At 44.9% G+C, this 55,760-nt stretch carries 46 protein-coding genes and 2 tRNA genes (1 of these 48 only partly in view); 30 read left to right on the forward strand and 18 right to left on the reverse strand.

The genetic code is table 11. The features are described from left to right. The 8 genes from AB4482_RS01075 to AB4482_RS01110 all read right to left on the reverse strand — a co-directional run. On the reverse strand, positions 1-623 hold the 5' portion of the coding sequence (locus AB4482_RS01075; protein WP_017059411.1) for an ABC transporter ATP-binding protein. 373 nt of this gene lie to the left of the window's left edge; the window shows 623 of its 996 coding nt (coding positions 1-623); the start codon lies at positions 621-623; its stop codon lies beyond the left edge, outside the window. 87 nt (positions 624-710) lie between these two features. Next, on the reverse strand, positions 711-1,694 hold the full coding sequence (locus AB4482_RS01080) for an ABC transporter ATP-binding protein (protein WP_017063265.1): 984 nt from the start codon (positions 1,692-1,694) through the stop codon (positions 711-713). 2 nt (positions 1,695-1,696) lie between these two features. Next, a complete protein-coding gene (locus AB4482_RS01085; RefSeq protein WP_017056648.1) occupies positions 1,697-2,722 on the reverse strand; it encodes an ABC transporter permease in 1,026 nt (341 codons plus the stop codon). Between the two features lie 2 nt (positions 2,723-2,724). Further along, positions 2,725-3,711: an ABC transporter permease gene (locus AB4482_RS01090; protein ID WP_017059409.1), complete on the reverse strand. Its 987-nt coding sequence runs from the start codon at positions 3,709-3,711 to the stop codon at positions 2,725-2,727. Between the two features lie 169 nt (positions 3,712-3,880). Next, a complete protein-coding gene (locus AB4482_RS01095) occupies positions 3,881-5,563 on the reverse strand; it encodes an ABC transporter substrate-binding protein (protein WP_017056650.1) in 1,683 nt (560 codons plus the stop codon). A 711-nt stretch (positions 5,564-6,274) separates the two neighbouring features. Beyond that, entirely contained in the window at positions 6,275-9,664 is a 3,390-nt protein-coding gene (locus AB4482_RS01100) for a response regulator (protein WP_372128468.1), read from the reverse strand. Between the two features lie 216 nt (positions 9,665-9,880). Next, positions 9,881-10,903, reverse strand: a complete 1,023-nt coding sequence (gene rsmC, locus AB4482_RS01105) for a 16S rRNA (guanine(1207)-N(2))-methyltransferase RsmC (protein ID WP_372128469.1) — start codon at positions 10,901-10,903, stop codon at positions 9,881-9,883. Positions 10,904-11,013: 110 nt separating this feature from the next. Beyond that, complete coding sequence (locus AB4482_RS01110) at positions 11,014-12,099, reverse strand: AI-2E family transporter (protein WP_017059406.1); 1,086 nt, start codon at positions 12,097-12,099, stop codon at positions 11,014-11,016. Between the two features lie 76 nt (positions 12,100-12,175). Here AB4482_RS01110 and AB4482_RS01115 point away from each other — a divergent pair, with 76 nt between their 5' ends. Next, on the forward strand, positions 12,176-12,301 hold the full coding sequence (locus AB4482_RS01115) for a hypothetical protein (protein ID WP_004734537.1): 126 nt from the start codon (positions 12,176-12,178) through the stop codon (positions 12,299-12,301). A gap of 140 nt (positions 12,302-12,441) precedes the next feature. On the opposite strand, the gene hemL is transcribed toward AB4482_RS01115, so the two are convergent. After that, the gene (hemL, locus tag AB4482_RS01120; protein WP_010436060.1) at positions 12,442-13,737 is read right to left on the reverse strand and encodes a glutamate-1-semialdehyde 2,1-aminomutase; all 1,296 of its coding nucleotides are present in this window, start codon (positions 13,735-13,737) and stop codon (positions 12,442-12,444) included. Positions 13,738-14,033: 296 nt separating this feature from the next. On the opposite strand from hemL, the gene erpA reads away from it, so the two are divergent. From erpA to AB4482_RS01135, 3 genes are all read left to right on the forward strand, one after another. Next, a complete protein-coding gene (gene erpA, locus AB4482_RS01125) occupies positions 14,034-14,375 on the forward strand; it encodes an iron-sulfur cluster insertion protein ErpA (RefSeq protein ID WP_004734539.1) in 342 nt (113 codons plus the stop codon). A gap of 271 nt (positions 14,376-14,646) precedes the next feature. Beyond that, the gene (locus AB4482_RS01130) at positions 14,647-15,771 is read left to right on the forward strand and encodes an efflux RND transporter periplasmic adaptor subunit (RefSeq protein WP_102319899.1); all 1,125 of its coding nucleotides are present in this window, start codon (positions 14,647-14,649) and stop codon (positions 15,769-15,771) included. A gap of 10 nt (positions 15,772-15,781) precedes the next feature. Beyond that, positions 15,782-18,874 carry an efflux RND transporter permease subunit gene (locus AB4482_RS01135; protein WP_372128470.1) on the forward strand — a complete coding sequence of 1,031 codons (3,093 nt, stop codon included), beginning with the start codon at positions 15,782-15,784 and terminating at the stop codon, positions 18,872-18,874. A gap of 84 nt (positions 18,875-18,958) precedes the next feature. On the opposite strand, the gene AB4482_RS01140 is transcribed toward AB4482_RS01135, so the two are convergent. Further along, a complete protein-coding gene (locus AB4482_RS01140; RefSeq protein ID WP_065584911.1) occupies positions 18,959-20,248 on the reverse strand; it encodes a peptidoglycan DD-metalloendopeptidase family protein in 1,290 nt (429 codons plus the stop codon). A gap of 129 nt (positions 20,249-20,377) precedes the next feature. Between AB4482_RS01140 and tyrS the strand changes: the two genes are divergently transcribed. Next, positions 20,378-21,565, forward strand: coding sequence for a tyrosine--tRNA ligase (tyrS, locus tag AB4482_RS01145; RefSeq protein ID WP_017059402.1), 1,188 nt, complete (start codon positions 20,378-20,380; stop codon positions 21,563-21,565). Between the two features lie 381 nt (positions 21,566-21,946). After that, positions 21,947-22,792, forward strand: coding sequence for a magnesium transporter (locus AB4482_RS01150; RefSeq protein WP_372083282.1), 846 nt, complete (start codon positions 21,947-21,949; stop codon positions 22,790-22,792). Positions 22,793-22,917: 125 nt separating this feature from the next. Here AB4482_RS01150 and dacB read toward each other — a convergent pair whose 3' ends face one another. Together dacB and AB4482_RS01160 are read right to left on the reverse strand one after the other, a co-directional pair. Further along, complete coding sequence (gene dacB, locus AB4482_RS01155) at positions 22,918-24,345, reverse strand: serine-type D-Ala-D-Ala carboxypeptidase (protein WP_372158412.1); 1,428 nt, start codon at positions 24,343-24,345, stop codon at positions 22,918-22,920. 111 nt (positions 24,346-24,456) lie between these two features. Next, a complete protein-coding gene (locus AB4482_RS01160) occupies positions 24,457-25,512 on the reverse strand; it encodes a porin (RefSeq protein WP_372128473.1) in 1,056 nt (351 codons plus the stop codon). Positions 25,513-26,023: 511 nt separating this feature from the next. Here AB4482_RS01160 and greA point away from each other — a divergent pair. Continuing rightward, a complete protein-coding gene (greA, locus tag AB4482_RS01165) occupies positions 26,024-26,497 on the forward strand; it encodes a transcription elongation factor GreA (RefSeq protein WP_017059397.1) in 474 nt (157 codons plus the stop codon). 125 nt (positions 26,498-26,622) lie between these two features. Here the strand turns inward: greA and yhbY are convergent, their stop codons facing one another. Next, on the reverse strand, positions 26,623-26,919 hold the full coding sequence (gene yhbY / locus AB4482_RS01170) for a ribosome assembly RNA-binding protein YhbY (protein ID WP_004738252.1): 297 nt from the start codon (positions 26,917-26,919) through the stop codon (positions 26,623-26,625). Positions 26,920-27,033: 114 nt separating this feature from the next. Here yhbY and rlmE point away from each other — a divergent pair, with 114 nt between their 5' ends. The 17 genes from rlmE (at position 27,034) to AB4482_RS01255 (ending at position 45,327) form a co-directional block, all read left to right on the forward strand. Beyond that, the gene (rlmE, locus tag AB4482_RS01175) at positions 27,034-27,663 is read left to right on the forward strand and encodes a 23S rRNA (uridine(2552)-2'-O)-methyltransferase RlmE (RefSeq protein WP_017059396.1); all 630 of its coding nucleotides are present in this window, start codon (positions 27,034-27,036) and stop codon (positions 27,661-27,663) included. 107 nt (positions 27,664-27,770) lie between these two features. Next, positions 27,771-29,738: an ATP-dependent zinc metalloprotease FtsH gene (gene ftsH / locus AB4482_RS01180; RefSeq protein WP_017068905.1), complete on the forward strand. Its 1,968-nt coding sequence runs from the start codon at positions 27,771-27,773 to the stop codon at positions 29,736-29,738. Positions 29,739-29,826: 88 nt separating this feature from the next. Then, a complete protein-coding gene (gene folP / locus AB4482_RS01185; RefSeq protein ID WP_102393175.1) occupies positions 29,827-30,657 on the forward strand; it encodes a dihydropteroate synthase in 831 nt (276 codons plus the stop codon). Between the two features lie 21 nt (positions 30,658-30,678). After that, positions 30,679-32,019 carry a phosphoglucosamine mutase gene (gene glmM, locus AB4482_RS01190; protein ID WP_372128954.1) on the forward strand — a complete coding sequence of 447 codons (1,341 nt, stop codon included), beginning with the start codon at positions 30,679-30,681 and terminating at the stop codon, positions 32,017-32,019. Between the two features lie 294 nt (positions 32,020-32,313). Then, positions 32,314-32,646 carry a preprotein translocase subunit SecG gene (gene secG, locus AB4482_RS01195; protein ID WP_017059392.1) on the forward strand — a complete coding sequence of 111 codons (333 nt, stop codon included), beginning with the start codon at positions 32,314-32,316 and terminating at the stop codon, positions 32,644-32,646. Between the two features lie 16 nt (positions 32,647-32,662). Next, positions 32,663-32,747: transfer RNA gene (locus tag AB4482_RS01200), tRNA-Leu, on the forward strand. 53 nt (positions 32,748-32,800) lie between these two features. Beyond that, positions 32,801-32,877, forward strand: a tRNA-Met gene (locus tag AB4482_RS01205). A gap of 234 nt (positions 32,878-33,111) precedes the next feature. Continuing rightward, the gene (gene rimP / locus AB4482_RS01210) at positions 33,112-33,567 is read left to right on the forward strand and encodes a ribosome maturation factor RimP (protein WP_004738265.1); all 456 of its coding nucleotides are present in this window, start codon (positions 33,112-33,114) and stop codon (positions 33,565-33,567) included. A gap of 35 nt (positions 33,568-33,602) precedes the next feature. Then, positions 33,603-35,090 carry a transcription termination factor NusA gene (gene nusA, locus AB4482_RS01215; protein ID WP_017059230.1) on the forward strand — a complete coding sequence of 496 codons (1,488 nt, stop codon included), beginning with the start codon at positions 33,603-33,605 and terminating at the stop codon, positions 35,088-35,090. A 22-nt stretch (positions 35,091-35,112) separates the two neighbouring features. After that, on the forward strand, positions 35,113-37,803 hold the full coding sequence (gene infB, locus AB4482_RS01220; RefSeq protein WP_017059231.1) for a translation initiation factor IF-2: 2,691 nt from the start codon (positions 35,113-35,115) through the stop codon (positions 37,801-37,803). Between the two features lie 134 nt (positions 37,804-37,937). Continuing rightward, on the forward strand, positions 37,938-38,351 hold the full coding sequence (rbfA, locus tag AB4482_RS01225; RefSeq protein ID WP_017065964.1) for a 30S ribosome-binding factor RbfA: 414 nt from the start codon (positions 37,938-37,940) through the stop codon (positions 38,349-38,351). Then, entirely contained in the window at positions 38,351-39,304 is a 954-nt protein-coding gene (truB, locus tag AB4482_RS01230) for a tRNA pseudouridine(55) synthase TruB (protein ID WP_017059233.1), read from the forward strand. The genes rbfA and truB overlap by 1 nt, the downstream gene beginning before the upstream one ends. Positions 39,305-39,522: 218 nt before the next feature. Further along, the gene (rpsO, locus tag AB4482_RS01235; RefSeq protein ID WP_010436144.1) at positions 39,523-39,792 is read left to right on the forward strand and encodes a 30S ribosomal protein S15; all 270 of its coding nucleotides are present in this window, start codon (positions 39,523-39,525) and stop codon (positions 39,790-39,792) included. A gap of 378 nt (positions 39,793-40,170) precedes the next feature. After that, positions 40,171-42,291, forward strand: a complete 2,121-nt coding sequence (pnp, locus tag AB4482_RS01240) for a polyribonucleotide nucleotidyltransferase (protein WP_017059234.1) — start codon at positions 40,171-40,173, stop codon at positions 42,289-42,291. 124 nt (positions 42,292-42,415) lie between these two features. Next, positions 42,416-43,339, forward strand: coding sequence for a lipoprotein NlpI (nlpI, locus tag AB4482_RS01245; protein WP_017059235.1), 924 nt, complete (start codon positions 42,416-42,418; stop codon positions 43,337-43,339). Positions 43,340-43,492: 153 nt separating this feature from the next. Further along, complete coding sequence (locus AB4482_RS01250) at positions 43,493-43,900, forward strand: MarR family winged helix-turn-helix transcriptional regulator (RefSeq protein WP_017056675.1); 408 nt, start codon at positions 43,493-43,495, stop codon at positions 43,898-43,900. An 89-nt stretch (positions 43,901-43,989) separates the two neighbouring features. After that, positions 43,990-45,327: an MATE family efflux transporter gene (locus tag AB4482_RS01255; protein ID WP_017065966.1), complete on the forward strand. Its 1,338-nt coding sequence runs from the start codon at positions 43,990-43,992 to the stop codon at positions 45,325-45,327. 85 nt (positions 45,328-45,412) lie between these two features. Here AB4482_RS01255 and AB4482_RS01260 read toward each other — a convergent pair whose 3' ends face one another. From AB4482_RS01260 to AB4482_RS01275, 3 genes are all read right to left on the reverse strand, one after another. Next, positions 45,413-46,291: a U32 family peptidase gene (locus tag AB4482_RS01260; RefSeq protein ID WP_017059237.1), complete on the reverse strand. Its 879-nt coding sequence runs from the start codon at positions 46,289-46,291 to the stop codon at positions 45,413-45,415. Positions 46,292-46,309: 18 nt separating this feature from the next. Beyond that, positions 46,310-47,323: a peptidase U32 family protein gene (locus tag AB4482_RS01265; protein ID WP_017059238.1), complete on the reverse strand. Its 1,014-nt coding sequence runs from the start codon at positions 47,321-47,323 to the stop codon at positions 46,310-46,312. A 168-nt stretch (positions 47,324-47,491) separates the two neighbouring features. Next, positions 47,492-49,531 (reverse strand): bifunctional diguanylate cyclase/phosphodiesterase, encoded by a 2,040-nt coding sequence (locus AB4482_RS01275; protein WP_017072096.1) that lies wholly within the window; start codon positions 49,529-49,531, stop codon positions 47,492-47,494. Between the two features lie 258 nt (positions 49,532-49,789). Here AB4482_RS01275 and AB4482_RS01280 point away from each other — a divergent pair, with 258 nt between their 5' ends. The 6 genes from AB4482_RS01280 to AB4482_RS01305 all read left to right on the forward strand — a co-directional run bounded on the left by AB4482_RS01280 (position 49,790) and on the right by AB4482_RS01305 (position 54,477). Beyond that, positions 49,790-50,317 carry an SCP2 domain-containing protein gene (locus AB4482_RS01280; RefSeq protein WP_029235120.1) on the forward strand — a complete coding sequence of 176 codons (528 nt, stop codon included), beginning with the start codon at positions 49,790-49,792 and terminating at the stop codon, positions 50,315-50,317. After that, positions 50,301-50,804 (forward strand): GNAT family N-acetyltransferase, encoded by a 504-nt coding sequence (locus tag AB4482_RS01285; RefSeq protein WP_372128949.1) that lies wholly within the window; start codon positions 50,301-50,303, stop codon positions 50,802-50,804. The genes AB4482_RS01280 and AB4482_RS01285 overlap by 17 nt, the downstream gene beginning before the upstream one ends. A 136-nt stretch (positions 50,805-50,940) precedes the next feature. Then, positions 50,941-51,339, forward strand: coding sequence for a DNA polymerase III subunit psi (locus AB4482_RS01290; RefSeq protein WP_372128947.1), 399 nt, complete (start codon positions 50,941-50,943; stop codon positions 51,337-51,339). Beyond that, the gene (gene rimI, locus AB4482_RS01295; RefSeq protein ID WP_372128945.1) at positions 51,332-51,787 is read left to right on the forward strand and encodes a ribosomal protein S18-alanine N-acetyltransferase; all 456 of its coding nucleotides are present in this window, start codon (positions 51,332-51,334) and stop codon (positions 51,785-51,787) included. Before AB4482_RS01290 ends, rimI begins: the two co-directional genes overlap by 8 nt. Before the next feature lie 172 nt (positions 51,788-51,959). Beyond that, positions 51,960-53,540, forward strand: a complete 1,581-nt coding sequence (gene prfC, locus AB4482_RS01300; protein WP_017063282.1) for a peptide chain release factor 3 — start codon at positions 51,960-51,962, stop codon at positions 53,538-53,540. Positions 53,541-53,646: 106 nt separating this feature from the next. Continuing rightward, complete coding sequence (locus tag AB4482_RS01305) at positions 53,647-54,477, forward strand: LysR family transcriptional regulator (RefSeq protein WP_229647646.1); 831 nt, start codon at positions 53,647-53,649, stop codon at positions 54,475-54,477. Here the strand turns inward: AB4482_RS01305 and AB4482_RS01310 are convergent. Together AB4482_RS01310 and AB4482_RS01315 are read right to left on the reverse strand one after the other, a co-directional pair. Beyond that, on the reverse strand, positions 54,474-55,187 hold the full coding sequence (locus AB4482_RS01310) for a hypothetical protein (protein WP_372130949.1): 714 nt from the start codon (positions 55,185-55,187) through the stop codon (positions 54,474-54,476). The two genes, AB4482_RS01305 and AB4482_RS01310, sit on opposite strands and share 4 nt — an antisense overlap. Before the next feature lie 97 nt (positions 55,188-55,284). After that, positions 55,285-55,760, reverse strand: a 476-nt coding sequence (locus AB4482_RS01315) for a hypothetical protein (protein WP_372174756.1), incomplete at its 5' end; no start/stop codon positions are given.

A 55,760-nucleotide genomic window follows, 5' to 3' on the forward strand; every position in this document is an offset into this window, starting at 1 on the left:
TCTTCCATCAGGTTCAAAACACCGGCACGAATCGATACATCAAGCATTGAAGTTGGCTCATCGGCTAGTACAACTTCGGCACCTACCGCGATGTTGCGGGCTAGGTTGACACGTTGACGTTGGCCGCCAGACAGTTGGTGAGGGTACTTCTTCGCCGTCTCTTTTGGTGGGATCAGGCCCACTTGCTCTAAAAGATCGTAAACACGTTCTTCTAGCTCTTTCTTGTTGCCCGGAGATACTTTCTTGTGGATCAACAGTGGTCGAGCAATGTGGTGGAAGATATTGTGCGTTGGGTTCAATGAACCAAACGGGTCTTGCCATACCATCTGCACGCCTTCACGGTAGTGCATAAGATCTTTTCTGCTTGAGATCTCTTGGATATCACGACCTTTGTATTCGATCGTGCCGCCTGAAGGTGCGTACATTTTTGCGATCATTTTTGCGGTTGTTGATTTGCCTGAACCTGACTCACCAACCACTGCTAGGCCACGGCTTTTGTACATCTTGAATGACACGTCGTTAATCGCACGCATCATTGGGGTTTGAATGGTGGTACTGCTTATTGGGAAGTCTTTTACGACATTCTTGCCTTCTACCAATAATTGACCGAAATCTTTGCTCATAATTGTCTCCAGAATCCTTATTCGCTTTGCTTGTTTTTAGGCGGTCGAGCCGCCTTGTTCGTTATTCACGCTGAGTCAGCGTGCAAGCTATAGCTTCCTTTGTACTATTGGGTCACCGTACAGGTGGCAGTTAGACAAATGTCCCGGGTCGATAGAACGCAGCTTGGTTGGCACCTTGGTACACTTTTCATGTACACGGTCACAACGAGCTTGGAAACGACACCCTTCAGGGATCTCTAACAGGTTCAGAGGGTTACCTGGAATACCTGCTAACTTTGTCTTTGGCCCTGTCAGTGGAGGGAAAGAACTTCCCAGCCCTTTGGTGTAAGGGTGGTAAGGGTTTTCTAGAATATCTTGAGAGTTAGCTACTTCGATTAGCTCACCTGAGTACATGATGCCGATGCGGTCAGAGAACTCGACCATCAATGACAAGTCATGGGTGATGAACAGAATCGAGAAGCCAAACTCTTCTTTCAGTGCATAGATCTTTTGTAGGATTTCGCGTTGCACAACCACATCAAGTGCGGTTGTCGGCTCATCCATAATGATCAGCTTTGGATTCAGTGCTAACGCGATAGCGATAACTAAGCGCTGACGCATGCCGCCAGAGAATTGGTGAGGGTAATCACTCAATCGGCTCGGGTGAATATCTACGATTTCAAGTAGACCTTCAGCACGTTGTTTAGCTTGCTCACGAGTCATGTTGGTGTGACGCATGATTACGTCACAGAACTGCTCTTCCATCGGTAGTACTGGGTTGAGTGCGTTCATCGCGCTCTGGAATACCATCGACATCTCACTCCAACGGAACGACTGCATACGGTCATCACTGTATTCAAGGATGTTCTCACCGTTGAAGATAACCTCACCACCACTGATGTAAGCGGGCGGCTTATGAAGACGCATAAGAGAGAAAGCGACCGTTGATTTACCACAGCCAGATTCACCAGCTAGGCCGAAGACTTCACCTGGAGCGATGTCGAAACTTACGTTGTTACACGCACGAACATCGCCAGACTCTGTGATGTAATCCACGCATAAGTTGCGGATAGAAATTAGTGGTTCAGACATGATTATTTATCTCCGCTCCAAAGTGCATTTTGTGGTGGTAGTTCTGGTTCACGTTCTTCTTTGTCTTGAGCTGCTAGTTTCTTCCAACGCTTCATGCCTTTGTGAGAACGCAGTTGCGGGTTAGCAATTTCATCGACCGCGAAGTTAAGTAGAGCAAGACCAGTTACAAGTAGTGTCAATGCGATACAAGGAGCCAACAGTTCCCACCAAGCGCCAATCAGCATTGATGAAGAGGTTTGAACGTTGTAAAGCATGATGCCCCAGCTGATTGTGTTCGGGTCACCAAGACCTAGGAACGAGATGGTTGCTTCCATCATGATTGCGTACATCACCGAACCGATGAAGCTTGCGCCAACGATAGAGATAAGGTTTGGTAGAATCTCTACGAAGATGATGCGGAATGAAGATTCACCCAAAACTTCAGCGGCTTTTACAAACTCTTTTTCACGCAGTGCTAAGGTTTGGGAGCGAACAACACGGGCACCCCAAGCCCAAGACATAAAGCCGATAACCAAGGTTATGGTGAGTGGCCCTGCCTCACCGATAAAGGCTGCTACTACGAACAGTAATGGGTATTGAGGGATTACCAGCATGATGTTCATTGCGGCTGTTAGAACGTCATCGACACGGCCACCGAAGTAACCTGCAGAAACACCAATAACAGTTGCGAGTAAACATACGGTTAGACCCGCACCAAAACCTACAGCAAGAGATACGCGTGCGCCGTATACCACTTGAGACCAAACGTCACGACCCATACGAGTTGTACCTAGTACGTGGTCTGCCTTTTTAGACATGATCAATGTACGACGGTCGTCTGCTAGATTTTGAGCAACCCAGCCATCAGGGTTAGTTTGTGCAGACTTCACCACGAAACCAGGATATTCGTGTGGGTTACCTGTACGCTTGTCTGGTACATGTTTGGTGATTAATGGAGCTGCAATCGCGCCAAGAATAAAAATACTTAGGATGATGACGCCTGTTAGGGCCATCGGGTTACGCCAAATGAGTTTTAAAAAGTCTTTCATGATTATTTACCACCCTTACGAAGACGAGGGTCAAGAACAACGTAAAGCATGTCTGCAACTAGGTTAAAGAACAGCATGAATAGCGTCATGATAAGCAGCTGACCTTGCAGTACTTGGTAGTCACGAGCGTTAATTGCGTTGAAAAGTACGCTGCCAAGACCTGGGTAGTTAAAGATGATTTCGATAATTAACTGACCGCCGATTGCCATACCTAGCGACATTGACAGGGCTGTCACACTAGGTAGCATCGCGTTACGAGCTGCGTAGTTGAATACCACTCGGTTTTCGCTCAGGCCTTTGCCTTTCGCCATGGTGATGTAGTCTTCGGCTAATAGGTTGATCATGTTGTTACGCATGTTTACTAGGAAGCCACCAATTTGAACAACAGAAGCACAGAACAGTGGTAAGAAGGCGTGGTAAGCGACATCTTTAATGAATGCCCAGCTTGTCCAATCAGGTATAGTACCAGCGGTGTAGGCATACCCTGTTGGGAACCACTTCAAGCCAATTGCAAAGGTAAATAGTGCAATCATCGCGATAACAACTTGAGGAACGGCTTGTAGAATCAGCATCCCTGGCGTTACGAAGGCATCGTACTTACTGCCGCGTTTCCACGCTGCGAAAATACCTAGGATTGAACCAATCGAGAAAGAAAGAATAACTGCGGTGCCGGCTAAGAAAAGCGACCAACCGAATGCTCCACCCAACAGTGTGTTTACAGAAAGTGGGTAGAATTGAATTGATGTACCAAGTTCCCAGCTAAGAATGTTCTTCATGTACGCCACGTATTGAACTAAGTAGCCACCATCAACGAAGCCTAATAGTTCTTTCATTGCAGCAATACGCTCTGGAGTAACTTGTACAGAAGCGTTCGCAAACATCATGGTAACTGGGTCACCAGGCATTGCTCTTGGAATAATAAAGTTTAACGTCGCAGCAACTAATAGCGCGACAAAATAAAATGACAAACGTCTTAAAAAATAACCCATAACTCACACCTTACTCACCCAGATTGTTTCCCTGTTTCTGGATTCAGGTCGCTCCTAGCGAAATTTGGAACGAAAAATCCCCTGACGACTAGCGCCATACTTTCAATTGAGAGTGTGGGGATTTTTATAAGCGGCGTAAGAGGTTACGCCGCAAGGATTGAACGATTACTTATTTAACTGGTTTTAGGTCCAGTACATGAAGTAGACGCTCTGGAATACCAGCCCAAATGTTTGGACGGCCTTTTGGATTTTCTTCGTTCCACCAACCAGTGAAGCGAGTTGTGTTGTATTGGTACATGTAAGCACCAGACATCACAGGGATTGTCACTTGGTCTGCAGCGATGATTTGCTGGATACCGTGTGCAATGTCTAGCTGCTCGTTCTTATCAGCTGTTTTGTAGAAGCTGTTTAGAAGACCATCTAGCTTGTCGTTTTTGTAGAAGTGCATTGCGAAACGAGGCATACCATCACCAGATTGTAGTGATGAGTTGTAAGCACTGTTCCAGTACGTGTATGGATCCGCACCGTGGAAGTAGTTTGTGTATGCTACGTCGTATGTACCTTCAAGCATTGCTTGGTTGTAAACAGAGAAGTCAGGTGTACGAGCTTTTGCTTTAATACCGATTTCGTTTAGCTGTTCTACCGCTAGTTGAACTGTGTTGTTGAAGTCAGTCCAGCCGTTTGGCGATTGAATCATTAGTTCGAAAGACTTGCCTGATGGAGTGTCAACAAAACCATCTTTGTTTACATCTTTGAAGCCAGCGTCAGCAAGAAGCTTCTTCGCGCCTTCAGCGTTGTAAGTGTTGAAGCCTTTGTACTTGTCATGAGTTTTTTCATCAGACCAAGCTTCAAACGCGTAGCCAAGACCCGATGCGAAATCGTTTACAGTACCGCCACCGTAGAATGCGATGTCGATGATAGTTTGACGGTCAAGAGCCATAGAGAAAGCACGACGGAAGTCAACGTTGCTCAATGCTTCATGCTTCGCAGCATCAGGGTGCTTGAAGTTAACGATGAATGCCTGTGTACCTGCTGGCGGGTACCAGTAGTGGTGTTTAGGGCTAGCTGCTGCGTATGTACGATCGATATCTGGAACGAAAGAAGACGTCCAGTCCATTTCACTGTTTACAACTTTACCTAGGAATTGGTCGTTGTTCGCAATTTGTGGAACACGTAGACAGTCAACATCTAGGTTGTCTGCATCCCAGTAGTTCGGGTTTGCACACTGGATGTATAGCTGCGCTGTAAACGTATCGATTTCTGTAAATGGACCAGAACCTACCGGGTTCTCATTGGTAAACGTTGATGGATCTTTAACGTCTTTCCAGATGTGCTTAGGTACTACAGGTACTTTAGCAATCTCGTAAGGTACGTTTGAGTTTGCTTCTGTTAGTGTGAACTTAACTTGGTTGTCGTTCAGTTTTTCTACAGAAGTTACCCAAGAGTTGATACCAGATTGGTCAAGCTCTGGCTTCTCTTTTACAAGGTTGAAAGAAAAAACAACATCATCAGCAGAGAAAGTTTCTCCGTCTGACCATTTAACACCCTTACGAATGTCGAAAACAACGCTCATCAGATCATCTGACATCTTGAAGTTTTCAGCTAGACGGAACACTGGAGTGTTACCGTGCATTTCGTTAAATACTACTAGCGGCTCATACATGAAGTCAGTTGTAGTATGTAGGTTAGTAGCACCAAGGTACGGGTTAAAGTTACGTACGAATGTAGTGTACTCTTTCGGGTGAACGGTCAGTTCACTGCGTTCTGCAGCGGTTGCTACTGATGCAAAACCTGTTGTAGCAGTTGCAATAATTGCTGTTGCTATTGCTGTTTTTTTTATATTGGCAAGCATAGCTGTTCCTTACTATTTGCTTTCATTTCACTAATGGATTGAATGTTATCTGTCGCTAAATTGTTTAGTAGATACACACTCTGGTTAAAGGCCTACCTCTTCTTCGTTGCTCCAGATTCATCGTTGATTCTGAGAAGTGGTAAGAGTGGCCTGTAGGCCTTTGGCAGGAGTAAGAAAACACCTTATCGATGAATTAATCAAACTCGTTTCCCGTCAAAAATGTTAAAAACACACAACCCCACGTCATTAACGTCAAAATAGGTTGCTCTGGTGGTTTTTCGTACGCAATTGTTAAAGTGATGTGACTCGCATTTGGTTTTGAGGTTCTTGCAGGTTGTAAGTGGCCACTAACTTTAAAGGCTTTTTATTATAATGCCTTACCCTACGTTGGTATAATTGTAGATCTCGGTCACTTGCCAGTTTTACGTTAAATTTCCCTAGAAAATTAAATCTGCCGTTCTGTTGTGACTCGCTTCTCAAACTGCAACAAAGAGTCAGATAACGGTCAGATATGATTGAGAATAGAACGAAAAGTACTGACGGTTACCAGCACGCACTGTGAGTAATTAGCGTGAATTTCCCCTTGTTTAAAGGCGTAAAAAAAGTGCGTTGCAAGCGTTGGGATTCTACTTTTTGTGATTATTAGGCGTACAAAAAAGCCCACGCTAGGTGGGCTCCATTATTCAAAGTATCGTGATGTTGGTTCAGGGTTTAACTGGTCAGTAGTTTCTGAAGTTTATCCCTCAGCATCTCAATATGGGTTCTTTCTGGCGTCTGTTCTTTGCAGTGTTCCAGAATGAATTCGATTGAGCTCAGTACCGTTCGCCAGCGAGGCGTTTTCGGTAGGGTTTCTACGCGTAGGTATTTGTCTAGCGTTCGAGTTTGCAGCGTACTGCGGTCTAAGTAGACGCGCCACAAGCCACTCTTCTCGGCGAAAGCAAACTTGGTTTCACCAGTCACCGATTCCCAGTAGATGATGGCATTCGTCATCGCATCGACCAGTACCTCACGCATTAACTCTTGCTTGTTTTTACCTTCACCGGTTGCCTTGTCAGCAAGACGAGTAAATTCTCCGCCAAGCTCTTTCAGCTGCTGTAACTTATCTTTGTCGCCCTCAAAGGCATAACTAGAGAGAGCCTCAACCGCCGTTTCAAGGTTATTGATTCGGTTTGAGTTAACACCACCACCTACATTAAAGATATACATGGTGTCGAGCCCTGAGCCTTCAGGCAGCTTAAGGATGTCACTTGGTATGCGCTGACGTGTGTCATCTATATAGATATCAATGTCACCGCAGTAGTGGGCTTGTTCTACCTTAAGGTATTTAGGTGCAATGATCTCGTCAGCCATTGAGCGTTTGAGTTGCTCCTGTCCGCGTCTGAATAGCTTCGCTGCGGCTTCGTTGGCAAAACGAATGCGTTGGTCATCGCGAATACAGATGATGGCTTCAGGTGCCGATTCTAGCTGCTCCAATAAGCGGCCTTGAGTTTCTAGCAAGTTAGCTTCAACCATCGCTCTATGTTTGAGTTCGAGTTGCAGTTGATCGTTTTCAAGGCGTCTCTGTTCGGCTTTGCTTGCTGATAGATGTGCTGTAATTCGAGCCGCCAGTTCTTGTTTGTTGAACGGTTTAGACAAGTAGTCATTGGCACCCGCTTCGAAACCTCGAACACGGTCTTCTGCTTGGTTGAGTGCCGTTAGCATGATGATTGGCAACTGAGCATGGTCATATTGTTTACGCAGTGCTTCACAAACCTGATAGCCGCTCATTCCTGGCATCATTATGTCGAGCAGAAGCAGCTCTGGCTTCTCTTTCTCAATCAGTTCAATGGTTTCAGGGCCATCACATGCAGTACGTACTCGATAACCTTCTAACTTCAAGAAGCTGTCTAATACTCGCAGGTTAACCGGCTCATCATCGGCGATAACCAATAACGGGCCATCTGGGTTTTCACTGATAACACTGTTTTCTTGTTGGCTGTTATCAATTAAATCAGGCGCTTGGAAGTGAGAGTAGTGACCTGATTCGTTGTAACTGTCCAGCTCACCTTGAGTCGCTAGGGGCAGGGTAAAGCTAAACGTAGTGCCAAGCATTGGTTGGCTACTTACGTACAGTGAACCGCCCATTAGCTCGATCAACTGACGGCTGATCGATAGTCCAAGCCCTGCACCTTGGCGGTAGTTACTCGCATCTTGGCCTGCTTGAATCAATGGCTCAAAGATGTGCTCAAGGTACTCGGCCGGTATACCTTGGCCAGTATCGACAACTTGTACACGAATGTTGTCATCGATAACGCTGGCAGAGATAACAATTTTACCTTCTGAGGTGTACTTGATGGCATTGCCGACCAAGTTATACATCACTTGCTCAAGTCGTTGAGGATCCGATGAAACCAGACCTAAATCACTTGGGACTTGGTTAATAATACGGATTGGCTTATTGCCCAATAGGTGATGAGACAACTCTAGGACCAAGCTGGTGGCTGTCGACAAATCAACGGCTGATTTCTTAATATCTAAGCTGCCATAGCGCATCTTGTGATAATCAAGCAGATCATCAACCAAGGTCGCCAATCTCTGACCGCTATTGATGATGATATCCAACTGATATTTCTGATTAGCAGGAATAGGGCCGTTCGCTCCAGATATCAACGCTTCAGCGATACCCACCATGCCATGCAGTGGTGTTCTCAATTCATGTGAAGTAGTCGCTAAGAACTCATCTTTGAGTTTATTTGCCAGTTGTAACTCTTCGTTTTGCTTTTGAATGGTCTTAAGGTTGTCCTCAAGCTCATCGTTTTGGCTTTTGATGAGCTGCATTTTTTCACGAATAGATCGCTGCATTCTTTCGAAGCTCACCGCGAGTCGGCCTATCTCATCTTTGCGCTCGGTATTGATCATGGTTTCATCGAGATCACCCGCCGATACTTTTTCGGCAGCCCACGTCAGTTTAAGCAGTGGGGATGTGATGAAGTTAGACAGATAGTGCGATGCAACGACTACCAGAATGATCGCCGTTAGCATCACGATCACGAAGATCTTTTCTAACTGATGAATACGGGCAAACGCCTCTTTCTCTGGCAGCTCTACGACAAGAGCCCATGTTGCGTATTTCAGCTCAATTGGCGTATATGCTGCGATGATCGCTTGATCTAGGGTGTTGTCGAAGGTGCCAACCGCTGTTTCGCCAGCCAATGCTTTATCGACAACATCTAGGCTCAAGTTGATAGATTCTTGTGAATGAGCAAGGCTACGCGGCAGGTGATCATCACCTACAAGCAGCGTTTGAATATTCGAACTCTTGTTGAGATCCGCAATCAACTTAGTAATGCCGTTGATTGGTAGCCTAAACATCGCGTAACTGTGTAGGTAGCCTTGTTGAACGATAGGTGCGCCTAGCCATGCGGTCTGTTTGCCATTCTCGTCTTTAAAGTCAGAAACGATAACCGGCGTGTAATCTTCGTTAGATTTGCGTCGGTCGGTTACGTCTTTGGCTAGTCGTTGAAAGGTAATACCTAGGTTGGAGTCCTTGTATTTTCCTGTCAGCAGATTGGTGCCGTAATCGTCATTTTTAAAGACGGAATAAGCGACGTTACCGTTGATATCAACTAAGAGAATATCGTCAAAATCAGAGCGTTTAAGCAGTTCTAGGTAAGCATTATGGTAGCGCTTGTGGAGCAGGCGATAACGCTCGCTGCCAATAAAGCTGCTGGATTCAGGGAGGATCGACGTTTTGATTTGATCGCCAGAGCCTTGAATATAGCGCTGCTGTGCATTACTGCGTGCCTCGTCAATATCTAACCCTAATCGTTGAAATGCATTGATCAAACCATAAAATCGCCCGCCACTGGCATTGGCCAATTCTGAGCGAACAAAGCCCATCACTTGGGATTCTTGAGCTTGTAGGTAATCGACAATTTGCTGCTGCTTAGTATCACGAACCGAAACAAGGTGTGAGGTGCTTTGTTCCTGGAGATCCTGACTGTGCGATTGGAGGAAAAATATCGCGATAAGTGTCACAGGGGTAATACTGAGGACAAGAAATGCCAGCATTAGGGTATTTTGAAGGCGCTTAAACTTCTGCTTACGATAGAATCTAAACATAAATTGGGTACTACTTTCCTTTGATGTACTGCTAAAAGGGGCGAAAACAAGTACAGAGAATAGAATTAACGGGTTCCAATTTAACGAAATTAACGAGTTTTTTTACTTTGACAAGTAAGTGGTATTTAAAGCGTGTGCAAAAGCTCATTTTTATAGAGTTTTGACAAAAATATGAACAGACAGCGCAGATAATGACCCTGCGCTGTGCTAGAGAGGTTATTTGTTTGCGTGATAGATCGCGAATTTAGTGGTCTTATTTAGAGTCGCGCATTTTCCAAACGCTTGTTCAATAATTGGAATGTATTTTAAGAAACTATTCGCAACAATAATCATCTCACCAGAACGCTTCAAATGCTTAGGAGCCTGAGAAAGTAAGGTCTCAGTCGCGCTGTAGCTAGTGTCTAAACCTGAATGGAATGGTGGGTTACTGATGATGAACTGATAGTCTTCTGCAGTATCAGAATAGACATCGGATGCGAAGACTTTACCCGTTAAACCATTCGCTTCTAGCGTTGCTTGGCTTGATGCCACGGCAAATGCACTGATGTCGCACATTTCTAGCTCGATATCTGGGTTACGAGATGCCATCACCGCGCCCAATACGCCTGCACCACAGCCAAAATCCAGTACCTTGCCTTTTAGTTTTGGCAGAGTATCCAACAGAAGTTGGCTACCGACATCGAATTGACCGTGACTGAAGACGCCAGGAAGGCTTTTTACCGTAAGTGATTGCTCACCAATGTTAACCGTGTAGGTCTTAAACCAGTCTTGCAGGTTGAACGCTTGTGGTTGCTCGAAGCATTGACCCCAGTAGAAAGAGCAACGACGCGCTGAATCGTATTTAACAACTTTGCCGTAAGGAGCAAACATCTTCTCGATGCTTTTCACGCCTGAACGGTTTTCACCAGCCACGACGATCTCGGTATCTTTGCCTAGCTTGGCAAATAGCATCGCCAACAAAAATTCCGCTTCCGCTTTGGCTTTTGGCCAGTACAACATCACTAAGTCGGCTTTGGTCTCTTCGGTAAACTCCGCACCATAAAAACGTTGGATGGTGTTGTAGCCTTCTAATTGACGGTAGTAGCTGTAATTAGAAGTAAACACAGAGACAGATTCACAATGCTTCGCTAACTCAACAGGGAACAAGTCTTCTGCCTCACCGGCAACTAAAACATGTTTGCCTTCAAAGTAGGCGAGTTGGCGTTGAGCAATCTGGCTTGGTGCAATATAAGCTGACATAGGACACTCTGTTGAATCGTTAGCAAAAAATGAGGGCGGATTTTCGCATAATCCGCCCAAAGCTTGAAGTGTTTAATACGGGTTCGCCAATCAAGTTGACGTCAAGTTCGTTAACTCTTGTCTTGCTGGTTTAAAAAGTCCTTAAACTCTTCATCGTAGATGTTGAATAGGACAATGGTAATCGCAAAAATCAATGGTCCGTAGATAAGACCAATTAGGCCAAACAGTTGAATACCACCCAATAGTGAGAAGAAGATCATCAGGGTATTCATGCCTGCACTGCCTTGCATTAGCAGCGGACGCAGAAGGTTATCAATTGAACCAACAATCGCTACACAGTAAACCGTTAGGAAAATCGCCCACGTGGTATCACCAGTTAGGAACAAGTAGGTTGCTGCTGGAATCCAGATTAATGCGGTACCCACAACTGGGATGAAAGAGGCAAAGCCCATCATAGTACCCCAGAATAGACCTGGGAAACCGGCAATCCACATACCTAAACCGCCGGCAAAACCTTGCGCGATTGCGGTTAAGAATGAGCCCATTACTGCTGATTTAGATACTTGTTCTATCTCTGTTAGAAGTTTGTCTTCTTGGCTACGAGACAGCGGCAGAATATGACGAACCACACTGATGATTTTGTCATGATCTCTTAATAAGAAGAACAAAACGAACAGCATCAAGAAGAAATCCATCAAGAAATTGGTTGCGTCACCTAAGATTTTGGCACTGATACCAACTAGCTTAGAACCAAAGCTGGTCGCAAACTCACCGACTTTTTGTGCGATGGCTTGGGGCTCAATGTTGTCGAAAGGCAGGTAGTTATTCACAAATGACAGCGCTTTGACCACTAACGGATGAGCAAACAGAGTCTGAATGCCACCGTGGGTCACCCATTGGTAAGTATTCTGAGAGAACAGAGAACCTTGCTGAACAATTGCTGCGAATACTGCCAATAAAGGGATAACAATAATGAAGGTCAGTATGATACAAGACAGCAGAGAGACGATGTTTTCTTTATTCGGGAGCTTTTTTTCAAGCCACTCATGGATTGGGAACATCAATAGTGAAATGATAAAGGCCATCACGATAGAGTTAACGTATGGCTCGATAAGCAAGTAACAAGCATAAGCCGCCGCGAGTAGGGCAATGATGATCACCCAGTGGCTGGAATTGATTTTGAGTTTTTCTGACACGGTAATGGTCTCTATATTTGCGTTCTGAGTTTATAATGGCTGCAAAACAGAGAGTTAGCAATGAGGAGTTTTGATAATGGGATGCTGTAATAAAGATAAGAAATGCCAAGACGAAGAACAGCAAACAAAAAAAGAGATCCCTTGGTTCAGAATGTTCCTTGGTACCTTGATGTTGTTGGTTTTCCTTTTCTGGGAACGTTAATGCTTTTGGTTCAGCTTTAGCCTTAGTCGACGGCTAAATAAGCTGTCATATTTGTGGCTGTTGAGCGCGATATATAAAAAAGGGCTGCATTTAATGCAGCCCTAAATTCAATCGGTTAGCGACTTATAAAGTGCTTTCGATTATTTGCTTTCAGCAGCAATGATCGCAAGAGAGCGGTCAGCAGCTTCTAGTGTTGCATCAAGTTCTTTTGAACCATGAGCAAGAGAAGTAAAGCTTGCTTCGAATGCTGAAGGTGCAAGGTAAACACCGTGATCTAACATTAGGTGGAAGAAGCGCTTGAAGCGTTCTACATCACACTTAGTTACATCTTCGTAGCACGTCACAGTTTCTTGGTCAGTGAAGAAGAAACCAAACATGCCGCCAACTTGGTGAACTAGCATTGGGATGCCGTGCTTGTCAGCAAGTTGCTTGAAGCCTTTTGCCAACTGCTTAGTTTTTGAAGCTAGACGCTTTTCGTTGCCTTCTTCTCGTAGAAGGTTCAAACATGCGTAGCCAGCAGCCATTGCAACAGGGTTACCTGAAAGCGTACCCGCTTGGTAAACAGGGCCAGTTGGTGCGATGTATTGCATCACGTCTTTACGACCACCGAAAGCACCGACAGGCATGCCGCCGCCAATCACTTTACCAAGACACGTTAGGTCTGGCTTGATGTTGTAGTAAGCCTGAGCACAACCTTCAGCAACGCGGAAACCTGTCATTACTTCATCAAAGATTAGCAATGCACCTTCTTGATCACAGATTTCACGTAGACCTTCGTGGAAGCCTTCTACAGGAGGGATACAGTTCATGTTACCCGCTACTGGCTCAACGATGATACAAGCGATCTCGCCTTTGTTTGCTGCGAAGATTTCACGTACTGAATCTAGATTGTTGAAGGTTGCTGTTAGCGTTAGTTTCGCAAAATCAGCCGGTACGCCTGGAGAGCTTGGTTGACCTAAAGTCAGTGCGCCAGAACCAGCTTTTACAAGTAGGCTGTCTGCGTGGCCGTGGTAGCAGCCTTCAAACTTAAGAATTTTGTCACGACCAGTGAAGCCACGAGCTAGACGAATCGCGCTCATTGTTGCTTCTGTACCTGAGCTCACCATACGTAGCTGTTCCATTGATGGAACCATCTCAGATACCAGTTCAGCCATTTTGATTTCAGTTTCGGTTGGAGCACCGAAGCTAAGGCCGCGTTGAGCTGCTGCAATAACTGCGTCACGAATAACCGCGTGGTTGTGACCAAGGATCATTGGACCCCAAGAGCCAACGTAATCGATATACGCTTTACCATCAGCATCAAAAATAAGTGGGCCATCAGCGCGTTCAACGAAGATTGGAGAACCACCTACGCCATTGAATGCACGAACTGGAGAGTTTACGCCACCAGGAATGGTTTGCTGTGCTTTTTCGTACAGCTCTGCTGATTTGGTCATTGATATATCCTCTTTTGACTGTCGGACCAATTGGCACGCATTGTACCTATCCCTAATCCAACTAGGAATGCTTTCGCCCAGATAATCACCCGAATCTGGTTGTTTTGTGTGGTTACACGTTTTAATTGTTAGATATTGGCGAGTTTACAGCAGTAAAAGGACCGATCCTGTGGTGAATACTTGAACGTTTCAGTCAGGTATTAGATAATCACCGGAATATAAGAAAATACTCAACAACTATGGTCTCGAATTAGATTTGTATCATGTTGTTTTTGACACAGGTAAGAGAGGTTGTCGTGAGCGAAGTAAATATCCCATTGTCTTTTTCTGATGCAGCAGCTACCCGCGTACAAACGCTAATTGCTGAAGAAGAAAACCCAGAACTAAAACTGCGTGTATACATTACAGGTGGTGGTTGTAGCGGTTTCCAATACGGCTTCACATTCGATGAAAAAGTAAATGATGGCGACACTACAATTGTAAACAGCGGTGTAACGCTGGTTGTTGATCCAATGAGCCTACAATACCTAATGGGCGGCATGGTTGATTACACTGAAGGCCTAGAAGGCGCACGCTTCTTTGTGAACAACCCGAACGCTACAACAACATGTGGTTGTGGCGCATCATTCAGCGTATAGCATGAGTTGAAAATAGCTTGAGCTCAAAGCTGTATTAGATACATTTCAAACGCCGAACTTATGTTCGGCGTTTTTGTTTTTACTTAGTAACTTATTACTTTTCAAAGCATTCCTCTCATTTTTAGTACACGGCATATTTTTTAAACTGTCGATAGCGTCCAACTTCGTTGAGGATTGGTCTGTTAAGGTTACCTTTGTGCATAAGGAAGTTGCACATCACGCTATTAAGCCAACTAGCGCGCCTGAATGACATCGGACAAAAGGATTTGTTATGCCCACTCTATTTTCTAACTCACCACTTTTTCAGAAATTGAAGCAGCCGTGGCTGGTTTCTCTGACTCTAGTCGTGTTGTTGTCGATCTGGCTTGGTTTCGGCGTAGGGCAAGCAGAAGAGTCACCTGAAAAAAAGGCAACAGAAATTCCGCTGGCTAAGGTTTCCTTTCAAACCTTCACCTCATCACCGACCTTTAAAACGATTGATCTCTATGGAAGAACGGCGCCCGATAGGCATGCTCGTCTAGGTGCAGAAGTCGCGGGTAAGATTGTCAGATTGAATGTTGTTAAGGGGGATATGGTTAAAGCAGGACAAGCCATTGCCCAGATAGATAAGGGTGATTTAGAGATTCAACTAGAGCGAGCATCTGCGTTATATCGCTTGAAGCAGAAAGAGTTCAAAGCGGCGCAGTCACTGAAGAAAAGAGGACTGCAAGGTGAAATCGCCTACACCACAGCTGAGGCTTCATTAACAGAAGCAAAAGCCATGATGCGCAATGCGGAGTTGGCTTTAAAGAATACTGTGATTACTTCGCCTTTTTCGGGTGTGGTTCAAGATTTGATGGTGGAGCTCGGTGATTTCGTTAGTGTTGGCGATCCTGTTGCTGGCGTGATTGACCTCGATCCTTTGGTTATTGAGGCGGATGTCAGTGAGCGTCATATCCAACATTTGCTAGTCAATCAATCTGCTTTGGTTCGTTTGTTAGGGCGAGAAGAAGCGGAAGGCCGTTTACGCTATGTTTCTCGTATCTCTTCTGTTGCTACTAATACCTTCCCAATCGAGATAGAAATCGATAACTCTAAAGGCCTATTACCAGCAGGTGTCAGTGCCGAAGTTAAACTCAACCTAGAAACAAGAGATGCAATAAAGATAACACCGGCGATGCTAGCATTGGATGAGGCGGGTAACCTAGGGGTCAAAACCTTGGTTTCAGTCGATGACTCACCAACGGTGAAGTTTGTAGGCATTCAGCTAGTAAAGGCCGAACAAGATGGAGTGTGGCTCACGGGGCTAGGTCAACGCGTCGATATCATCACAGTAGGCCAAGGGTTTGTGCGTGATGGTGATTCGGTGATTGCTGTTGAGCAAGTCGCTGAACTCTCTAACGTAACCGCAGAGTAGGAGATAACCGATGTATTCAATTATTGATGCAGCCTTGTCTCGTGCTCGAACAATGCTCTCCCTTTTAGCGTTAATCCTTGTAGCCGGTGTCGTCACCTATATCACGATACCTAAGGAATCGAGCCCAGACATTACCATCCCAATTATCTATGTTTCGGTCGGGCACCAAGGGATCTCGCCAACGGATGCAGAACGTTTATTGGTTCGACCTATTGAGCAAGAGCTGAGGTCGATTGAAGGCGTAAAAGAGATGACAGCAACCGCAGCAGAAGGGCATGCCTCTGTGGTGTTAGAGTTTAATGTTGGCGTCGATCTTACTAAAGCGATGGCTGATGTTCGTGACGCTGTTGATCTGGCTAAGCCCAAATTGCCAGAAGATAGCGATGAGCCGACTGTAAATGAAGTTACCCTCGCTTCTGAGCAGCCTGTGTTGTCTGTGGTTCTGTTTGGTACCGTGCCTGAGCGCACCATAGTGCAAATTGCTCGAGAACTTGGGGATAAGCTCGAAAGTTATCGTCAGATCCTTGAAGTCGATATTGCGGGCGATCGCGATGACATCGTCGAGATCATTGTCGATCCGCTGTTGATGGAGAGTTACAGCCTAGATCAAGCGGACATCTATAATCTGATCGCTCTGAACAATCGAGTGGTGGCCGCAGGTTTTGTTGATACTGGCTACGGACGTTTTTCTGTCAAAGTCCCTTCGGTATTTAACTCCTTAAAAGACGTGCTTGAGTTGCCTATTAAAGTGGATGGCAAGCAGGTGGTCACTTTTGGCGATGTCGCTACGGTTCGTCGAGCGTTTCGAGATCCTGAAAGTTTTGCTCGTTTAGATGGCAAATCTGCGGTGGTGTTGGATATCAAGAAGCGTGCAGGTGAGAACATCATCGAAACCGTTGAGCTAGTCAAAGCGGTAATGGCTGGTGCTCAGCAGCAAGCGGAATGGCCAAATAACCTGTTGGTCAAATACACCTGGGATGAATCTAAAGATGTGAAGATCATGCTTAATGATCTGCAAAACAATATTCTATCCGCCATCATTTTGGTGGTGATCGTTATCATCGCGATTCTTGGTGTGCGTACTGCGTTATTGGTGGGTATCTCCATTCCTGGTTCATTCCTGACGGGGTTATTGGTTCTGTCTGTATTCGGTTTAACTGTTAACATCGTGGTGCTGTTTTCGCTGATTATGGCGGTGGGGATGCTAGTAGACGGTGCGATTGTGGTGACCGAGTTTGCAGACAGGCGAATGCAAGAGGGTGAAGGGCGCAAAGCCGCTTACCGAGATGCAGCGAAGCGGATGGCGTGGCCGATAACCGCATCGACGGCAACAACCTTAGCCGCATTTGCTCCGTTACTGTTTTGGCCGGATGTGACTGGCGAATTCATGAAGTTCCTGCCATTAACACTGATCGCGACATTAACTGCCTCATTGATCATGGCACTGTTATTTGTGCCCGTATTAGGCGGTTTGATTGGCAAACCGCAATACGTATCGTCTCAGAGCCAAGCTCGAATGGTTGCACTGCATAATGGCGAATTTTCACAAGCCACAGGCTTAACCAAGGCGTACTACCACACACTGTCGATCGCGATTAAGCACCCCTTTAAGATTCTTTGTAGTGCGATACTGCTCGCGGTTGCGGTTGGGTTTACTTACTCCAAAGCGGGCCTAGGTGCAGAGTTCTTTCCTGAGGTTGATCCGCCATTCTTTAATGTCAAAGTTCGTTCTCATGGTGATCTGTCTATCCAAGAAAAGGATGACATCATGCGTGATATTGAACTGATGATGCTCAATCATGATGAGTTTGATACCGTTTACACGCGTACTGGTGGTGACGACCAGATTGGTTTGATCTCAATTACGCCTGTTGACTGGCAATACCGCCGCAGCGTTAAAGCGATCATTGATGAGCTAAAAGTACAGACCGACCAATACGCTGGTGTTGAGATTGAATATAAGTTTCCTGATGCAGGGCCTCCGGTTGAAAATGACTTAGTGATTGAGCTATCGGCACGAACGCCAGAGCAACTTAATCAGGCTGCAAAAATTGTGAGAGGTTGGGCTGATGGTAATCAAGCACTGACCAATATCAGTGATACCGCGAGTAAAGACGGCATCGATTGGAAGGTGGATATTCGCCGCGACGATGCCGCGCGCTTTGCTGCTGATGCGACCTTGGTGGGTAATACCGTTCAATTCGTGACTAATGGTCTCAAGATTGGTGATTATCTGCCCGATGACTCTTCAGAAGAGGTCGATATCTTGGTGCGCTACCCTAATGATAAGCGTGATATCGGGCGCTTCGACCAGCTTAGGGTGAAAACGCCAGCAGGTTTAGTACCTATTACTAATTTCGCTCAGATCGTTCCCGACCATAAGCAAGACACCATTAAACGCCTTGATGGCAAGCGTGTGGTGAACATCATGGCGGATATGGAAGAAGGGTATAACCTTGCTCTCGAACTACCAAAGATCGAACAAGCATTGAGTGAGCTAGGGCTGCCGAGTAGCGTGGAATTTCGCATCCGTGGTCAAAACGAAGAACAAGAAAACTCGTCAGCCTTTTTACAAAGTGCTTTCTTGGTTGCTTTGGCGGTAATGGCTTTGATTCTGATTACTCAGTTCAATAGCTTCTATCAAGCGTTTTTGATTCTGAGTGCTGTATTGTTTTCGACCGTTGGCGTGTTCGTTGGCTTACTGATCTTCCAACGTCCGTTTGGCATTGTGATGTCGGGAATTGGGGTAATAGCGCTCGCCGGCATAGTCGTGAACAACAACATCGTGTTGATTGATACTTATAATCAGCTCATCAAAAGAGGCTTGGACAAGCGAGATGCGATTCTAAGAACCGGTGTTCAGCGTTTAAGGCCAGTAATGCTCACGACGGTTACGACTATCTTAGGTTTAATGCCGATGGTGTTAGAGATGAACATCGACCTGATTAATCAAAAGATAGAGTTTGGCGCGCCAAGTACACAATGGTGGTCACAGCTTGCGACCGCTATTGCTGGTGGTTTGGCGTTTGCCACGGTGCTGACTTTAGTATTAACCCCTTGTTTGTTAATGCTTGGACGGAACAACAAACCTGAAAAACAGTAGCTAGTTGTGGTATGTGAGCATAAAAAAGAGCGCCTTGATGGGCGCTCTTTGCATTTTTCTATTTTGCAGTGAAGCTACAAACGCCTAGTTAGTCGCTAGTAACTGACCGTATCGCTCAAGGTTTCTTAATCGAATCTCTGAGTTGGCAATAAAGGTTGCTTTTGCTTTACCAGTTAACGACTTGGATTGAGGCAATTTCACGGTACGCGCATTTTTATGTACGCCATTAACCAAGAATTCATAATGTAAGTGCGGGCCAGTCACACGGCCTGTACCGCCCAAAGTACCAATGGTTTGGCCTTGTTTTACGCGCTGACCGGTTTTCACCATACGTCGCTTCATGTGCAGGTACTTGGTGATGTAGGTGTTGCTGTGGCGGATGAACACGTAGTTACCATTGAATTGGTTGTAACCTGACTTCTGAACAATACCGTCACCGGCTGCCCAGATAGGCGTGCCAACAGGGGCTGCGTAGTCAGTACCGCGGTGAGCTCGAATCTTACCGGTTACTGGGTGTCTCCTGGTAGGGTTAAAGTTCGATGTTACGCGACGAAAATCAATTGGTGAGCGCAAGAACGCCTTCTTCATCGCACGACCATTTTCATCGAAGTAGTTGCCGCTTTTATCATCCAATACCGCGGTAAATGAATCGCCTTGGTTTTTGAATACGGCTGCCATGATCTTACCGCGACCAACTACTTCACCTTCAACCACTTTCTCTTGGTATAAGATTTTGAAGCTGTCGTTCTTACGAATATCTAACGCAAAGTCGATATCCCAACCGAAGATGCCGGCCAGTTCCATAATTTGGTTTGCGGTTAAACCTGCGCTGACGCCAGCGTTCCAGAAGTTAGAGGTGATGTTGGCTTCGGCATAATTGTATTGGTATACCACTTCTTTTTTGTCGAAACTTGATGAGAAAGAATCGCCAGATTTAGTGATCTTGAAGCTTTCAAACGCACTAAGTTGTCGTTTTAACTGAATAAGGTCGTTGTTTTCATCAAAGCCGAACTGCAAGACATCACCAGGTCTTAGGTTAGACAGCTGCTTCTTAATATCATTATTGGTATTGAGTAGCGTGATCAGCAGACGGTATGAGAGGCCAATACGTTCAAATAAAACAGAGGTGCTTTCGCCAGAGCGAACGGTGTATTTCTCCCAATTGAGCACTGCCGTCGGTGGAGCGTCACTTGAGCTAATAAGTGCAGAGGCATTGATAGTCAGTGGGTAATGTTTTCCCACAACTAAAGCGCCCGAATCGTCACGCAAACTGTTGACGTCGGGGAGTAAGAAAATCGCGACGAAAATTATGGCACTAAAAAATGCGATAAAAGCCCGGTGCAAAATAGGAAGGCGTGCAAAAATAGACAACATGTTCCGGTTCGTTCTGTAAATATTATGAAAATCGACGACAGAATAGTGTAACTGGTTTCAAAATACATCGCTATTCAAGTAAGATGTCTAATTAATGTATTTTTGCCAAATCTGTGGGAGTGAACAAGAATGGCGAGTATTGAAGCTGCACTAGCCGAGATCAAACGTGGCGTAGAAGAACTGATTCCAGAAGACGAACTGATTGCAAAACTAAAAGAAGGTCGTCCTTTACGCATTAAGCTGGGTGCCGATCCAACAGCTCCAGATATCCACCTAGGCCATACGGTTATCTTTAACAAGCTTCGTGCTTTCCAAGAGCTTGGTCATGAAGTGACATTCCTTATCGGTGATTTCACTGCAATGGTTGGTGACCCATCAGGTAAAAACTCAACACGTCCACCGCTAAGCCGCGAAGACGTATTGAAGAATGCTGAAACTTACAAAGAGCAAGTATTCAAGATTCTAGATCCTGCGAAGACGCAAATTCGTTTCAACTCTGAATGGCTATCTGAGCTTGGCGCTGAAGGCATGATTCGTCTTGCTTCTAACCAAACTGTTGCTCGTATGCTTGAGCGTGATGACTTCAAAAAGCGTTACGCTGGTGGTCAACCGATCGCAATCCACGAATTCATGTACCCACTTCTACAAGGTCACGACTCTGTTGCACTAGAGAGCGACGTTGAGCTTGGCGGTACTGACCAGAAGTTTAACCTTCTAATGGGTCGTGAACTGCAAAAAGCAGCAGGTCAAAAACCACAAGCGGTACTAATGATGCCACTACTTGTTGGTCTAGACGGTGTTAAGAAGATGTCTAAGTCTGCGCATAACTACATCGGTATTAGCGAAGCACCAAGCGAGATGTTTGGTAAGATCATGTCTATCTCTGACGATCTAATGTGGAGCTACTACGAGCTGCTGTCTTTCCGTCCTCTTGAAGAAGTTGCGGAACTGAAAGCTGGCGTTGATGCAGGTAAGAACCCGCGTGACGTTAAAGTACTGCTAGCGAAAGAGATCATTGCTCGTTTCCACAGTGAAGCAGATGCTGAAGCCGCTGAGCAAGAGTTCGTTAACCGTTTTGCTAAGAACCAAGTTCCTGATGAAATGCCAGAATTCGAATTCGAAGCAGGCCTGCCAATTGCGAACGTTCTAAAAGAAGCGGGTCTTGTAAACTCGACTTCTGATGCGATGCGTATGATCAAGCAAGGCGCTGCTAAGCTTGAAGGCGAGAAGATTGAAGACAGCAAATTCGTGCCTGAAGCAGGTACTGCGGTTTACCAAGTAGGTAAGCGTAAGTTTGCTCGTATTACTATTAAGTAATAATGCACATCAATAATTGAACTAAAGGCATCCACGGATGCCTTTTTTATTGACTTAAAATTGACGAAACTTTGAAACGTCTATTGCTACACTATGCGCGCTGTCAAATTGACAGTAATTCTGGAGATTTTTATGAACAATACCGACCATCCTCCTAGTTTGAATGGAGAAGAATAACCTGTCTCGGTATTGATCTATTGTCCTGCCGTTCAGGTAGGGTATCTTTGTTTTCCCCCGCATTCTTTTCCACACACTAGATTCTAACAAGTAGACACATCAGTAGCTTTCAGCTCTTGGTGCGCTTAGCTATACGCTCTTGGTGTATTAGCTATAGGCTATTTGTTTTGATGGTCGTTACCTTTGCCAATCGGGAGATTCGCCATGACGGTAATGAACAACACTTTTTTATCTATTGAAGCTCTGTACTCAGAGCAAGACATCCAAGCTGTATCGAATGCATTTCAACAGTACGGACGTGAACAACAAATTAACCTTTTGAACCGAATGCCGCTCGAAGATGCGGTGCTAGTGCTGGGACAATGCTCTCTTAGTACGATTCAGACTTTACTTAGTGAGCTAGAAGAGCAGGGCTTTGAGAAGCGTTCTCGACATCTAGCTCACCAACTAGGGCTGATCTACTCAGAGGTAGAACCTCAGCAGGGCTACCTTTCTACTGGCGTCATGAGCCACGTTAGGCAGCGTATCGGTTGGATTATTGCGTTAGCACTATTGGGAATCGTCTCAGGGCTTATCATTGCTCAGTATGAAGACATTCTCAGTCAGTTAGTACTTTTGGCAATCTACATGCCGGTAATTGCTGCTGCTGGTGGTAACACCGGAACACAAGCCGCGACTTTGGTGATCCGAGCCTTAGCCACAGGTGAGTTGAAAAAACGCCAATGGGCTCACGTTCTGTGGAAAGAGTTTAGAGTTGCTATTTGTCTAGCTCTAGCGATTGCCGTAGTGATGATTGGACGTATTCTGCTATTTAGCGAAAACCAATCGACAGGTGGCTATGACATCAACATGATTGCGTTAGCGATTGCGGTAGCGCTGTTCATTCAGGTGACCATATCAACCGTGCTTGGCGGCGGGTTACCGATAGTCGCTAGGCTATTTAAGCTTGATCCAGCGGTGTTAGTAAGTCCAGTACTTGCATCGATAGTGGATATCTCAGGAATGTGGATCTACTTCACTGTGGTTAACTCATTCCTCGGTATCGCTTAGCTCCTATAAAAATAGGCACCTATAAAAATAGCTAAATACATCTGAGAAACAAAAATGGCGCTGCAGATTGAAGGTCTTCAGCGCCATTTTTATTGTTTGAGTAGAAGTTTACACAGAGCCAAACATTACTTCGATTTGCTTTGTGTTTGACTGAACTCAACTACATCTTTGTAGAAAGCACGCTCAAACTGGGTGATTGGAGCCTCTACCGGTCTGTCTGGATCTTGCTCTTCAGGGAAGTAATCACGAATAAACTGCACAAACAAAGAGTTTGGTTTCCCGGACTCATCTAAACCATATCCCGCCATGTTGTACGTTCCGTACAAAGAACCACTTTTGGCTGTGATGTTGCCCTGAATCGGTGCTTTTCTCATGCTTGGACGGTACTTGAGCGTTCCATTTACACCTGATGTAGGCATAGCCTCAATCAGGCTGAGCTGTTGATCGTTTTCCCAGATATAACGAAGCACTTGAGCCATGGTCTGTGACCTCATTCGGTTATTTCTGGATAACCCTGAACCATCGACGAGCTGCGCTTTACTGAGGTCAATATTAGCCTTGGTCAGCAGTATCTGTTTTATTGCTTCAGTGCCGTTATTGAAGCTGCCCGGTTGAACATAAAATGTTGCTCCTAGCGTTTTAGTTAGATTATCTGCGATAAGGTTATCTGACTTCTTGAGCATGATATCGAGCAGTTCAGGAAGCTTTTCTGAGTTGTGACTAGCGACTAACGTGGTTTTGTCTGCTTGCGCTTTTTTACCAATAATCACATCACCTTTTACTTCTATTTTCAGTTCTTTGAGAAGCGATGTAACGACTTGATAGGTATAAAGCTCTGGGTTTTGAATCGCGAACTTGAGCGGCAGTGGCTTCTTACGCTCTACTAAGCAACCAGAGAGCTTGTAAGCGTTGTCTGGAGTAGTAATGAGCTCTAAGTCGCATTGTGTCGCCTTCTGCCCTGAGCGAGTTACGGTGGCTGCGGTGGTTGTCACGTCTATCGGATAATGAGCGGGAATATAAACGCGAGTGCTACCGTTATCTTTTGTATAAATAGAGGCTTGTGCGCAGTTGCTGTCTAAGGTCATTGCACTAGAAGGCGCGCTGTAACAAACCCCTAGAATGTCCCAAGGCCACCCCACCGCTCGCTGATAGCCGGTATAAGCTGTGTTATCCAGATATAAATTGCCCTTGATGGTTCTGGATTGAGACTTAGCGTATTGAGTTAACAGGCTTTTTAGCTGCTCACGTTGCAGTGTTGGGTCGCCGCTAAATGAAATGATTGAATCATTGCCAGAACGAACAATGCTAGTCGTGTAATGAAAGTCATCTCCCAACTCTAGCTTGGCCGCTAAAGCCGTCACCAGTTTTAACGTGCTGGCTGGTGGATAAAAGTCATCGCTATTGGTATTAAGCTCGCTTGAACCATTGCTTAACGATTTGATGATCAAACTCGTACTACTACCATCGGGCAGTGTATCTAGCGGGGCGTATGCGTTAACAGATAAAGCGCTAATGGAAAAACTACATAGCAGTAGTGTGGATAGAAGGCGCATAGAAGATTGTCTTGGATGGCTGATGTTTTCAGTATACAGATATAAAAAACGCCCGCTAGAGAGCGGGCGTTTTGATTCTCAATTAACTAATGAATCATTAGGTAATCAGAATTAGAAGTCGTAACGTAGACCTAGAGCTAGCTCGTCTTCAGCGTCTGCTTTAGATGCAGTACCGTTACCAAAACCTACAGTACCAATAGTGTCATTTTCACTGATTAGGTTGAAGTTGTACGAGATGTACGTACGGAAGTTCGGCTTGAAGTAGTAAGTCGCATCGATTGCAACGTTGTCAGCTGAAGTTTCACCGTCAGTTTCTGCGTTGTTGTACGTTAGCGTGAATGCTGTTTTTTCTAGTGTGTATGCTGTTGCGAATTCGTAACCAGTGTAATCACCGTTCTTCTTCGCTAGCTCACCGTCTGTGAACGTACCAGCAAAGTATAGAGCTTCAGTGCGGTAAGAAGCTGCTAGCATGTATTCGTTTTGCTCGTCTTGATCAGCGTAACCAGCACCTAGCTTAAAGCCAGAATCGCCGATTGCGTAGATACCAGATAGCGAGTAGCCATCAGCATCGTTGTCACAGTATTCACCGATGTTACAACCATTAACAACACCTTCTTGACGGTCAGCAAAGCGGTAGCTAGCTTTAACGCCTAGGTCTTGGAATTGACCTTTGTAAGAAAGCATGTTGTCTGAACGGTCAGCTACAGCAATTTTGTGTGCTGCTGAGTTACCGTGGTAAGACATGATATCGGTAAAGTCAGTGATAACACCTAGCGCACCGTCATTTTTACCGTAAGTTACTTCACCGAAGTCACCGCCGATACCTGCGTATGTGTAACGGTTAGTGATATCGCTGCTATCACTGTTATCAGTCGCGCCGCCGTCTTCGTTAGTTGTGAATTCACCTTCGTAGAAACCAACACCGTATAGGCCGTCTTGGATTTCAACTTTACCTAGGAAGTTAAGACGTACACGTGTTTTGTCTTCAGCTTTGCCATCTTTTAGAGATAGACGAGCTTCCGCACGACCACCGATCTCTAGAGAAGTGCCGTTTGAGCTGTATACAGAAGTACCGGCAATATCACCAGCTTGTTTACCGTCGGCTGCCACTGCGTTAGTAGCAAGAGCTGCAGCAGATACAGCAAGCGCGATCATAGTCTTGTTCATGTTATTATTTCCTAATTACTGTCCATAGAAGTTTTATTAAGGATTTGAACCCTTTTGTGTATTGCCTGTATTAATCAGGCTTCATAATCATGATTAGAACAGAAGTCTGAAAATGCCAGTGCAATCCATGGGTTACTTTTTACCTCTAAAGTTCCATGGTCAGTTAGTAAAATGATATAAAACTAAAAAATGAACACTGTTTTATTATATCTTTTTTGTTTAAGTGGTTGTTTTTGAGTGTATTTTATAAAAGTGTGATCTGTGTTTATTTTGTTTGTTTTTTGTTTTTTTAGGTATTTAGCTCTCCACTTATTGATGGGGAGGTTATTATTCATTTTTGTGATGTCTGTAATTTAGACCTAGATAAAGCTTTTATAACGCAAAGTGGAATAAAGGTGATTTAGCCATAAAGTTTGTTTACACTAAGCCAAATCGTTTTGTTTCTATCACCCAATAAATACGTTGGGTGTATTTATGTTGGCCAAAGAAAGCTTTGGCATAGAGGTAAAAAATGGAAAAGGTTCCAATGACAGTACGTGGCGCTCAGCAGCTACGTGACGAATTAGATCGCCTACTTAAGCTACGCCCTGTTATCTCAGCAGCTATTGGTGAAGCACGTGAACTAGGTGACCTGAAAGAGAATGCTGAATACCACGCCGCTCGTGAAGAGCAGGGTATTTGTGAAGCTCAGATCCGTGATATTGAATATAAGCTATCACTGGCTCAGATCATCGATGTAACGCAAATGGATAATACGGGCAAGATTATCTTTGGTACGACAGTGACACTGATTGATGTGGATACCGATGATGAGTTCCGCTACCAAATCGTTTCAGAAGACGAAGCAGACATCAAAACGGGTCGCATTTCTGTGAAATCGCCAATTGCTCGCGGTCTTATCGGTAAAATGGAAGGCGACGAAGTCATGATCTCTACCCCTGGTGGTGACAAAGACTTCGAAATCGACAAAGTAGAATATATCTAATTGAATTTTCTTTGTTTCTGATAAGTAAAAAGGTCGCTAAATGCGACCTTTTTCGTTTCTCACGCTACACTAAAAGATAAGCGCTGTGGCTTCCTATTAGTGAAGTTAGCTTATATCAAACTCGCTTATTTACGTGGAATCTCGATTTTACGTGCTTCTGACTGGCGGAACAGTACTAGAACTTTACCGATAGTCTGTACTTTCTCAGCTTTAGTTTCACGTACAATTGCATCGATAATCAGTTGCTTAGTCTCACGGTCTTCTGATGCAACTTTAATCTTGATCAGTTCGTGGTGGTCTAGAGCTAATTCGATTTCCGCTAGAACAGCTTCAGTAAGTCCATTTGCGCCCATTAGCACAACAGGTTTTAAACTGTGAGCTAGGCCCTTTAGATGCTGCTTTTGTTTGGTACTTAGGTTCATTACGCGGCCAATTTTCTTTACTATTAGGGTTGAAAAAACCTATTTTAACGCCATCTAAAGCTGAAGACTATAATTTATTCAGCAATTAGTACTTTCCTCCAATTTAGGTATCCAATGAGCAAACAGAAACACTCGGCCAGTTCAGGCCGTTGGTTGAAGGAACACTTCGACGACAAGTACGCAAATGAAGCAAGAAAGAAAGGCTATCGTTCACGTGCTTATTTCAAAATGGAAGAGATTCAAACGAAAGATAAATTGCTGTCTCCTGGGATGACCATTGTGGATTTGGGTGCAGCACCTGGCGGTTGGTCTCAATATGCTGCTAAGATTGTTGGAGACAACGGACAAATCATTGCGTGTGACTTGTTACCAATGGATCCGATTGCTGGTGTTAGCTTTTTACAAGGCGATTTCCGCGAAGAAGCTGTGCTAGATGCCTTGTTGGAACGTATACAACCAAACATGGTTGATGTCGTGATGTCAGATATGGCACCTAATATAGCAGGCAACAATTCTGTGGATCAGCCAAGAGCTATGTATTTAGTTGAATTAGCTTTGGATATGTGTCGACAAGTTCTAGCTACCAATGGTAGTTTTGTTGTAAAAGTATTCCAAGGCGAAGGGTTTGACCAATACGTTAAGGACGTCCGCGAGATGTTTAAAACAGTAAAAGTTAGAAAACCCGACTCTTCTCGAGCTCGATCTCGTGAAGTGTTTATCGTAGCCACTGGTTACAAAGGTTAACGATTCTCTTCCAAGAGTGAGAGTTAACAACATGGCTACAGGTTACAAACTGTAGTACCCTACCTTTAATTACAATTAGTTATCGAGAGGCTTACACCTTGAGTGACATGGCAAAAAATTTAATTCTGTGGCTTGTTATCGCGGTAGTGTTGATGTCGGTATTCCAGAGCTTCGGCCCTGGGGAAAGTAACGGCAGAGCAGTAGATTACACCACGTTTGTACAGGAAGTTGGCCAAGGCCAGATTCAAGACGCACAGTTCAATAACAGCGAAATCACTTTCACACGTCGTGGTGGTGGTTCTAAGTATGTAACTTACATGCCTGTTTATGATCAAAAGCTACTTGATGACTTAATTAATCAAAACGTAAAAGTTCAGGGTACACCACCTGAAGAGCAGAGCCTGCTTGGCACTATCTTCATCTCATGGTTCCCAATGATCTTACTGATTGGTGTATGGATTTTCTTCATGCGTCAAATGCAAGGCGGCGGCGGCGGTAAAGGCGCGATGTCTTTCGGTAAGAGTAAAGCTCGAATGATGAGCGAAGAACAAATCAAAACCATGTTTGCTGATGTTGCTGGTTGTGACGAAGCAAAAGAAGACGTGAAAGAGCTTGTGGACTACCTTCGTGACCCAAGCCGCTTCCAAAAGCTAGGTGGTAAGATCCCGACAGGTATCCTGTTGGTTGGTCCTCCTGGTACGGGTAAAACATTGCTTGCAAAAGCGATTGCTGGTGAAGCGAAAGTACCGTTCTTTACTATCTCTGGTTCTGACTTCGTTGAAATGTTTGTTGGTGTTGGTGCATCTCGTGTGCGTGACATGTTCGAACAAGCGAAGAAAGCGGCACCTTGTATCATCTTTATCGATGAAATTGATGCTGTAGGTCGTCAACGTGGCGCTGGTGTTGGTGGTGGTCACGATGAACGTGAACAAACACTGAACCAAATGTTGGTTGAGATGGATGGTTTCGAAGGTAACGAAGGTATTATCGTTATCGCTGCGACTAACCGTCCAGACGTACTAGACCCTGCATTACTTCGTCCTGGTCGTTTTGACCGTCAAGTTGTGGTTGGTCTACCGGATGTACGTGGTCGTGAACAGATTCTTAAAGTACACATGCGTAAAGTGCCACTATCAGGTGATGTTGAACCGTCGCTGATCGCTCGTGGTACTCCAGGCTTCTCTGGTGCAGATCTTGCGAACCTTGTGAACGAAGCGGCGCTATTTGCTGCTCGTGGTAACAAGCGCAATGTATCTATGGTTGAGTTTGAACTTGCGAAAGACAAAATTATGATGGGTGCAGAGCGCCGTTCAATGGTTATGTCTGAAGAAGTGAAAGAGTCAACGGCTTACCACGAAGCGGGTCACGCAATTGTTGGTCGTTTGGTACCTGAACACGATCCAGTGTACAAGGTGTCAATCATTCCACGTGGTCGTGCGCTTGGTGTAACCATGTACTTGCCAGAGCAAGATCGTGTGAGCATGTCTCGCCAACATCTAGAGTCTATGATTTCTAGCCTGTACGGTGGTCGTCTTGCTGAAGAACTTATTTACGGTAAAGACAAAGTGTCAACTGGTGCGTCTAACGATATCGAACGTGCAACTGATATTGCTCGTAAGATGGTTACGCAGTGGGGCTTCTCTGAGAAATTGGGTCCTCTTCTTTACGCAGAAGAAGAAGGTGAAGTTTTCCTAGGTCGCGGCATGAGCCAAGCTAAGCACGTTTCTGATGACACGACTAAGCTTATCGATGAAGAGATTCGTATCCTTATCGACCGTAACTACGATAGAGCTAAGAAGATTCTTGAAGATAACATGGATATCATGCATTCGATGAAAGACGCTCTAATGAAGTTCGAAACGATCGATGCAGGTCAAATTGATGACTTGATGGAGCGTAAGCAAGAGATTCGTGATCCAGCTGGTTGGGGTGATCAGGTAAAAGCTGAACCTACAAAGGAAGAAGCAAAACCTGAAGCTAAGGCAGAAGAAGCTAAAGCGGAACCAAAAGCTGAAGAGTCGAAAGTTGAAGAAGTTAAATCTGAAACAGATGATGCTCAAAACAAAGATTCTTAATCGCTAAGTTATAAATTAAAACCCTGAGTACGCTCAGGGTTTTTCTGTTTCTAGCCCTAGATGTTTTTACCTTTAAGACCCACCTTCCATGATATTAAAAGCACATAATAAAACGCTCGTTTTAGACCGCCCACATGTGATGGGTATCCTCAATGTTACGCCTGACTCTTTCTCTGATGGCGGAAAATTCAATTCATTAGATAATGCTTTACTGCAAGCAGAGCGAATGATTCAAGCTGGTGTTAGCATTATTGACATTGGTGGTGAATCAACTCGCCCGGGAGCGCCTGACGTTCCTTTAGAAGAAGAGCTCGCTCGCGTTATTCCTGCCATTAAAGCAATTCGCGCTAAGTTTGATGTGTGGATCTCCATTGATACCAGTAAAGCTGAAGTGATGCGCCAAGCCGTTGAAGCGGGGGCTGATTTGATCAATGATGTGCGCGCACTGCAAGAGCCCGGAGCTTTAGAAGCGGCCGCCGATGCTAATGTGCCCGTTTGCCTGATGCACATGAAAGGTCAGCCAAGAACCATGCAAGCTAACCCTAATTACGATGATGTCCTAATGGATGTTGAAGCGTTCTTAAAAGAAAGGGTGGAGGCTTGTGAGGCTGTTGGTATATCAAAAGATCAGCTGATTCTGGATCCTGGTTTTGGTTTTGGTAAAACCATTGAGCATAATTACCACCTATTAGCGCACCTTGAAAAGTTTCATTCGTTAGGCTTACCTGTTTTAGCGGGGATGTCGAGAAAATCGATGATCTTTAAATTGCTAGACAAGGTTCCGGCCGACTGCATGGTCGCAAGCGTCACTTGCGCGACGATTGCCGCGATGAAAGGCGCACAAATTATTCGCGTTCATGATGTCGAGGAGACACTGGAAGCGATGAAAATAATCGAAGTGATGAACAACAATCACTAAATATAATTAAGGAAAATCACTATGTCTGATAAAAGACGTTATTTCGGCACAGATGGTGTGCGTGGCAAAGTAGGCCAGTACCCGATTACACCTGATTTTGTTCTGAAGCTTGGCTGGGCTGCGGGTCGTGTTCTTGCGAAGCAAGGCACAAAGAAAGTCATCATTGGTAAAGATACTCGTATCTCTGGTTACATGCTTGAGTCAGCGCTAGAAGCTGGCCTTGCTGCTGCTGGTCTTCAGGCTACGTTTACTGGCCCAATGCCAACACCTGCTGTGGCTTACCTAACTCAAACCTTCCGCGCTGAAGCCGGTATTGTTATCTCTGCATCACACAACCCATACTACGATAACGGTATCAAGTTCTTCTCTTCTGAGGGAACAAAACTGCCGGACGATATCGAGTTGGCAATTGAAGCAGAGTTGGATAAAGACATCGAATGTGTTGATTCTTCAGAGCTAGGTAAAGCAGTACGTTTGAACGATGCGGCTGGCCGTTACATCGAGTTCTGTAAAAGTACGTTCCCACATAAAATGACATTAGCTGGCATGAAGATCGTTATCGATTGTGCACATGGTGCGACTTACCACATTGCGCCTGCTGTATTTAAAGAACTGGGTGCTGAAGTTATTGCGATTGGTGTTGAGCCAAACGGTACTAATATCAACCACGAAGTCGGTGCGACAGATGTACGTGCTCTGCAAGCAAAAGTGGTTGAAGAAAAAGCGGCATTAGGCCTTGGCTTTGATGGTGATGGTGACCGTATCATCATGGTTGACGAGCTAGGTAACAAAGTTGATGGCGATCAAATCGCTTACATCATTGCTCGTGATGCACTGCGTCGCGGTGAGTTGAAAGGTGGCGTTGTTGGTACACTAATGACCAACCTTGGTATGGAAAATGGCCTTAAGCAGTTAGGTATTCCGTTTGTTCGTGCTGCTGTTGGTGACCGTTACGTAATGGAACAGCTTCTTGCTAAAGGCTGGAAGATCGGCGCTGAAAATTCGGGGCATGTTATCCTACTAGATAAAGTGACGACGGGTGATGCTATCGTTGCTGCTCTGCAAGTGTTGGCTTCAGTTGTTGATAGTGAAATGACGCTGAATGAGCTGTCTCAGGGCATGACGTTATACCCTCAAGTTCTAGAAAACGTTCGTTTCAGCGGAGATTCAAACCCATTGGAAGCTGAAGCGGTAAAAGCAGCGGTTGTTGAAGTAGAAGCTGAGCTTGGCGAGAAAGGTCGTGTGCTATTACGCAAGTCTGGTACCGAGCCACTACTGCGTGTCATGGTTGAAGGCGAAGATGCAGAGCTTGTTCAAGCATCAGCGCTTAAGATTGCAGATGCAGTAAAAGCAAACTGCTAATTTAACCTTTTACTTAGCTGGCGCAGCGAATAGCGCCTGTGATTAGAAGTGGTTGACTTATATCACGGTCAAAAGATATAACGGTCAAAAGAGACGTAAATGAGTTTTGTGTCGCTTTTGACCTTTTTTTGACCATTCACTTGGTAAAGGCTTATTTTTTAGCAAATTCTCCTTGTCAGCCATCGTCGCATTCGCTAGTATTGCTCGGCCTTCAGTTAGGAGGTCGCTAGCCTTGTTCTTAAAAATAGTTTTTTGAACGGCGCTGGCTCAACAATTAGGAACATAGGTGGAAAAATGTTTACAGTTCTACTTGTGATTTACCTGTTGGCAGCGCTTGGTGTAATTGGCCTAGTGTTGATTCAACAAGGTAAAGGCGCAGATATGGGAGCCTCTTTCGGTGCTGGCGCTTCAAACACTGTGTTTGGTGCTGGTGGCTCAGGAAATTTCCTTACCCGAATGACTGCAATTTTTGCAACTACATTTTTTATCCTTAGCTTAGTGCTTGGTAATATGTCTACACATAAAACTGAGTCACAATGGATTGACCCGACCCAAGGTCAGGTGATTCAACAAGCTGATGATGCAGTGAGTGAAGTTCCGGCGCAAGGCGACGAAATTCCACAATAATCTGTAAAGATTTGATGCCGAGATGGTGAAATTGGTAGACACGCTAGCATGAGGTGCTAGTGCCTTAGGGTGTGAGGGTTCGAGTCCCTCTCTCGGCACCATGTTTACAAACTTGTAAAACATCTTGTTGGGCGTATAATGCTCGCAAGTCGGACGCGGGATGGAGCAGTTTGGTAGCTCGTCGGGCTCATAACCCGAAGGTCGTCGGTTCAAATCCGGCTCCCGCAACCAATTTCAATGCTATTATATAGCTTGTATTGGTAGCAAGTTTGCACAGTGTGAACCTCACTGTGAGTTAGGTGCGATATCGAATGTGATGGCACTTAACATATAAGGGTCCAGCAACAAAAACCCCGGCTTATACGGGGTTTTTTGTTATCTAAGCATTTGTAAATGTATTTAGATAATGTTTGCTTGGAATTTAAATTGGGCTTTGAGCCCTTTTTTTGTTTCTGGAGTGGTTAAATGACTGGTTTAGAAAGACAACTTACTGAAATGCTTGACGCTCCAGTAGCAGCATCAGGTTATGAGTTAGTTGGATTAGAATTTATTCGTGCTGGTGAGCACTCAACGCTACGTATTTACATTGATTCACCAAACGGTATCAATGTAGATGATTGCGCTGAAGTTAGCCACCAAGTAAGTGCCGTAATGGACGTTGAAGATCCAATTTCAGTGGCTTATAACCTTGAAGTGTCTTCACCAGGTTTAGAGAGACCACTGTTCAAAGCAGAGCATTACCAACAATTTATTGGTCACGAGGTAAGCATCGTTTTGAAAATGGCTGTCGGCAACCGTCGTAAATGGAAAGGTGATATCCAATCTATCGAAGGCGAGACAGTGAAAGTATTGGTTGAAGGACAAGAAGAAGAATTCGTCCTGAGCAATATTGCGAAAGCTAACCTGATCCCTAAATTTTAGTTCTCCTAGAGAGAAGAGCTTAAGAGGCTAGATTAATGAACAAAGAAATTTTGGCGGTAGTAGAAGCTGTTTCAAATGAGAAAGCAGTTCCTCGTGAGCGTATTTTTGAAGCGCTTGAAATCGCGCTTGCAACGGCAACAAAAAAGAAAAGCGAACTAGAAATTGAAGTTCGTGTTGAAATTGACCGTAAAACGGGTGATTTCGAAACTTTCCGTCGTTGGGAAGCTGTTGAGGAAGTTGAATTCCCAACAAAAGAAATCTCTATTGAAGCTGCAAAGTACGATGACCCAGAGATCGAACTTGGCGGTTTCATTGAAGATGATATCGAATCAGTAACGTTTGACCGTATTACGACTCAAACGGCTAAGCAAGTTATCGTACAGAAAGTACGTGAAGCTGAACGCGCTCAAATCGTTGAGCAGTTCATCGATAACGAAGGCGAGCTAGTAACTGGCGCAGTTAAGAAAGTTAACCGTGACACTATTATTCTAGACCTAGGTAACAACGCTGAAGCGGTAATCCTTCGTGATGACCAACTTCCTCGTGAAAACTTCCGTCCAGGTGACCGTGTTCGTGGTCTTCTTTACGCAGTTAAACCAGAAGCTCGTGGTTTCCAGCTTTTCGTTACTCGTTCGAAGCCAGAAATGCTAGCTGAACTATTCCGTGTTGAAGTGCCTGAGATTGGTGAAGAGCTAATTGAACTTAAAGGTGCTGCACGTGATGCCGGTTCTCGTGCTAAAATCGCTGTGAAAACAAACGACAAACGTATTGACCCAGTTGGTGCGTGTGTTGGTATGCGTGGCGCACGTGTACAAGCTGTTTCTAACGATCTTGGTGGTGAGCGTATTGATATCGTTCTTTGGGATGATAACCCGGCTCAATTCGTAATCAACGCAATGGCTCCTGCTGATGTTGCTTCAATCATCGTTGATGAAGACGCACACTCTATGGATATCGCTGTTGAAGCGGATAACCTAGCACAAGCGATTGGCCGTAGCGGTCAAAACGTACGTCTAGCGTCTCAACTTACTGGTTGGGAACTGAACGTAATGACTGTTGCTGATCTTGAGAAGAAGCACCAAGAAGAAGCAGTTGCTTCTATTGAAAACTTCATGAAGCACCTAGACATTGAAGAAGACTTTGCTCAAATGCTTGTTGAAGAAGGCTTCTCTACGCTTGAAGAAGTAGCATACGTTCCTGTGAACGAGCTTCTTGAAGTAGACGGTCTAGACGAAGGTATCGTTGAAGAACTACGTAACCGCGCAAAAGACGCACTGACTACTCTAGCGCTAGCGAAAGAAGAAACTTTCGACGGTGTTGAGCCTGCTGAAGACTTACTTGCACTTGAAGGTCTTGAGCGTGAAATGGCTTACAAGCTAGCAGCAAAAGGCGTTGCGACACTGGAAGACCTAGCTGACCAAGGCGTTGATGAACTAGAAGGCATCGAAGACCTAACTGCAGAGCGTGCAGGCGAGCTAATTATGGCTGCGCGTAACATCTGTTGGTTCGGCGACGAAGAATAATTCAGCAAGGAGAGAAAGCGGTATGACACAATTAACAGTTAAAGCACTGAGTGAAGAGATTGGTACGCCAGTTGACCGCTTAATTGAACAACTTGCTGATGCAGGCATGAAGAAAGCAGGGTCGGATCAAGTGACTGATTCAGAGAAGCAAACATTGCTAACGCACCTTAAAAAGGAGCACGGCGATACTTCAGGCGAAACAGAACCGACTCGTTTAACTCTTCAACGCAAGACCCGCAGCACGCTAAGTGTTGCCGCTGGAGGCGGTAAGAGTAAGGATGTTCAAGTAGAGGTACGTAAAAAGCGTACTTACGTGAAGCGCAGCACTATTGAAGATGAAGCGAAACGTGAAGCTGAGGAAGTAGCTAATCGTGAAGCGGAAGAGAAAGCACAACGCGATGCTGAAGAGCAAGCGAAACGTGATGCTGCAGAGAAAGCACAGCGCGAAGCTGAAGAAAAAGTAACACGTGAAGCGGATGCAAAACGTGAAGCTGAAGAGAAGGCTCAACGCGCACAAGCTGAAAAGGCTAAAAAAGACATGAATTCAAAAAATGCAGACGCTAACGCACAAGCGAAAAAAGAAGCGGATGAACTTAAAGCTCGTCAAGAGCTAGAAGCAACTCGTAAAGCAGAAGCTGAAGCAGCTAAGCTTGTTGAAGAAGCTCGTAAGTTAGCAGAAGAGAACCAAGAACGTTGGTCTGAAGAAGAGAAGAAGAAGAAAGAGCAAGAGAAATCTGCGGATTACCATGTGACTACTTCTACTTACGCTCGTGAAGCTGAAGATGCAGCAGATAAGAAAGATGAGAAAGCACCTCGTCGTCGCAAGAAGAAAGCAGCTCCTGCTAACCAACCTGCAAACAACCGTGGTGGTCGTAACCAACGTGGTCGTGGCGGTAAAGGTAAGCTTGCTAAACCAACTTCAATGCAGCAAGGCTTCGATAAGTCAGCAACTGTTGCTAAATCTGACGTTGCTATCGGCGAAACTATCGTTGTTTCTGAACTGGCTAGCAAAATGTCAGTTAAAGCAACTGAAGTTATCAAAGTAATGATGAAGATGGGCGCTATGGCGACTATCAACCAAGTGATCGACCAAGAAACAGCACAACTTGTTGCTGAAGAAATGGGTCACAAGGTAATCCTACGTAAAGAAAACGAACTTGAAGAAGCAGTACTAGCTGACCGTGATAGCGATGCTATCGCTGAAGGTCGTGCTCCTGTTGTTACTATCATGGGTCACGTTGACCACGGTAAAACTTCAACACTTGACTACATTCGTAAAGCACACGTTGCTTCTGGGGAAGCTGGCGGTATCACGCAGCACATTGGTGCTTACCACGTAGATACTGACAACGGCATGATCACTTTCCTTGATACTCCTGGACACGCGGCGTTTACCGCTATGCGTGCTCGTGGTGCTCAAGCGACAGATATCGTTGTACTTGTAGTTGCAGCAGACGATGGCGTAATGCCACAAACAATCGAAGCAATCCAGCACGCGAAAGCGGCAGGCGTTCCTCTGATTGTTGCTGTGAACAAGATCGATAAAGAGGGTGCAAACCCAGACAACGTTAAGAATGAGCTAGCTCAATACGACGTTATCCCTGAAGAATGGGGCGGTGAGAACATCTTCGTTCACATCTCTGCAAAACAGGGTACAAACATCGATGGTCTTCTAGAAGCAATCCTTCTTCAGTCTGAAGTTCTTGAACTTACAGCGGTTAAAGAAGGTATGGCGTCTGGTGTTGTTGTTGAATCTCGCCTTGATAAAGGTCGCGGTCCAGTTGCAACAGTATTAGTACAGTCTGGTACTCTAAACAAAGGCGATATCGTTCTTTGTGGTCAAGAGTACGGCCGTGTTCGTGCAATGCGTGATGAAAACGGTAAAGACATCGAAACTGCAGGTCCATCTATTCCTGTAGAAATTCTAGGTCTTTCTGGTGTTCCTTCGTCAGGCGATGAAGCGACTGTTGTACGTGATGAGCGTAAAGCACGTGAAGTTGCGAACTACCGTCAAGGTAAATTCCGTGATGTTAAACTAGCTCGCCAACAAAAAGCGAAACTAGAGAACATGTTCGCGAACATGACGGCTGGCGAAGTTGCTGAGCTTAACGTGGTACTTAAAGCTGACGTTCAAGGTTCTGTAGAAGCGATTGCTGACTCTCTACTGAAACTGTCAACTGACGAAGTGAAAGTGAACATCGTAGGTTCTGGTGTTGGTGGTATTACTGAAACTGATGCAACGCTTGCTGCAGCTTCTAACGCTATCATCCTTGGTTTCAACGTTCGTGCTGACGCAACTGCGCGTAACACGGTTCAGAACGAAAACCTAGATCTACGTTACTACTCAATCATTTACCAACTGATTGACGAAGTTAAACAGGCGATGGGCGGTATGCTTGCTCCTGAATTCCGTCAAGAGATCATTGGTCTTGCACAAGTTCGTGACGTATTTAAGTCGCCTAAACTTGGTGCAATCGCTGGTTGTATCGTGACTGAAGGTACGATTAAGCGTAGCAACCCAATCCGTGTACTTCGTGAAAACGTTGTTATCTACGAAGGTGAACTAGAGTCACTTCGTCGCTTTAAAGATGACGTTCAAGAAGTTAAGAACGGTTACGAGTGTGGTGTCGGCGTTAAGAACTACAACGACGTTCGCGTTGGTGACCAGATCGAAGTATTCGAAATCGTTGAGGTTAAACGTACTCTAGACTAATCAGTCTGTACGACTCGACATATTGACTAAGGTTACTAACATTACTAGTAAAGGTAATAAGTAATCGGTTGTTGAATACACCATGGGGGGCTGGTTATTACCAAGCCCCCCATCTTTCTAAGTGAGAAAAGAAAATGTCAAAAGAATTTAGCCGCACACAACGTGTGTCTCAGCAGCTTCAAAAAGAGCTTGCGCTTATCCTACAACGTGAAGTTCGTGACTCACGTATTGGTATGGTAACTATCTCAGACGTAGAAGTGTCTCGTGACCTTGCTTACGCAAAAGTGTTCGTGACTTTCCTATGTGTTGGTGAGCAAACACCGGAATCATGCCTTAAAGCTCTTAAAGAGCATGAAGTGCCAGTTCGTATGGCTCTTGGTAAGCGTATTCGCCACCGTCTAACGCCTGAAGTTCGTTTTACTTACGACAACACACTAGTAGAAGGCATGCGTATGTCTAACCTAGTAAGTGAAGTTCTGAACGACGACAAGCGTAAGCAAGAAGAAGCTGGCCGCACTGACGAAACTCAGTCTAAGGGCGAAGAGTAATGGCTCGCCGTCGTAAAGGTCGCCCTATCAACGGGGTAATTCTATTAGATAAGCCGACTGGTATTTCGTCTAATGATGCACTGCAAAAAGTAAAGCGTATTTACTTTGCAGAGAAGGCAGGGCACACCGGTGCTCTGGATCCTCTTGCGACTGGCATGCTGCCAATTTGTCTTGGTGAAGCGACGAAGTTCTCTCAGTTTCTTCTAGATTCTGATAAGCGCTACGTTGTTATCGCTAAGCTTGGTGAGCGTACCAATACCTCTGACTCTGATGGTGAAGTGGTAGAGACACGTGATGTTAACGTGACTCAAGAACAGCTTGAGCGTTGCATTGCGAGCTTCAAGGGTGAAACCGATCAGATACCATCAATGTTTTCGGCATTGAAGTATCAAGGTAAGCCTTTGTACGAATACGCACGTGCAGGTATTGAGGTTCCTCGTGAGTCTCGTAAGATCACTGTGTACTCTATTGAACTGCTTCGCTTTGAAGGTGATGAAGTTGAAATGGAAGTGCATTGTTCGAAAGGCACATACATCCGCACAATTACCGACGATCTTGGTGAGATGCTAGGTTGTGGTGCTCACGTGACCATGCTTCGTCGTACAGGTGTCGCGAAGTACCCATACGAGCGTATGGTGACTTTGGAGCAGTTAAACGAGATCTTAGAGCAAGCACAGGCGCAAGAAATTGCACCGAAAGAGCTGCTTGATCCACTGCTGATGCCAATGGACACTGCCGTTGAAGACTTACCAGAAGTAAACCTGAACGCGGAACTGACTGACCTAGTTCAGCACGGTATGCCAGTTCAGGTTGCTGGTGCGCCAACTGAAGGCACGGTTCGTATGACAAGTGGCGAAGAGAAGCTGTTTGTCGGCGTAGCTCAGATTGCTGAAGATGGCCGAGTTGCACCGAAGCGTTTGGTTGTTTTCAGAGATGAAGAGCCACAAGCTTAGCGCTTATATCGAGTCAGATCTTAGCGGTTTGCCTTGAAATGCGAGCAAATAAGACAGAAAGCGAACGCCTAATTTAGGTGGTTCGCTTTTTTTGTTTTTAATGGGTTCGATTGTTATTGCACCAACTGACAAACTTCCCTATAATCCTCGGCTCGCGTAGCGGCTGAATCAGAGATTGGCTGCTACAAATATAAACTTACTCTTATCAGGAGAGAATTATGTCTCTGAATGCAGAAACTAAAGCAGCAATCGTTGCAGAATACGCACAATCTGAAGGCGACACAGGTTCACCAGAAGTACAAGTAGCACTACTTACTGCTTCTATCAACCACCTACAAGGTCACTTCAAAGCGCACAAACACGATCACCACAGCCGTCGTGGTCTACTACGTATGGTTTCTAGCCGTCGTAAGCTTCTTGATTACTTGAAAGGCAAAAACCTTGCTCGTTACCAAGACCTAATCAAGCGTCTAGGCCTACGTCGCTAATAGCGATGTCTGCAAAGACAGTTTGAAGAAAAGGAGCATTTATGCTCCTTTTTTTGTGCCTGTAAGAAAATGCTAGGCTGGATGCTCAGAATATCATCTGGCTTTTTCTGATAGGAAATATATCTCCTAATAAAAATAGTTTATACTACGCCCGCCTATAGCGTTTTCAGCGTTTGGCAATCAACCTCTCAAGAGATTACAGTCACAGATGTCGGCCAATAGGTCGCGACTATTCAAAGGCGGATTTGGTCTTAATTCGGCGTATGAACACATACAAAGAGTCACCATCCTAAGTCCCTTTTCACTAGTCGCGATTGGTAATGTCTTGAGTCATTATTCACTTAATCTAAAGTCTGACTTTAGAGCTAAGGATATACAATGTTTGAAAAACCAGTTGTAAAATCGTTCCAGTACGGTAACCACACCGTTACTCTAGAAACGGGCGTAATTGCACGTCAAGCTACTGCTGCTGTAATGGCGACTATGGACGATACTTCAGTATTCGTTTCTGTTGTTGCTAAGAAAGAAGCAGTTGCAGGTCAAGACTTCTTCCCACTAACAGTAAACTACCAAGAGCGTACATACGCTGCGGGTAAAATCCCTGGTGGTTTCTTCAAGCGTGAAGGTCGTCCATCTGAAGGCGAAACACTAACAGCTCGTCTGATTGACCGTCCAATTCGTCCACTTTTCCCAAGTGCGTTTAAAAACGAAGTTCAAGTTATCGCTACGGTTGTTTCTATCAACCCTGACGTAAACCCAGACATGATCACTATGATCGCAACATCTGCTGCGCTTGCTATCTCTGGTGCTCCATTCAATGGTCCTATCGGTGCTGCACGTGTTGGTCACATCGACGGCGAACTTGTTCTTAACCCATCAAATACTGAGCTTGAAAACTCTAAACTAGACCTAGTTGTGTCTGGTACAGAAGGCGCAGTACTTATGGTTGAATCTGAAGCAGATAACCTATCTGAAGAAGAAATGCTTTCAGCTGTTGTTTACGGTCACGACCAACAACAAGTTGTAATCAAAGCAATCAACGAGTTTGCTGCTGAAGTTGCAACTCCATCTTGGAACTGGGAAGCACCAGCAGTTAACACTGAGCTTAAAGCTCAAGTTGCTGAACTTGCTGAAACTCGTCTATCTGACGCGTACCAGATCACTGAGAAAATGGCTCGTTACGAGCAAGTTGGCGTAATCAAGAACGACGTTGTTGAAGCTCTAATTGCACAAGACGAAAACCTAGATGAGCGCGAAATCCGCGGCATGCTTGGTTCTCTAGAGAAAAACGTAGTACGTAGCCGCATCATCGCTGGCAACCCACGTATCGATGGCCGTGAAAAAGACATGGTTCGTGCGCTAGACGTACGTACTGGTGTTCTTCCACGTACACACGGTTCTTCTCTATTCACTCGTGGTGAAACTCAAGCACTTGTTACTGCAACGCTTGGCACACAACGTGATGCTCAAATCATCGACAGCCTGATGGGTGAGAAGAAAGACAACTTCCTTCTACACTACAACTTCCCTCCATACTGTGTAGGTGAAACTGGTTTCGTTGGTTCTCCTAAGCGTCGTGAAATTGGTCACGGTAAGCTTGCTAAACGTGGTATCCAAGCAGTAATGCCTTCTGTTGAAGAATTCCCATACACAGTTCGTGTTGTATCGGAAATCACAGAATCTAACGGTTCTTCTTCAATGGCTTCTGTATGTGGTACATCTCTAGCTCTTATGGATGCTGGTGTTCCAATCAAAGCTTCTGTTGCGGGTATCGCAATGGGTCTTGTTAAAGAAGGCGACGATTTCGTTGTTCTTTCTGACATCCTTGGCGACGAAGATCACCTAGGTGACATGGACTTTAAAGTAGCAGGTACTAACGCTGGTATCACTGCACTTCAAATGGACATCAAGATCGAAGGTATCACTAAAGAGATCATGCAAATTGCACTTAACCAAGCGCAAGGTGCACGTAAGCACATCCTTTCTGTAATGGATGAAGCTATCTCTGGTGCTCGTGAAGATATCTCTGAATTCGCTCCACGTATCCACACAATGAAAATCAGCTCTGATAAGATCAAAGATGTTATCGGTAAAGGCGGCGCAGTTATCCGTGCTCTTTGTGAAGAAACGGGTACTACAATCGAAATCGAAGACGATGGCACAATCAAGATTGCTGCTACTGAAGGCGCAGCTGCTAAAGAAGCTATCCGTCGTATCGAAGAGATCACAGCTGAAGTTGAAGTTGGCCGCATTTACCAAGGTAAAGTTGCTCGTCTAGCTGACTTCGGTGCATTCGTTACTATCCTTCCAGGTAAAGATGGTCTAGTACACATCTCTCAAATCGCTGACAAGCGCGTTGAGAAAGTGTCTGACTACCTAACCGAAGGTCAAGAAGTTCCTGTTAAGGTTCTTGAAATTGACCGTCAAGGCCGTGTACGTCTAAGCATGAAAGAAGCAGTTGAAACGCCAGCTGAAGGCGAAGCACCTGCTGCTGAGTAATTCTCAGTGTGTCGATGGTGATATCGCTTTTTAGTGATTTCTAACCTATCGTCAACAAAGCATGTTATAAAGGGGAGCATATCGCTCCCCTTTTTTATTGCGGTCATAACAGGAGTAATTATTTGTGAAATGGTTTCAAACCGCGAGTATGTGTTTACTGCTTGTACTAACAGGTTGTGCGACAACATCAGATAACACCTCAAGTTGGGTTTATCCACCGATGGCTGTGCCACTGCAACCAAGCGTTCAGCAAGAAGTTCAAATTGCACGTCTTAGTCAGTTATTACAGCGCCCAGATTTGAACGATGAAGTTCGAGCTAAGATGCTGTTTGAACGTGGTAACTACTACGACAGTGTTGGCCTGCGTGATCTCGCGCGTCTCGACTTCAACCAATCTCTTTCATTGAACCCTGCTCAACCTGATATCTTCAATCTTTTGGGTGTTTACTTTACGCAGGTAGGGGAGTTTGATGCGGCTTATGAATCTTTTGATTCTACGTTAGAGCTTGATCCTGCAAACTCTTACGCAGAAAGGAACCGCTCTATCGCGCTTTACTATGGCGAGCGTTACGACTTAGCCAATGAAGAGATGATGAAGCACTATGCCGACGATCCTAGCGATCCGTTTCGCGCTCTGTGGTTGTACATCATTCAGCATGAGCTGACGCCAGAGCAGGCTAAGCTTGATTTGCAAAAACGTTACGAGAGCCGTGATGAGCAGTGGGGTTGGGTATTAGTCGCGATTATGCTTGATGACATTACTGAAGAGCAGGCTTTCAAGGCGATCTTAACCGGTACTCGTGACAACACGTTACTTGCGCAGCGTCTAACAGAGACGTACTTCTACCTTGCTAAGCGTTACCATATGAATGGTGATTACGCGAATGCTATCTCTTTGTACAAGTTAGCGGTTTCTTTTAACGTGTATGAATACGTAGAACATCGTTACTCTTTCTTAGAGTTAAGCCGTATCTTCACCACACTTAAAGCTGAGCACTTAGCGCAAGTTAAGCTGGCTGAGGCCGAAGAAGAAGCCAACGCTAAGTAAGCAACACATTTTGATTCCGAAAAGCCGCTGTCTGTCAGCGGTTTTTTTATGCTCCTTTTTTATGATCTTCATCTCGTTTTGATTGCTTTTTATTTAAACAACACTAAAATAGTTAGCCTTGCTAACTAAATGCTATTCTTTGATTAGGTGAGTATGCTGAACCAGAATTTAGAAAAGATTGAGCGCTTCGCCTCTAAGATATGGCGCACTCAGGTAAATGAAGATCCTATTTGCCAATTGAGCTTCAATGAATATGACTATTTGAAGGTCATTCAAGCCTCTCCTGAACCGATCCGATTGACAGATCTGGCGATTGAAATGCAAGTAACCAAGCCTTCAGCAACTACTATGGTTCAAAGGTTAGAGAGAAAAGGTCTCGTTGAGCGTAAAGCTTCGCTCGAAGATGCGAGGTCTAAGTTGGTCGTACTGACCAGCAAAGCGGAAGTCGGCTTGGAAGAAGAAAGTAAGATCTATCAGGTCATGGCACAGATACTGGAAAGCCGTTTGTCTGAGCAAGAATCTCAGCAGTTAAACCTATTATTAAATAAAGCTTTAAAGTAAATAATTTAGATATTTAGTTAGCCTTGTTAACTAATTTTTCGAGTCATATCTTGTTGATATGCGACTCACAAATGAAAGTAGAGTAAGAAATGAGTAACTCAATTAGTCGTCAATTTTGGCGATACACAATCCCTACCGTGGCGGCCATGTTGGTTAATGGCCTGTACCAAGTGGTGGATGGCATCTTCATTGGCCGCTATGTGGGGGCTGATGGACTTGCAGGTATCAATGTTGCGTGGCCTGTGATTGGTTCGATTCTTGGTATTGGTATGTTGGTGGGTGTGGGCACAGGTGCGCTTGTCTCGATTCGCCAAGGTGAAAAAGATACTCAAGGCGCTAAGCAGATCTTAGCAACGGGCTTAACCTTGTTGTTAGCGATAACGCCTATTGTCTCTGCATTGCTGTTCTTGTTTGCTGATAACTTCTTGCTTTGGCAGGGCGCTGAAGGGCGAGTGTATGAACTTGGTCTGCAGTACTTACACATTCTGATTGGTGCTAGTGTCTTCACGCTAGGTTCGATCGCGATGCCGTTTCTACTGCGTAACGATGACAGTCCGAACTTAGCGACGATACTGATGATCGTTGGTGCGGTGATTAATATCGTGCTCGATTACCTGTTTATCGCTCTCTATGGCTGGGAGTTGATGGGTGCAGCATTAGCAACAGCGATTGCCCAGTTTGTAGTAACGGCTCTCGGCTTGGCTTACTTCTTCTCGCGTCGAGCAAACCTACGTTTACGTTGGAATGAGTTGAGATTGAAGCTGGATGTGATTCCACAAATCTTCGCCATTGGTACATCAAGCTTCTTTATGTACGCTTATGGTTCGATGATGGTGGCGTTGCACAATGCGTTGTTCTCTCAATATGGCGACCAGTTGATGATCGGTGCTTACGCGATTTTGGGCTACATCGTGACGGTTTATTATCTCACGGCTGAAGGTATCGCCAACGGCATGCAACCATTGGTGAGCTACAACCATGGTGCGCGTAACCAAGCAAACATCCGCAAGCTACTTAAGATTGCGATGATGAGTTCGGTATTGATTGGTGTGGCGTTCGTGCTGCTTCTCAATGCGTTCCCACGTGAGTTTGTATCAGTATTTAACTCAGACGAACCTCAGTTGGTTGAGTACACCGTGTTGGGTATTCGCCTTCACATGTTTGCACTGGCGCTGGATGGCTTCTTGGTAGTCGCAGCTGCTTACTATCAAGCGGTGAACAAGGGCAGCAAGGCGATGTTTGTGACTATAGGTAATATGCTTATCCAACTACCGTTCTTGTACATTATGCCTAAGTTGTATGGTGTGCCGGGGATCTGGATTGCGTACCCACTGTCTAACATCGCACTAAGTGTGGTGGTGATGGTAATGCTCTACAAAGACTTAAAGAAGCTCGATGCCTCACCGATGGAAACAGCGACGGCATAGGCCGTGTTTCTTAAGTCGCATTAAAAAGGTCTAGCGAACGCTAGACCTTTTTTGTATCTGTTGCTGGTTAGTCCAATGCGAGGAACTAGATGTTCTTAACGTCTAAACCTGCAAGCTGATGCCAGTAACCATTACATTGGCGGCTTTCAATCTTCATCGGTTTTTGACCTTGCTCGTTCGCTCTGAAGTTATTGATTTCAGAGAAGGTATCGATGCCGAGTGGGCTTAAACGAACCACATCAACCAAGTCGTGCATATTTGGCAAATCGTTGACTAGGTTGTAGCAGTAGCCTGATTGCGTCTGAATACCGTTAAGGTTGAAGACTGATTGGCCTTCTTGGCTTTCTACTTGTAGCCCTGTTGGGTACTTGATACAGCAGGTTTCGCAATCGTCTTTAGCTTTGTTTTCAGCGCGAGCGGTAAAGCAGCGTGCTGAGTAAGCAAGCGGCAGGTAGCCGTGGCTAAACACTTCAACTTCGAACTTGTTACGAATATTTAGCTCTTCGCACTGGGTCATTACGTTGCTTAGCCATTCGCGAGAAAGCTCAACCGGCATACACCAACGCGTCATGCCTTGTTTCAAGAATAGGTTCAGGGTGCGTGCGTTGTAGGTGTTTACTGCCGGGCCAACCACGAAAGGTACTTTGCTTTCGCTGGCCAGTTGAATTGCAGACACATCATTGGCTTCGATCGCAAAGTCACCGTTATCGATGTACTTCTTCATGATGTTGACTTCGCTTGGTGCTTCTAGCAATGCCATGGTGGAAAGTACGACTTGCTTACCTGAAGCAGACAGCTCTTTAGCAATGTCCATCCAGTGTTTCGCTTTCATCTCACGACGCTTTGAACACACCGCTTCACCTAGGTAGATGATATCGGCAGAGCTTGATTTCGCTTGCTCATAGAAGCTTTCAACGTCTTGTTTTGGCCAAAAATAAAGTAGAGGGCCTAATGCGTATTTCATTGAGTTCTCCATTTGGCTCTATTGCCATTTACGGTGATAAGCGCCAAGCGTGGTTTGTGTACCTTCCGATACATTCGCCAGTGTCGCATTCCAAGCTTGTTCCACTTGGTATTGTTCTGGGTTCGCTAAGTAGCGATCGATAGCTGCACGCCACGTACGAGTGACTTGTTCAACATAAGCCGGGCTGCGTTGGCGACCTTCAATCTTCACTGAGGCAACGTTCGCCGCGAAAAGCTCAGGCAACATGGATAGCGTGTTGAGGCTGGTTGGCTCTTCAAGTGCGTGATAGCGCTTACGTTCACCATCGATATCTGCTTCAAAGCGGCCTTTACACAGCGTTGGGTAACCTGCGTTTTCACCTGCTTCATATTTATCGATAAGGATTTCGTTCAAGCGAGATTCGAGGCCAGTTTCTGTTTCTTGCCAGCGAACGTATTTCGCCGGAGAACAAGCACCAACAGTATTTGGTGATTCGCCTGTCATGTATGAAGAGAGGTAGCAACGGCCTTCTGCCATGATGCACAAGCTACCAAAAGCGAATACTTCAAGGTCAACGTCAGAAGTGATGTTACGAGAAAGCTGTTTGACCTGATGAATCGACAACACACGCGGTAGTACGACACGCTTAACGTTGAAGTTTTTATGGTAGAAGTCGATAGCCGCCGCATTGGTCGCAGATGCTTGCACTGATAGGTGCAGTTCTAGATCTGGATACTTATTTGCTGCGTACTCAAGCACCGCGATGTCTGCGATGATCAGCGCATCAACACCCAGAGCAGCGGCGTTGTCTACGGCATTAGTCCAACGGTCGAAGCCATTTGGGTGAGCAAACGTATTTAGGGCAACATGAATTTTCTTGTTGTGGTCATGCACATACTGCACAGCACGATCGAGCTTTTTACCCGCAAAGTTTAGGCCTGCAAAGTGTCGGGCATTGGTATCGTCTTTGAATCCGATATAGACAGCATCCGCACCACAATCAATAGCGGTTTTCAAAGCAGGTAAGTTACCCGCTGGGCATAAGAGTTCCATTTGCTCACTACCAGTAGAATTAAGTTGAAGCGAGCATTTTATGAAGAATTGTGAATGACGGAATTGATGTAAGGCAGGTTTAGATGGATAAATCTGCTTTTACTCCGTTTGAGGTACTGACGAGTGACCGTTTTACATGTTGGCTTGGTTTAAATATGAGGTACTTGATTAGTTCTTATGACGGCGGTTTTGGGCAAACAACTCTTCGACATCTTGTTTTGGTTGCGGACGGTAGAAGTGGAAGCCTTGAATCGAACTACAGTTGAGGTTCGATAATAGAGTCGCTTGCTCACTGGTTTCGACACCTTCAGCAACCACGGTCAAATCGAGAGATTTACCTAGGTTGATGATGTTTTCAATTACGGTGATTTGCTTTGGTAGGGTATCGATATCAGAGATGAAAGCACGGTCTATCTTAAGCTCATCAATTGGGAAGCGAGCAAGGTAAGACAGTGAAGAGTAACCTGTACCAAAATCATCAATGGAGAGAGCAAAGCCAAGTTTCTTGATGGCGTTAAGCATTTGGAGTGTGTGTTCACTATCACTCATCACCGCACTTTCCGTTAGCTCGAACGTAATCGCACTTGGATCAAGCTCGGTCGAACGCAGTAGCTTTTCCATGTAATCAATCAGTTTCGGGTTACCAAACTGTTCTGGTGAAAGGTTGATAGCCACTCGACCTGGAAGGATACCTTGCATCTTCCAGCGTTTAACCGTAGCAAACACTTCACGCATTACCACTCGGCCAAGTTGTTCAATAAGCCCTGCTCGTTCCGCCACAGGAATGAACGCGGCCGGACTGATATAACCTTCGACAGGATGCTTCCAACGTACCAGAGCTTCAGCGCCGTTGATGGTGAAATCACGGGCATTCACTTTCGGTTGATACCAAACCTCAAGTCCATTTTGTTGCAGTGCTTTTTGGAGCTCTATCTCAAGCCACAGTCGCATACGCGCTTCTTTATTCATCTGTTCGTTGAACTTGATCAGACGATTACGACCACGATCTTTCGCTTCATACATTGCTGTGTCTGCATTTTGCAGCAAGATACGAGCATCAGTACCATCTTGAGGAAAGCTCACACTACCAATAGAGCAGGCTAAGCGCTTGCTAAAGTGGTGAAGATCGAAGGGTTGATTGATCAGGGAAATGATCTTTTCAGCGAGCATTTCAGGTGTTCGCTGATGTTCAGGTTCTGGAAGGATAATACCAAACTCATCCCCGCCTAAATGTCCAATCACGGCCTTACGAGGCAGTAAGCGTTTAAGACGCGAAGCGACCTCTTTAATCACCTTGTCACCGATGTGATGACCAAGTGAGTCATTGATATTTTTAAAGTTATCAATGTCTAAGTAGAGCATCACCACCGGCGTATCGTTGTGAATGAACTGCTCAAGACGCTTAGTAAACCCAACTCGATTGTAGAGTTTGGTCAGTGCATCTATGTAGGCATCTTCACTGTTTGCTGGTGTGTATTGTTTTGCGGTTTCTTGTGCGTCTTGAATAAGCACCAGCTGAGTGTTGCTTCCAAGAACGGTGGTGGAGTCGATGTTGAGCTGGACCTTACGTTCAAAGCCGCATCGCGCACCCGTTAAGCAAACCAAACCAGACTCAGAAATAATAGAGCTGAGGTTATTATTGAAGACTGTTTTGGTTTGTTCATCGATAAATAGGCGTCCCAGCTGTTCGCCAATTAACTCTGTGGTTGAGTTAAAGCCAAGCAGGCGCGCTGCCGCTGGGTTGGATGACAAGATATAGTCACTTTCAACGAGCAGTAATCCGTCAGGGAGTAGTTGAGATAGTTTGTGGAATTTGGCTTCGGATTCTTCTAAAGAACGGACAAGTACTTGGTTTTCTGATGTGTCGAAGGCGTGAAAGACGATGTAGTCGGTTTTGTTGCCATTGGTAAGCGGAGATAGGCTGAAATGAAGGCTGGTATCGAGGTCTGTTTCGTTGAGGGTGACTTCGGCCTCAATCGTTTCGCCACTGAATGCACGCTCATAGTAAGGCTTGAGATGTTGGTAGAACTGTTCGCCCAATGTTTGGCGATCATTCATGCCTGCAAGCTCTGGTTGACTCAAACCAGCAATATCGCAGTAACGCTCATTCACCATAAAATAGTTATGTTGAGCATCAAGTACTGCAAAAAAGAACGGACTATTTGCAGTTAGCTGGGTAAACCAATGTTGTAGTTGTTGGGGAGGCATCAAAGTACTACCAATTCTCCAAGAGCTTGAATATTCACTATCGATAAATATTTATTACTTTTTGTGTGGCTATCGATATTTACCTGTGAGTGCAGCGATCCGCTGTAATTCTCATTACCTGAGTTACTATAACTGTGATTTTCAGGATATTAAAGGTCGAGTATCAAACAGAAGTTAATTTGATACATAACAGTAACTGAGATCTCAACATCATCTATGATGCATTCCATATTATTGACAAAGTTACGGATAAGTCACGTGATAAACAAGATTCGCACTCAACTAGTTCAAAATGCCGCATCAATTTTGCGATCTCCAGTCCAGTTATTGCCTAAAACAGTACAAAAAAGAGCCTTATTGGAGGCGCTTAAGAATGTATTCAAGGAAGCTTTAGAGGACGGTGACTTTGAGTTTTTAGAAGACAAATGGCTGAAAGTCTCAATAAAAGACATGGGGTTAAGTTGGTGTATTAGCTACAAAAATGAGCAACTGGTTGTAGCTGATAAAGAGGTGGTTGAAGATGTAAGCTTTAGCGGCAATCTTAACGATCTTGTGTTGATTGCGGGACGTAAAGAAGACCCAGATACGCTTTTCTTCCAACGTCGACTGTCTATTGAAGGTGATACAGAGCTCGGTTTAGAGGTCAAAAACTTGATGGATAGCGTAGATTTGGACTTATTGCCGACTCCTATGAAAACTTTGTTAAATCAATTAGCTGATTTTGTGCAGAAGGGAGTACAATCCCCAGATACACAAAGTGAGGTAATGAATGCTTATTCGAACTGAAGCACCGGCAGATATACTTGTCATTGATCGTCTATTGAAATCTGTTTTTGAAACGGATGCAGAAGCTAATTTGGTTATGAGCTTGCGTGAGAATAGTCATTTAACGCTATCGCTGGTGGCTTGCTCTGACGAAGGCGAGGTGGTTGGTCACCTGATGTTTAGCCCAATTACCCTTAAAGGTGACGATCACAACTGGCAGGGGCTTGCACCACTTGCTGTGAAAGAAGAGTTCCGCAACCAAGGCATTGCTAAATCACTGGTTGAAGATGCTTTCTCTACTTTGGTTGATTTTGGTTACCCAGCCTGTGTCGTGCTTGGTGATCCTGCCTATTACGGTCGCTTTGGTTTCAAGGCTGCGAGTGAATTTGGTTTGAGCTGCACTTGGGATGTACCTGAAGGAGCTTTCCAAGCTATCGAGTTAGTTGAAGGTGCGCTTGCAGGACATGCTGGTGAGATTGCTTACAGCCCAGAGTTCAACGACTTATAAGCTGATTTATCACGCAATAAGATACAAACTGACTTAGTCTAAATAAAGGAGCTTGATGCTCCTTTATTTTTTGTTAGTATCAGCCCAGTTCTAATAAGCTTCGGCTCCAATAAACTTAAGGTTACTACCGCTAGATATGTCACAAACACACGCGCAATACCTACAAGAGATGGGCATTAGCCAATGGGAACTAAGTCACCCAGAGCGTTTAGCAGGTTATGAATCTGAATTGACTCCGCTCTCGAGCGATTGCAAGTTACTGTTGGTTTCGCCTGAAAAACCTCAGGAAGATCTCGCCGTGATGTTTGAGCGAGTACTCAAAAGTATCAAGCTCGACTTATCTCAGGCTTTACACCTTCAACCGCAACACTTGTCTACTGTGGATTTAGGTTCGGTTGAGTGGATATGGTTTGCTGGTTGTGAGTCGGCTCAAGAGCTGAAGGCTAAAACACTTCAATCGCCATTACTGTCTGACATTAACGGTAACAACCAACACCGCCGCGACTTATGGCAACAAATTTGTGCTTATGACTAATCAATTTTTACCGACTTCACAACAACACCTAGGCGCCATTTGGAAGATAGAGCAGGCCGCGCATTCTCACCCTTGGTCTGAAAATATGATCCGAGATCTTGATAGCCGAGGCGCTTGTCATCATGTCCTTGAAGTTGATGGACAAGTGGTGGGCTATTTCTTCGCTCAAAATATTGTTGGTGAAGTGACGCTGCTTAATATTGCGGTAGACCCAAGCAAGCAAGGCAAAGGTTATGGTAAGGCACTAACTGAACATTTCCTTGATATATGTGAACAAGCTGATGCTGAAAGCGCTTGGCTGGAAGTTCGCGAAAGTAATGTGAACGCGTTTAATCTTTACGAAAAGGCAGGCTTCAACGAAGTTGATCGCCGTCGTAATTACTATCCAACTAAACAAGGCAACGAAGATGCCATCATTATGAGCTATCTTTTTATGTCTTTTAGCTAGTCATGTTACGTCTTTTCGCTAACTAGATAGCTAATCACAAAATTAGCCAAAAAATAGGGTGTAAACTGACCCTTTAGAAAGTGATACGCTTTCTGTATAATCCGCACACAGAATTCAAGGGCAAGTATTATCTACTTGCCCTTTTTACGCTTTAGATCAGCAAAGGGCGACTATGTCTTTCCAACAAGAAGTGAGCAAACGTAGAACGTTTGCGATTATCTCTCACCCGGATGCGGGTAAAACCACGATTACTGAAAAAGTTCTTTTATTCGGAAACGCGATTCAAAAAGCGGGTACCGTAAAAGGCCGTGGCTCTAACCAGCACGCTAAATCTGACTGGATGGAGATGGAAAAAGAACGTGGTATCTCGGTAACTACGTCGGTAATGCAATTCCCATACAATGATTGCCTAGTAAACCTACTCGATACTCCAGGACACGAAGATTTCTCGGAAGATACGTACCGTACGCTAACAGCGGTTGATTCTTGTTTGATGGTTATCGATGCTGCTAAAGGTGTCGAAGACCGTACTCGTAAGCTGATGGAAGTAACACGTCTTCGTGATACTCCAATCGTAACGTTTATGAACAAACTTGACCGTGACGTTCGTGACCCAATGGAAGTGCTTGATGAAGTAGAGAGCGAGCTAGGTATGGCTTGTGCTCCAATCTCATGGCCAATTGGTTGCGGTAAAGAGTTTAAAGGTGTTTACCACATTCACCGTGATGAAACGATCTTGTATGAATCTGGCCACGGCCACGAGATCCAAGAAGTTCGTATCATCAAAGGTCTAGATAACCCTGAGCTAGATGAAGCAGTAGGTGCTGATCTTGCGGAAAGCGTACGTGAAGAGCTAGAGCTTGTTATCGGTGCTTGTCCTGAGTTTGACCATGAATTATTCCTAGCGGGTGAACTAACGCCGGTTTACTTCGGTACTGCATTGGGTAACTTTGGTGTTGACCACATGCTTGATGGTCTAACGAAGTGGGCTCCTGCACCTCAAACGCGCCAAGCGAATGAGCGTGATGTAGAAGCGACAGAAGAGAAATTCTCTGGTTTCGTGTTTAAGATCCAAGCAAACATGGATCCAAAACACCGTGACCGTATCGCATTCATGCGTATCGTATCAGGTACTTACGACCAAGGCATGAAGATGAACCATGTTCGTACTGGTAAGAACGTAAGTATTTCGGATGCGGTGACCTTCATGGCGGGCGACCGTGCGCGTGCTGAAAAAGCATACGCTGGTGACATTATTGGTCTGCATAACCATGGCACAATCCAGATTGGCGATACCTTTACTCAAGGTGAGAGCCTTAAGTTCGCTGGTATTCCTAACTTCGCACCTGAGCTATTCCGTCGTATTCGCCTACGCGATCCACTTAAGCAGAAGCAACTTCTAAAAGGATTAGTTCAGCTTTCAGAAGAGGGCGCAGTACAAGTATTCCGTCCTATGCAGAACAACGACCTGATCGTTGGTGCGGTTGGTGTCCTTCAGTTCGACGTGGTTGTAGCGCGCTTGAAAGCGGAATACAACGTAGAAGCTATCTACGAAGGTGTTAACGTTGCAACAGCTCGCTGGGTTGAATGTGATGACGCTAAGAAACTAGAAGAATTCAAACGTAAGAACCAATCTAACCTTGCGCTAGATGGCGGTGACAACCTGTCTTACATCGCACCAACTATGGTGAACTTGAACTTAGCTTCTGAACGTTTCCCTGAAGTTCAATTCCGAGCGACGCGCGAGCACTAATAGCGACAGTTCTACATAACATTGTTGGATAATATTAAAGCCGAATTGCTTCTAGCATTCGGCTTTTTTGTTACACTAAGAGTACACCGTTTTGATGGAGTAAAGCGTGTTTGATCTCAATTTAGTAAAGCCATTCCTCTCTGTATATCAACAAAGATCGATAACCAAAGCGGCTGAATCGTTAGAGCTAACTCAACCTGCGGTTAGTGCTGCAATCAAGAGGTTTGAAGCGGTGGTAGGCTATGCGTTGTTCGTAAGAGTAGGGCGTTCAATAGAACCAACGTCAATGGCTCACAAATTGGCAGGTCAATTATCTGATGCTTTAGAGCTGATGGAAGGTGCAGTATCAAGAAAGCGTGATTTTACGGTTTATATGCCTGCGAATCTGCTCCACAAAATGCCCATGCTCAATGGTGTTCAGTTAGTTGAATCCCCAATTTCTGTAGAGAATGTTGTCGAGGATATCCGACTCAATCGAGTAGATTTAGTGGTCGATACTGGTTTACCTAAACAGTCAAGTTTAGCGTCTGAATTTGCAACTACTGATAGACTGCTTCTTATGAGTGATCCTGAAAACAGTCAATTTGGTGAGAAGATTTCGATGGATGAGTTTCTTGAAGCACGGCATGTAACCTTGAAGTTACTTCGACAAGATACTCAAATAGTCGACTTTCTTTCCGAAAAGAGCTTCACACGTGATGTGGCAATTGAAGTTCGAAACATCACTAACTTGATATTGGCGGTAAAAGGGACTGACTACATTGCTGCGGTTCCGGTTAGCATGATCCAATTAGCAAAAACCATTGGCTTACGGATTCATGAGCCTCCATTTTCAATGCGTCCTGTGGAGTTTGAGTTTTTCTATCACAAGAAGTATCAAACTAATGGGCAACACCAAGAGCTACGAGATGAGCTTAAACAGTTATTAAATAGCTAGAAATCGAAGGCTAAACCGAATTCCACATAGTTTTTGTTTTCAGGGTATATGGTGTAGGTAACGGACGGTTTTACGTACTTCAAGTTAAAGAATACAGCTACTTCGTGATAATGAATGTTGGTCCTAGTTTCATTTCTGATATGTCTAGATCTCGTAGTAGTATCATCTTTAATATAAAAGTCTTGGGTATCTTTTTTGAATCCGATTTCTTGGTTGAATTTGTAAAGAAAGTCAGCATATTGAATCGGGCTCCACAGAGCGCCTGCACTATAATCGAATGTGTCAGAGGCTCTATATTCCATGCATAAGTTTGGAAGACAAGCATCGAAATCTCTGTCCATATAGTTGTAGTTGATATCGCCAAGCAGTGTCCAATTTTCATGAATCAACTTAGCAACAAAAATGCCTGTTGTGATCTCATGTTCGCTGACTTTTACGGTGTTTTCAGTGTAGTACGTGTCCCCTTGCCAGAATGAATATCCCAACCCTGCTTGCCAATAGTCTTGAGTATCAACCTCTCCAAAAACACGCAATTTATCATTGATTTGATAGTTTATATCAAGTGTGGCGACTGTCTTATCATTGTCTGGGCTTTGAGATAAGCTGACGGAAAAGATATCTGTAAAACGCTCAATAGATTCAATAAGGGTGTCATTTGCAGACGAGTAAAAAGGGAAAGTCAAAGCAAGTATTAATAGAAGGCGTTTCATATTCAAATTCCGAATCGCTTTCCTTAGCTAGTGAGTAAAAACACCCGATAATAGCGTTCACTATTATCGGGTGAGCGGGTTCAACTCAGGTTGAATTTTAGCCGCGTAAACGTTGTTGAATAGCGGATTTAGCTTTCTGTAGTTTAGTTGGGTCGATAGATTGAAGCTTGCTACGGTCGATGTTTGAACCATCAAACACATGATCGTGATTCTTTGTTTGAATACGTACACCGTCATCTATTTTTGAAACAGTCGCAACCCATTGACCGTTGCCTTTGACTAAAGAGAATTGGTCAGAAGTAACATCGCCTTCCACACGAAGTAGTGTTTTTTCAAAGTCACCGTTGCCAATAAATACGAGCTCGCCATCTTTGCGTTGGACAGTACCTACCCACTCGCTGGTGTTTTCGTCGATAATGTGGATTTCGCCGTTAATGATCTTAACTGTCAGGTCACGCTCTTCCATCTCGGGGCGGTCTTCACCGAAATCTGGAGACCAACGAGGTGTATCATCAAAGTCCATATCTGGGTGCTCTGGAGAGGCTGGGAGAGCAGGTCGTGGGCTATCAATTA

It is taken from the genome of Vibrio sp. 10N.222.55.C7, from assembly GCF_041473335.1.
Taxonomy (GTDB): Bacteria; Pseudomonadota; Gammaproteobacteria; order Enterobacterales; family Vibrionaceae; genus Vibrio; species Vibrio crassostreae_C.

Bases quoted from the DNA above. Each gene is read 5' to 3' on its own strand.
- AB4482_RS01080 (WP_017063265.1), bottom strand. From the start codon at position 1,694: ATGTCTGAACCACTAATTTCTATCCGCAACTTATGCGTGGATTACATC.
- AB4482_RS01085 (WP_017056648.1), bottom strand. From the start codon at position 2,722: ATGAAAGACTTTTTAAAACTCATTTGGCGTAACCCGATGGCCCTAACA.
- AB4482_RS01090 (WP_017059409.1), bottom strand. From the start codon at position 3,711: ATGGGTTATTTTTTAAGACGTTTGTCATTTTATTTTGTCGCGCTATTA.
- AB4482_RS01095 (WP_017056650.1), bottom strand. From the start codon at position 5,563: ATGCTTGCCAATATAAAAAAAACAGCAATAGCAACAGCAATTATTGCA.
- AB4482_RS01100 (WP_372128468.1), bottom strand. From the start codon at position 9,664: ATGTTTAGATTCTATCGTAAGCAGAAGTTTAAGCGCCTTCAAAATACC.
- rsmC (WP_372128469.1), bottom strand. From the start codon at position 10,903: ATGTCAGCTTATATTGCACCAAGCCAGATTGCTCAACGCCAACTCGCC.
- AB4482_RS01115 (WP_004734537.1), top strand. From the start codon at position 12,176: ATGGGATGCTGTAATAAAGATAAGAAATGCCAAGACGAAGAACAGCAA.
- hemL (WP_010436060.1), bottom strand. From the start codon at position 13,737: ATGACCAAATCAGCAGAGCTGTACGAAAAAGCACAGCAAACCATTCCT.
- AB4482_RS01130 (WP_102319899.1), top strand. From the start codon at position 14,647: ATGCCCACTCTATTTTCTAACTCACCACTTTTTCAGAAATTGAAGCAG.
- AB4482_RS01135 (WP_372128470.1), top strand. From the start codon at position 15,782: ATGTATTCAATTATTGATGCAGCCTTGTCTCGTGCTCGAACAATGCTC.
- AB4482_RS01140 (WP_065584911.1), bottom strand. From the start codon at position 20,248: ATGTTGTCTATTTTTGCACGCCTTCCTATTTTGCACCGGGCTTTTATC.
- tyrS (WP_017059402.1), top strand. From the start codon at position 20,378: ATGGCGAGTATTGAAGCTGCACTAGCCGAGATCAAACGTGGCGTAGAA.
- AB4482_RS01150 (WP_372083282.1), top strand. From the start codon at position 21,947: ATGACGGTAATGAACAACACTTTTTTATCTATTGAAGCTCTGTACTCA.
- dacB (WP_372158412.1), bottom strand. From the start codon at position 24,345: ATGCGCCTTCTATCCACACTACTGCTATGTAGTTTTTCCATTAGCGCT.
- AB4482_RS01160 (WP_372128473.1), bottom strand. From the start codon at position 25,512: ATGAACAAGACTATGATCGCGCTTGCTGTATCTGCTGCAGCTCTTGCT.
- greA (WP_017059397.1), top strand. From the start codon at position 26,024: ATGGAAAAGGTTCCAATGACAGTACGTGGCGCTCAGCAGCTACGTGAC.
- yhbY (WP_004738252.1), bottom strand. From the start codon at position 26,919: ATGAACCTAAGTACCAAACAAAAGCAGCATCTAAAGGGCCTAGCTCAC.
- rlmE (WP_017059396.1), top strand. From the start codon at position 27,034: ATGAGCAAACAGAAACACTCGGCCAGTTCAGGCCGTTGGTTGAAGGAA.
- ftsH (WP_017068905.1), top strand. From the start codon at position 27,771: ATGGCAAAAAATTTAATTCTGTGGCTTGTTATCGCGGTAGTGTTGATG.
- folP (WP_102393175.1), top strand. From the start codon at position 29,827: ATGATATTAAAAGCACATAATAAAACGCTCGTTTTAGACCGCCCACAT.
- glmM (WP_372128954.1), top strand. From the start codon at position 30,679: ATGTCTGATAAAAGACGTTATTTCGGCACAGATGGTGTGCGTGGCAAA.
- secG (WP_017059392.1), top strand. From the start codon at position 32,314: ATGTTTACAGTTCTACTTGTGATTTACCTGTTGGCAGCGCTTGGTGTA.
- rimP (WP_004738265.1), top strand. From the start codon at position 33,112: ATGACTGGTTTAGAAAGACAACTTACTGAAATGCTTGACGCTCCAGTA.
- nusA (WP_017059230.1), top strand. From the start codon at position 33,603: ATGAACAAAGAAATTTTGGCGGTAGTAGAAGCTGTTTCAAATGAGAAA.
- infB (WP_017059231.1), top strand. From the start codon at position 35,113: ATGACACAATTAACAGTTAAAGCACTGAGTGAAGAGATTGGTACGCCA.
- rbfA (WP_017065964.1), top strand. From the start codon at position 37,938: ATGTCAAAAGAATTTAGCCGCACACAACGTGTGTCTCAGCAGCTTCAA.
- truB (WP_017059233.1), top strand. From the start codon at position 38,351: ATGGCTCGCCGTCGTAAAGGTCGCCCTATCAACGGGGTAATTCTATTA.
- rpsO (WP_010436144.1), top strand. From the start codon at position 39,523: ATGTCTCTGAATGCAGAAACTAAAGCAGCAATCGTTGCAGAATACGCA.
- pnp (WP_017059234.1), top strand. From the start codon at position 40,171: ATGTTTGAAAAACCAGTTGTAAAATCGTTCCAGTACGGTAACCACACC.
- AB4482_RS01250 (WP_017056675.1), top strand. From the start codon at position 43,493: ATGCTGAACCAGAATTTAGAAAAGATTGAGCGCTTCGCCTCTAAGATA.
- AB4482_RS01255 (WP_017065966.1), top strand. From the start codon at position 43,990: ATGAGTAACTCAATTAGTCGTCAATTTTGGCGATACACAATCCCTACC.
- AB4482_RS01260 (WP_017059237.1), bottom strand. From the start codon at position 46,291: ATGAAATACGCATTAGGCCCTCTACTTTATTTTTGGCCAAAACAAGAC.
- AB4482_RS01265 (WP_017059238.1), bottom strand. From the start codon at position 47,323: ATGGAACTCTTATGCCCAGCGGGTAACTTACCTGCTTTGAAAACCGCT.
- AB4482_RS01275 (WP_017072096.1), bottom strand. From the start codon at position 49,531: ATGCCTCCCCAACAACTACAACATTGGTTTACCCAGCTAACTGCAAAT.
- AB4482_RS01285 (WP_372128949.1), top strand. From the start codon at position 50,301: ATGCTTATTCGAACTGAAGCACCGGCAGATATACTTGTCATTGATCGT.
- AB4482_RS01290 (WP_372128947.1), top strand. From the start codon at position 50,941: ATGTCACAAACACACGCGCAATACCTACAAGAGATGGGCATTAGCCAA.
- rimI (WP_372128945.1), top strand. From the start codon at position 51,332: ATGACTAATCAATTTTTACCGACTTCACAACAACACCTAGGCGCCATT.
- prfC (WP_017063282.1), top strand. From the start codon at position 51,960: ATGTCTTTCCAACAAGAAGTGAGCAAACGTAGAACGTTTGCGATTATC.
- AB4482_RS01310 (WP_372130949.1), bottom strand. From the start codon at position 55,187: ATGAAACGCCTTCTATTAATACTTGCTTTGACTTTCCCTTTTTACTCG.